This window comes from Chroococcidiopsis cubana SAG 39.79 (assembly GCF_003991895.1).
Lineage (GTDB): Bacteria > Cyanobacteriota > Cyanobacteriia > Cyanobacteriales > Chroococcidiopsidaceae > Chroococcidiopsis > Chroococcidiopsis thermalis.
Map to the genome: position 1 here is coordinate 289 of NZ_RSCK01000027.1, position 57,671 is coordinate 57,959.

Consider the following 57,671-nt stretch of genomic DNA (forward strand, 5'->3'; position numbering starts at 1 on the left):
TATCTATGGACCGTTTTCCAGCAGCCTGACTGCTCAAGCTGACTTAAACTCAACTGGAGATGCAGGAGACTTGACGATTAACACTCGTCAGTTGCTCGTTCGGGATGGGGCAGAGGGCAGTTCTACCACTTTTGGTGCAGGCAAAGGGGGAGATTTAACTGTCAATGCCACTGACTTTGTGCAATTGATTGGTGAATCTACCGACGGTCAGTTTGGCAGCAGCTTAACTGCTACTACTCGCCAAGTTGCAACCGGAAATGCGGGGTCTTTGACGATTAACACTGATGAATTGCTGATTCAGGATGGCGCAGAAGCCACAGTTAGTAGCTTTGGAGAAGGTGTGGCAGGCAACTTCGGCATCACCGCTAGGTCTGTACGGCTTGACAAAGGTAAAGTCATAGCACAAGCCCGCTCTGGAAATGGCGGCAGCCTTAAGCTGGATATTCCAGACTTATTGCTGATGCGTCATGGTAGTGAGATATCCACTACTGCCGGAACAGCACAGAAGGGTGGAAATGGCGGTAATATCGATCTCGATTCCGAATTTATCATAGCTGTTCCAGAAGAAAATAGTGACATTACAGCCAATGCGTTTAGTGGCAGTGGTGGGAAAGTTAGGATTAATGCTACTGGCGTTTTTGGGATAGCGCCAATTAGTCGAAAAGACCTGGAGAGGTTACGTCCTAACGATTTAGATCCACGTCATCTGCCAACAAACGAAATCATAGCAATTTCGCAGCAAAACCCGTCTTTAAGTGGCACTGTAGATTTAAATACACCTAATATTGAACCCAACAGCGGCTTAGTTTCCTTGCCAGTCGTACCAGTCGATACCCAAGTATCGCAAGCTTGTACTCCAGGTGGAAGTCAACAACAGAGTGAATTTGTCGTAACGGGTCGCGGCGGCTTGCCTCAAAATCCAGGGGAAGCCCTTAACACTGATGCCGTACAGGTAGGTTTAGTGACTCTCAACCCCCAAATCGATCGCCCCTCTACTCCATCTGTTTCAACAAATTCTATCAGCTCAAGACAAACTCATATTGTAGAAGCTCAAGGTTGGGAGATCGCTGCTAATGGCGAAGTTATTCTCACCGCAAATGCAAATACTGTCACGCCCCACAATTCCTGGCAGAACACAGCTAATTGCAGAAGCTGAATTAGAAGATAGCAGAAAAATGTGGCGCGGATCGGGGCAAAAACATGATAAGAAAAAAATCTAGATTTCGGAAAATCAAACGTCTCTTAAGCGTGCTGCTGCTTTTGGCTATGTTCTTGGGCGCGGGCTTATTACCGCCAACCCTCGCCTCTATCACTAAGGAAAACTCCACTGTCCAAAGCTTGCCCGATGCCCAAAAGTTGGTGGAACAGGGGAGAAAATTCTATGAAGTCGAACAGTACGCTCAGGCAGCGGCGATCTGGCAACAAGCAGTAGCTGCATTTAAAGCAGTGGCGATGAACCCCGACAAGCCATAACACTGGGCAATCTATCATTAGCCTATCAGCAACTGGGAGAGTGGACGCAGGCAGAAAGTGCGATCGCCTATAGTTTGAAATTACTGGGATATTTCGCGAAGAAGGTAGGAGGGCAGAGAGGCAGAGGGGAAATTCCGATTCAAAATTTAGAAGTTCTTGCTCAAGTTCTAGACATCCAAGGTCACCTGCAACTGGCTCAAAGCAATGCTGAATCTGCCTTAAATGCTTGGCGAGAAGCAGCTGACATTTATACCCAATTAGGCGATCGCAATTCAATTATTCGCAACCGCATCAATTCTGCCCAAGCTCTGCAAGCTTTAGGGCTTTTCCGTCAAGCGCAAAAAACTTTAACTGAAACTACCCAGCTTTTACAAAATCAGCCCAACTCAGCGCTTAAGGTTACAGGAGTGCGGAGTTTGGGCAATGTTTTGCTTGCCATAGGTGACTTAGAACAATCGCGACAAGTATTAGAGCAAAGTTTAGCAGTAGCTTCCAAGTTGCCAGATAAACAAGCGATCGCCGATGTTTTGCTGAGTTTAGGCAATACAGCCCGCGCTCAGCAAGATTCTCAAGCAGCAATAGACTTCTACCAACAAGCTGCTAATGCTACCAAATCGCCAATCACCCGCATCAACGCCCAAACCAATCAACTGAGACTACTGCTAGAAACTAAGCAATTGGCAGATGTTAAAACATTATTACCCCAAATTCAAACTCAGATCGGTAACTTACCCGCTAGCCGAACGGCAATCTATGCCAGAATCAACCTGGCTGAAAGCTTAACGCAATTCAAACAAAAGAGCGCCACAGATAGCCCCTCATGGCTGGATATTGCTCAAATCTTGTCAACTGCCGTACAGCAGGCGCAAGACTTGCAAGATCGGCGTACTCAGTCTTACGCTCTTGGTGTCTTGGGGAATCTATACGAACAAAAGGGGCAGTTGACTGATGCCCAAAACCTGACTCAACAAGCCCTATTTCTCGCTCAAACTATAGATGCCAGAGATATTGCCTATCGCTGGGAATGGCAGCTAGGGCGTTTGCTCAAAGCTAGGGGAAATATTCCAGAAGCGATCGCGGCATACGATCGAGCAGTCAAGTCGCTCCAGTCTCTGCGCTACGATTTAGTCGCCATCAATCCTGACGTGCAGTTTGACTTTCGCGATCGAGTCGAACCAGTTTATCGGCAGCTCGTCGAATTGCTGTTGCAGCCGCAGGGAAACCAAACCAGTCAAGCAAATCTTCAAAAAGCCCGCGAAACAATTGAATCATTGCAATTAGCAGAATTGGATAACTTCTTTCGAGAAGCCTGTTTGGATACTGTGTCTCAGATCGACCAAGTTATCGACCAGAAAGACCAAACAGCCGCAGCGATCTATCCAATTATCCTACCAGACAGACTAGAGGTTATCCTCAAGTTGCCTCAAAAGCCCGTGCTGCACTACACGGCTGCTGTGGCTCAAACCCAAGTTGAAAAAACCTTGGATGCGCTCAGGCAAAACCTCATAGAACCCGATACGCTGGTCGAAGCTAAAGCCTTATCTCAACAGGTTTATAACTGGTTAATTCAACCAGCCGTCACTGACTTAGCCAAAAGTCAAGTCAAAACACTGGTATTCGTACTAGATGGTGCTTTGCGGAATATCCCGATGGCGGCTCTGTACGATGGCAAACAGTATCTAATTGAAAAATATGGCATTGCACTCACTCCTGGGCTGCAACTGATTAATCCCCAACCATTGCAAGAGAAAACATTAGAGGCAATAGCTGCCGGACTGTCCCAACCACGTCAAGGGTTTTCTGCCTTACCCAACGTCAAGCTGGAATTAGCAGAAATTCGCGCCGAAATACCGAGTAACGTCCTGCTGAACAACGAATTTACCAGCACGGCTCTGCAAAACCAAATTAATTTTCTGCCTTTCCCTGTCGTTCATTTGGCAACTCACGGACAGTTCAGCTCTAAAGCTGAGGAGACATTTATCGTCGCCTGGGATAAGCGCATATACGTCAATGAGTTGGATAACTTAGTCCGAAATCGAGAGCAAAACAGACCTGATGCCGTTGAATTGCTCGTCTTGAGTGCCTGTGAAACGGCTGCTGGAGACAAGCGGGCTGCCTTGGGAATTGCTGGTGTAGCTGTACGGGCGGGGGCGCGTAGTACAGTTGCTTCCTTATGGAGTTTAAACGACGAGTCCACCGCAGCGCTCATGAGTGAATTCTACCGAGAGTTAGCAGATCGATCGCTCACTAAAGCCGAAGCACTTCGTCGCGCCCAATTGTCCCTTTTACAAAATCCTAAATATCAACGTCCCCTGTTCTGGGCACCCTACGTTTTATTGGGGAATTGGCTGTAACTGAAGAAGGCAGAGGAGCAGGGGAGCAGAGGAGCAGAGGGGAAAGAATGTCAACGCTTCATTAGCCAAGGCGAGGGATTAGTAATCATACTTACTAACCCACCTAAGATTCGGTTATAAGTTCCGTATAGTTCTCGACCTGCTTCAACATCTAAGTAGTTACACTTGACAGCAAACTCAATCCATGTCTGAGTTTCGGCTGATTCTGCCTCACAATCATTTAATTTAGCAACAAAGGCAGCCTCATATCGTCGTTTTCTCCAAGCTTCAGCCAAATTAGCACAAACAGAACGTGAAGACCGACGAATCTGGTCAGTCATCGAGTATCTTTCCTCTACAGGAAACTTCTTAGATAACTCAAAAATACTCATAGCTGCATCAAACGCCATTTGATACACTTCTAAATCTTTGTGACTCCTAATCGGTTCTCTTTCCATCTCCTCCGCCCCTCTGCTCCTCTGCTCCTCTGCTCCTCTGCCCTCACTAACGAGGAGTACAGCACTCTACAATTGGTTCAATCGCCAGCTCGTTCAAACCAATGACCTGCAAAAGCTCTGCCCAAGAAGGATTATTCGGATTGCGACGACGCAGTTGGGCTGCGACAGTTAGCGCATCAAACCATAGACCGTTGACGGCATAAAGAGCTACGCGATCGCGCGGTGTAGCTTTCTCTAACTGCTCCTTGAGGGTAGGGTCGAGCGGGTTTATTTGAATCCACCCATCCACAAAAGCAGGCGGCTCTTGCTCCCGACAATAAATCTTCAAAAACCAACGATATTGCCGACCAACTGAAAGCGGTGGTGCTGTTTTCGGAAGAGACAGGCTGATAATTCCTCGGGTTTGGGGCAACGCGACATCAGTTTGATAAACCAACCCACCATCCTTGTTCCGCAACACAAACTTAGCTGGAACAGGTGCTACATAAGAAGTATAAAACCAAAAAGTGGGTGCGGCGCTGATTGTCGTGCCTAAGACCAATGCTGAATCGGAATAAACTGGTACTAGTGCTGCGAGCTGCTGCTTTTGGGTATTGCTTGGAAGCTGTCGCTCTAGATTAAAGCAGCCACGGCTTCCAGCTTCCGATCGCTGACCTGGTTCCCCGATGTCCTCTGGTGGAGGTGGTGCAGCAAAAGTCAACGAGCCGTGTGATTTCCTGCTAGGGTCTGGACTCTGGTTTTGTCCAGATAGAGAGTTTAAAGGTTGTGCTTGCACTTGCGTACAGCTAAGGATTGCACAGCTAATCGCGAGGGTAAGTTTAATCTTTTGCACGGGCAACATAACTATTAGCCGTACCCATCGACACAACTTTACTTTGTATAGAGATTTATACACCCCATAATTTTAAGGTGAATGCAACAATTTAACGAAGAAATTTTTCACATAAGGATGTTAGTAGTTTTGTCAGTCAATCAAAGTCATGCTTCTGCCGTTGAAGAAAACAGTCGTCCCTCTTGTAAAGCAAGGTAGACTGTCACAGTGCTACCAGTACCTACTAAAACTAAGGCTGATGGCACAAAGGGAACCCAATAGCCGTGGCTGAAGAAAACTAAGCAAAGACCCCATAAAACACCCAGTGCACTTCCACCCGCTAGTATAAGGTATAGCCCAGACCTACAGGCAAAGGCGATCGCAACTCCAACCGCAGACCAACCCCAAATCCATAAGACTTCGCCCCAAATATACCAAACTGAAATTAAAGGTCGCCCATCTTTAACTGCACTGACGATTTGACTGACCATTTGCGCTTGTACGATAACCCCTGGCATTTCCTGATAAAATCCTGGCTGGGCGCTATAAGGCGTAGGTATATAATCGTGGGCGCTTTGAGCAGTGACACCGATGAGGACGATTCGATCTTTCACTTCCTCCGGCTTCACCGCACCACGAAGAAGATCGCTCAGCGTCACTGTTGGCGCAATTTCTAAAGGAGAATGGCGGTAAGAGCGGTAGTTGAGCAAGACTTGATAGCCCCATGCATCTACTTGTTGGTAGCCACCCATACGCGATCGCAAACGTTGGAAAACGACATCACCTAATACCAAATCTCCTCTGGCGTTATACTTGGCAGAAATGCCCGATCGCTCTAAGTAGTGAAACGCTAGTTGGGCGCTTAGGGCATAGGGTGTAGTACAAGGCGATGTCGGAGCTGGTTTCATTGCTAATAAATGTCGGCGTAAAACGCCATCTGAGTCTTGAATGACATCGCTAAACCCCAGACGCGCTGGCCCAACTTCGGGAGGGGGTGCAGTTCCAGGATGATTTTTAGCGCGATCGCTGGCTTTGCAGATTGCAAAGAAGTTACGATCGCGCAGGCGAGTGGCTAAAGAATCCCGATCGGATTTACTAATGAGAGTGCAGTATGGTGAACACTTTTGTCCAAATGTCATTTCTTATAAAACAGCTCCTAGAGGAGGTTCGAGAAATTAACCGATGTTAACCATACCCCGCTCCTAGTAGTAACTGGGAAATCGCGATAAATATCCAACCCAACAGTTCGCGCTTGAAATTGTTGGAGTTTCTGCAACAGTTGTACTAGTGCTAAATCCGATATCGACCCAGTTCTTTGCTTTTGCTCGGGCAGTTGAAAATCATCCTCGGTGACGGTGACGATCAACAGCCGCGAATCTTGCCCTGTATCCGATCGCAATCGCATCAAGCTGTCGTAAGCTTGCAATTCCCACGTTTGCAATTCTCCCAGCAGCCGCACCCCCAATACGCTAGCTGTTATCGCCACGCTCAGAAGTAGCACCGTTGTTAGGTGACGGCTGTTGGACAAAATGGGAGGTGGCCAGATTGCTGGCGTGACAGCGGGATTTTGGCAAATGACTGGCAACCAGCTAGCACAAGGAAACTGAACCTCTAGATCCTCTTTTAATCGCGATCGCGCTTGCCGCATTGCTAGATAAAGCGATTTTCTACCCGCTAAAGCTTCCAGCAGGTACTTTAAAAACCTTTGCGCTACCAAGTCCGGTACGGGTTCTCGCATGACAATGACTTGCGGAATTTGGGCTTTTTGTAGCCCAGATGCCAATCCCAATCCGTCGCAGGAGTTGAAAATTGCTAAATGTAGTCCACCCGCAACGGCATTGCTCAAAGCCCTGCTAAACTCCTCAATTGTTAAGCTTTCTGTCTCGTTAATGTAAATTCGTCCGCTGTCTCCCTCGGTGCTGCTATGACCGGCAAAAAAGAGAATATCCCAAGAGCACCCCCACAAATGGTCTTTAATTTCCTGAGAGTCCGGGTTTTCGAGAAATGTTGTTTTAGTATATGGTAAACTTTCCAATAACTGCCGATCTGTTTGGATATCGATCCCCGTACTCTTACCCAAAATCGCTAGAATTCTGACGGATTTTCGCGTCAAAAACTTTTTTGATGTAGGCGGTGATTCATAGTTTGGGAAACTCAAGGCGACTTCCACTTTGGGCGACTGCTCGACTAAATCCCACAGCAACCAGGGAATCTTTCGCAATTGAATCGAACGAGTACTGATGAGTAATCGCACCTCGTCTTTGGGAAACCTGAGATGTGGCAGTAAATTATCTCGGATAGAATCAAAGGACTCCGATCGCAGCCAAGAGTTCAGTTGCGCTCGCAGTAGATCTTCTAATTGCCGACAATCTTCGCGTCGCTGGCTTATTGAGCCGTCGTAGACGATTTGTTTTGCTTTAATGCGAGCCGACTGACCCAAGCTGCGATAAGCTGAATGCCAGCGATCGTATGTCACGAGTAAATTGGGAGCTGGAGGCAACTGTCCTGTAACTTCTATAAAGGGACGAGCGTTCTGTTCGCCAATTTCCAGCGTCACGCTAACGCCTTGTTCTAAACTGCCATCTAGCTTTAAAATAACTAACTTGCTCACTGCCTACGTGCCTTTGTCAGCTTGCTATGCTTCTCATGTTTAAATGATAAAATCCTCGATCGCGATCGCCTCTCCCAAAGCTAGCTTAACGCTAAAATATTCTCCCGATTCAGCACCAAACTGCAATTGAATATTCTTATTTGTATTCCTAGAAGAGGCTTCCATCACAGCCACTCCTGCAACATCCAGCACCGACACCTGAAGATTTGACGGTAGATAAGTCTGTCCGCTTGTCGGATGCACTTCTACAAAAATGTCCATCTCTCGCGAGTTTTCTGGATTGACGGCAACGACTAGAACCACCGATTGAGAGATCGTCTGTTTGCCTAAGTCGATCTTCTTGCCCCTACTCGCACTTGCATTTCTGGCATTCCTCCAAGCTGGCTCGGCTATTTGAAGCTCTAAAACAGTTGAAATTTCCTGCCAACCCGCCTCAAAAATATTGTCCAACCATTGTTTCAAATTAATGCGATTTTTACTGACAGCAGGCGATCGACTAGATAGTTTAGCTTGTCGAGCTTGAGAAAGGTCTTCTAAGTACTCTAGCAATTTCTCTAGAGGTTGCAGTTGAACGATTGATAGTGATTCGGTCGATACCTGCTTAACAAACCCTAATATTGTTGCTTCTCGAAATGATTCATGAATTTGCACGATGACATAACCAATTCGGCTTGACTGGACTTCAGGTGGTATGTAAATAAATTGCGTATTTGCTAATACCGGACGGCATTCTAAATCTCCCAAATTTTTCAAGCGCAGAGCGGCTGTATCCGTCAGCGTCTGTTGCACGGGATTCCAACTGTCGCTGTTCTCCAAGAGAGTTTCAAATCCCATGCATTCTAGATAGAAATTTACAAAAGATACAGCCAAGGTGTTGAGACGAACTTGTTCGCCTTTCTCGGGTGTAGCTTGCTGTCTGGAGAACTGTTCGGCTCGCTCTCGCTCTTTTGGAGATATAGGTGCTGTGAAGGTGGAAAGAACTCTCATGGCATTCATAATTTTTTGTCTACTTGATTAGCAATTTGTAGTTTGTATATTCTCTCGGATTTGAGGAGCAAATTTTTTCAGGCAGCGGCGGTAAAAGTTATGTAATCTTGTAATTCCAATTCCCCACTCTGTCGATATATCTTGCCAAGAAACTCCTGAATACCTTCTTCTAGCTATTGCTTGAAAATTTGCTTCAGGGCGCTCTTTTATATGTTTTCTGGTAAAAATTCTGTCTGGATCGGATTCTATGTATTGTCTGACTTGCTCGAATAGTGATACAGACTCAGATGACGATAAATTCTCCAGATGAGAGCTTTCGAGATTGATTTCGTTCGGTTTGCCAATATTTTTCGGAATAGCTTCGGGAAAAAAACGTTTGGTTAGTAGCATATTTACCCAAGCCATAACTTCGCCACGCTCTGGATTATAGTTATGAATATTGTCATCCCGACAAAGATAAAAGAAGAGATTTTGTACTGCTTCTTCATAAATATCTTCGTAAGCTAGTTGAAATCGACCTTTGTAGGGACGACAAAGTTTACCCGATTGCCAGATAGCGTTGACGAGCTGACTTAAGGCTGTCCGCCGCCCCTTAGTCGCGTGTGAGTGTTGCTGGGCAAGCAGTATTAGTTCTTTGAGTTGTGCATCCAGCGCTTGTCGCGAATCGTTGGTCATTTCAAGCTGCGAATATCGCCAAAGTAAATTATTTATCCCTATCTCTGAGATACCAGCGCTACTTTTACACGCATTGTTACAAATTGTTACAAAACTTTTCTGTTGGGGATAGACTTCCGATCCTAGTAGGTAGTCTCAATTTGTATAGACAGAGTACGGTCAATACTCTGCAAACGCAAAAATATTTGTAGATAAGTTTATTTTATAAAATTTATTTTAAATAAAACTATTTGATAAAATTTAGCTTTTTAGTAAAGCCTTTAACGCTTTCTTGGCTACTTCTTCTGCACGACTTGATGTAACTTTTTGATAGCGTAATGTCGTCTGGACGTTAGTATGCCCCATCAGCGCTCTCAATTCTTCAATCCCCATCAGCCCCACCCGTTCGGTGGCAAACGTATGCCTCAAATCGTGTAGACGGCAGCCTTTTAGCTCTAATCTCTGCTGCGTGGTTCGGCTCCAATCTTCATAAGCAGTACGGTAAGACAGCCTAGAGACTTCTTTTGTGAAGGGATTTTGAGCAGTGAATAGGGCAGGTGAATCTTGATGCCGATAGAGTCTAAGATATTTCTCTAGTACAGTAGCTAAGTCCTCACCATAGAAGCACCACATGAGCTTGTTTCCTTTACCCACTACTTGGAATTTGTATTCTTTTAAGTCTATTTGTTCTAGATCTAGAGCTAAGGCTTCTGCAATTCTTGCTCCAGTTCGATGTAGTAGGAGTACCAGTGTGTGTAGCCTGGAGTTGGGTTCTAACAAACTGTAAAAAATCTTAAGTTGCTGTGGATTTAGATAGTGAATCACTTCATCACTATTGTGTTCGCCCTTTTCACGATCTGGCTTGCGGCGTTTGAGGCGGGCGATTGGGTTGGATTCAATATAGCCTTGTTCTAAGGCAAAGTTAAGCAAAGATTGAATAATAGAGGAGTGGCGATTGTGAGTCGTGTAGGACAAATGAGTCAAGTTATTAAGGTATTGCTCTAGTTGTTGACGATTGAGCGAACTAACAGGCGATCGTCCGTATTGCTGTAACAAGGGAAGCTTTCTTTGACTCAAACGAACGAATTGTACTCTGGCTCAATCCCGAACGCTCTAAAAATTATGTAGCCACAGTAGCAAGAAACACATTCATACTTTATCACTTATCTAAAATAAGATAACTCAGATGAGCTAGCTAATCATATACTTTTATAAGTGACTTTGTTACTTACTTTTATGTTTATTTCTGAAACTGATAAACTACCAGCTCAAGGTGAAAAGCTGACAGAGTACGTCCGGCGAGTTAGAACTGCGCTTGGAATGAGTCAAGCCGAATAAGCTCACAAAGCGGGTATTCACTTACAAAGTGTAGGCAAGATTGAGAAAGGATTGACAACTCGCCTCAACTCCAAGTCACTAACAGGATTGTCAAGAGCTTTGCAGATTTCAGAAGAGTATTTGGAGGCAGTATGTCGAGGAATGCCAGTAGCAGCGGTACAGCAGTTGAAAATTTGCCCTAACTGTTGGACACCAGGAACCCAAGCCGAACTCATGTGGTTAAATCCACGCTCTCTTTTTTGTTTTGCTTGTGGGACGCAACTGCGCGATCGCTGCGTTAGTTGTAACGAACTCATAGTGTCAATCAAGTTCAGATTTTGCCCATACTGCGGGCAGTCTTACAAAACTAGCACTGTATCTGCAACCTGAGTGCTAAAGCGTATACCGCTTTTCTCCTCTTGTCTATGTATATACATGGCGAGGCATAGTAGCTATATATGTATATACATGGCTGAGGAGATAAGAAAATTGTCCGGTTTCTTATTCCGGTTTTTTGTTCCATTACTTGTCGCAGCCCTTTAACTAATAAAAGAAATTGCTCGTAGCTAATTCCCAATATTTGTTTGGTACGGAGTGGATATTTGTGAATATAATGAAGTGGATTTTTCATTATGGTAGACCAACGGTAGACACTCAATTTACCGTTCTACCATTTTTTTGTATCCAGATTTATATTTCGGACAGGTCTAAAGGATTCCAGAATCTTGCCTAGAGGTATTTCTGCTGCACCAAGAGTGACACTGAACACCAAGCTGATTAGCAGGATAATTATTCCCAGAACCAGACCTAGTAAAGGTGATATTTGTGGATTTTTTATTCCTTTAGGTAACGTTGTAGTTGCTTTTGCTATTCTCTTTGTTTCGCATCAGAAAACATTACCTATAATTTTTGGTTAACATTCATTTGGGAAAACAGAACTAGGTTAAAATCCTGCTTTTTGCTCCTTTTTTAGAATGCTTTGCGCTCCTCTAAGTGGGCTGTAATCTCCTTTCGGGTTCGCCAAACCGGACGCAATTGTTGACGAGCAAAAAGTGGCAGTTGATCGCTAACATGGGGCGAATTAGGTTGACTGGAATTACCATAACCGATGAGAGCCAATGCTTTGACTGGCTGAGAGAACTCAACAGCAGCAACGTAAGAATCACCTCCGGCTGCTTGAAAGCGTCCATCACCTGTTGGGGCGTAATTCACTACACGGAAAATACCTCTATCTCCATCACCACCATTAGCTGGTAAATCTAAATTGCCAGACCGCAATCGAAAGACATCACCCCAAGCTATATCTAGCTTTTTGTAAGCTTTTTCTACTTTTGCTGCTGCATCTGCCAACGCTTTCACTGCACTTTGAGGATCGGCCAAGCCGTCAGGTGTTTTGAATGGAGATTTCTCGTTCCAAGGAGTCTTAAACACCGTATCGAAGTCTATAGCGTCAACCCAGAAACTAAACAGTACAGCACCTCGACTATCAGCATCAGCTTTGCGATCCCATGCTGCTAAGACATGGGCGGCGCGGCGTGTTAATTCATCCTGTTGCTGTTGAGCAGCCCCAATCAACTCATCGAGAATCCTTTCGGCTAATTCCATCCGGGTAGAATGCTTGTAAGCAACCATTTCGTCAAACGAAATGCTTTCATCTTCAGCTAACATCCTAGCAGAACTCTGCGCCCGGAAATACATTGGTCCTCTTGGAGCCATGTAAGGTGGATAATCGTTTGCTTTGATAGCTAGTGGAGAAGTTGTAGTCCAAGGTGGATCGTTGGCATTTTGCAACCAACCACTAGCAGGATCGATGACTTTGGGCAAATCTTGGTAAGGATGATTTTTAGTCCACAAAGTTTTGGATGTATCACCAGGGATTATACCTTGCCAGTATATAAAGTCTCCTTGTTGACGCACGGGAACCTGACCGTTGAATAGGTGCATGATATGTCCTTCGCGGTCGGCATACATGACAGTAAACATGGAAAGTTGCAACCGTTGTAGTACCTTCTGAAACTGGTTGAGATTTTTGGCTCTAGCCATATCCCACCACTGGGCTAATACACCAGAACTGTCTTGCCCAACAACACGCAGTGCTAAAGTGCTATCTTTCTTGCTCACTACAGGCCCGTGAACAGAACTTTTGACTGTAAATATTTGTTCGCGCAACGAGCCATTTTTCTGCTTCACCTTTAATGGAAAGCTTGCTGTTTCAAAGGGGCGAACTTTGCCATCAAAAAGATAGCCATTGTTCTGCAATTTCAGTTCGTAGGCATCCCAACCATCATGAGTATTGACAGTGTGAGTCCAACCTAAATTATCGTTGAAGGCGATCGCTAATACGGGAATACCAACCAATGTTGACCCGTAAGCATCAATCCCAGGCGCAGTAATTTGAGCTTCGTACCATAATAAGTCTCCCCAAGGCAAGTGAGGGTTAGCTAACAGCATCGCCTTGCCACTAGCAGACCTTTTTGGTGCGATCGCCCAACCATTAGAGGCTGCTGGAGACTGATGCTGACTCACCTGTGCAACACTCCCCTGATTGACCACAAAAGTAAACAGCAGTAACCGTTGCAGGTGGCTGAGTACATCTTCTGGCTTGACTGGTAACACTACTTCTACTTCATCGTCAATTAAATTGCGATGTTCTTTGGCATAGGCATTAATCCCATCTGCAAAGGCATCTATGTAACTCCGAAACGCCGGGTTTTGGGCTTTATACCAAGCGATCGCTCTTTTGGGTACACCCATCGTTAGTACCCATTTGTCTGAATCTATATATTCCTCTCCCCAATATTCGGCAGCCTTTCCCCTTGCTTGTCCGTAAAGGCGCAACAGCAAGTTAGCATGACTTTGCGTTTGCGCCCACCCAAAGGCTTTAAAAGCTCCTTGGGCATTACTACCGTAAATATGGGGTATACCGTAGGTGTCCCAAAGAATTTCTGTACTTTTGGGTGCAGAGCTTATACTCTGGCTACTCACTGCCAACGTAAATATGATGCTCAGTAAAAAAGGTAACAGCCTTCTAAATTGTTTCTGCCAGCACAAAGGACTATCAAGCTTAGTTTTATCCGTAAAAAACATTTGATTTGAAGTAAAAGATTAAAGACTGCGATCGCCCAGCAGATATCAGCAAAACAGCAGTAAGCGATCGCGGTAGGCTAGCAGCATTCCTGCTCAATAATTCAAGCGATCGTCACAACACTCAAGCCCAGCAGTGGCATAATCATTTTGCCACTAAGGATGTACTTGAATAATACCGCTAACAGTCAAGCCTGTAACTAAAAATGAACCACACAACAAAGAAATAAAATTATTCAAGTAAATAGGGTAAGGTTGAGGGCAAATTATCCAAGAGTTAAGATTTAATATGTTTGTTTTCATGACAATTTGAATTCGCACTAAAATTAAATTTTTCCTTGTATTTTAAGTTTCAATAATACAAGTATTGTAGAGAAGTTAAACCCCTCTACAAATAGCAATAGCAAAGTTATAGAAGTATTAATTTTGGCTAGATAGCTCCTCCATTTTCTTTCGCAAACTTAGAGGTCTCATATCAGTCCATACTTCTTTAATGTATTCTAGACATTCTGATTTCAGCCCACTTTTACCTGCATCTCTCCAACCAAGAGCATTTTCTCTATCAGCAGGCCAAATAGAATACTGTTCTTCATGATTAACCACAACTTTATAAATAGTTTGGTTTTCTGTATCGGCGTTATTCATTGTTTATCGACTCCAAATTTGTCTATTTAGATTGCTTACTTCCTAAAAAGATGACATGAAAATCACATTCAGAATTTACCACATCACCCTCCTTATCATAAATATAAATATCTGTAAATCCTACATTTTTGAGAGCCGTAATAACTTCTATTCGAGAATAACCTCTCACTGAATTATTAATATCTAAACGTTGCCAAAATTTCTCTACTTTTTGAAAAATAGTAATCTTAAATTGACCTATTTTTGCTTTTGGGTTATAGCTATCGCAACAAGCCCAGGCGAAATCGTCTTTTACATCACCATCTGAAATTGTACCATGCCAAGATTTATAAAAATCTTCCAAATTTAATCCAAACAGAAAAATTCCATTATCTAGAAGTGAATCATATACTTTTTTGAATACTGCTTGCAAATCTTCAAGAAGTAATATTTCATTAAGACCTGCATTAGCACAAATCACTGCATGAAAAGTAGACGGCAAATTAAAAAATCTGGCATCATCAAGGATAAATTTTGCACTGGGGGCATTCTCACGCGCATATTGCAACATTCCTGCCGAAATATCAAGACCTGTTACTTGATATCCTTGCTCGCTTAAACTTTGTGCTACGTGTCCAGTACCACAACATAAATCAAGAAGGTTTGCCCCTTGATGAACATTATATTGTTGTAGTAGCTTTTCAAAAGCTGGCAAAACTGTTTGGCAGTATCTTTGACCCCAATAATCATTATAGATTTTAGCCCAAGGGTCGTATGTAGCATTAGGTTGAATTGTAACCATGTCCTTATTTTTCTATTGATTATTGAATTGATTTATCAATGTAACTTTTAAGGTAAAAAGCCACTTTCTCGAAGTTCCTTGATACTATCTTTCACAGCTTGAATAATGTATTCTAAATCTTCGTCAGTATGGGCTGTTGATAATAAACCGCCATTGGGAATCATAAAAACTCCACGAGAGATAAGATGATAAAAAATCAAATCCAAATTTCCTGAAGCAGAATCTTCAGAATCAACAGTATTTCCTAAGGGAACAGAAGTAAATATGGAACCACAGTTTGCCAAGCGAATCGGTACTTCATCTTCTTGAAAATAAGTATTCAGTTTTTTTACAAACTGAGAAGTACGTTCATTTAATTGTTGTTGAAGGGCATTACCTTGGCTTTGTAAATATTTAAGGACTGCTCGTGCAGCAGCCATAGCCAGGGGATGTTTACAGTAAGTTCCGGCAAAAAATGTTGTTTCTACTTGAGGAAAAGATGCGTCTCCATAGCTCCACATCCCACCGTCTATTCTATCCATGTAAGCTGCTTTGCCAGCGATAATTCCAATGGGTAAGCCACCACCGACAATTTTTCCATAAGTTGCTATGTCTGCTTCAATGCCAAACCATGCTTGCGCTCCACCTAAATGAATCCGGAAGCCGGTAAGCATTTCATCAAAGATTAAAGCGATGCCAGATTTTTGAGTGATTTCTCTCAATTGAACAAGAAAATCTTGCGGTTGTATATCTGGTCGTTCATCTTGAATAGGTTCGACTAAAACAGCAGCTAATTCATGTTGATAAGCTTTAATTATTTCTAATGATTTGAAATCACCATAATCCAAAACTAAAATATCTTGAGCTACGTTCGGCAAGACACCAGGAAAACGTGGAACTACAATGAATTGGTCGTCTATTTTCTGTCTTTTAACTAAAGTGCCATCAAAATGCCCATGATAAGAACCTGCAAACATGGCAATTTTTTGCCGGACTGTTGTAGCGCGTGCTAGGCGTATTGCTGTCATCACAGCTTCTGTGCCAGTATTACTAAAAGTCACACGTTCCATCCCTGTGAGTTCACAGAATAACTGTGCAACTTCACCAGCTAAATCTGATTGTGGTCCAATATGTATGCCTTGCTCTAATCGCTCTTGTATGGCTTCTTTAATAAAAGATGGATTATGACCAAAAAGATTGACTCCAAAGCCCATCACAAGGTCTAGATATTCGTTACCATCAATATCCCACATTTTAGAACCAGAAGCACGTTTGCCAATAATGGGATAGACCATTTCTTTGAATACCTTGTGAAATTCCATAGAATTTCTTCTATCGGCAAGTACAGAACGATAGACTTGGGTTAACTGCTTTGATGTTTGTGTTTTATTGATGTAACGGTCAATGAAATTTTCTAGTAGCTGTTGTTGAAAATTTAAGTTGCTTGTAGATGCTGAATTGGTTAATTGCATGGCAGTAATATGTGGTGAATTATTGGAAATTTAAATGTTTAATAATTTCTGCTTAGGATTTTCTAAAAAACCTGTTTTCAGCAGATATGACAAGTAAGTATTGAGTAACTTCTCATCCACTGGCGGGCAAGTAATGCCAGTATTAGCCAGCCCCTTGGTTGTATTTTGACAATCGAAATTTAATAATATTGAGTTATGATTTTTCGGCGCATTCAACAATAGTACAAGTGGAAATAATGGATGTTCTGGATGGTGTTCCGCAATGTTAATTAAAGCTGCTTGCCATTGTTGCTCAGAAACTTGTTGCAGTGAATAGCCAACGCTACGGAGTAATTTGATGAGTGTATTGGAATGAAAAGGTTGCGGATTTACAAAATGAAAAGCTTTACCAATAGATTGCTCTTGTTTGGATAAATAGACTATAGCTTTGCTTACATAATCTACAGGTGCTATGTCTTCAATCATATTGACATCTGGCACTTTCTCAAGTTTGATACAGCCGATGATTAACCTATATAAAAAGTCATTTTGATTGAATACTCCGGTTTGGCTGTGTCCAGAAACACGTCCTATTCTATATATACATACAGGAAGACCGCGATCGCGGGCAATGGTGACTAACTTTTCGGCAACCCATTTACTCTGAGTGTACCCACCAGATGGTACTTGATAATCATCAAGGCTGTCTTGTTCTCGTACTACTTTTACACCCGAATAACCTTTAGCAGAAAAAACCCCATCAGTTGACATAAAATGCACAGGTTTGACTTTACCTTGAGATGCTAGTCTCAAAACTTCCTGGGTTCCTAATACATTTGCTGCCTTGAGTGTGGCGTATGGGGAAGCATGATGAACCAAAGCCCCATTGTGATAGATTACATCAATTAACTCCGCCAATTCTTGAAATTTCTGCTGAGAAAGTCCCAAGAGTGGCTCAGATAAATTACCTACAGTTGCAATAATCCTAGAACTGAAAGAATTATCCCAAAGTAAATATGATTCGAGGCTACTTTTAATTCTGTTTTTACCCTCTTCCAAGTTAGCAGCACGTACTAAGCAATAAATATCTGCATGAGTTTGTTGTAAGAGTTCATAAAGTAAAAACGATCCTACAAAACCTGTGGCACCAGTTAAGAAAATTTTAGCAGGCTCAGTTGGATACTTAATTGGTGCTTCAGGACGTATTGCAGAATTAAGGACAGCTTCGGCTTGCCAATTAATTTGATTTTTGGAAGTAATAGCGACAGTAGAATAACCCCTGTTTTCAGCCGTTTCAATACTTTGGGCTAAACTAGCAATTGTCGGCATTTCCCACAAACTGCTTAAAGGTAATTCTATTTGCCATATTTGACGTACTCGGAAAACAAGCTGTGTTAGTAGTAAAGAATGTCCTCCCAAGTCAAAAAAGTTATCTTCAATTCCAACTTGTTTAACCTTGAGCAAATCAGCCCAAATTTTCGCTAGTTGTTCTTCAACTGGTGTACGTGGTGCTATATAGATTGTTCCAATATTGGAATCAGTCTGGTCAGCTATAGGTAGGGCTTTGCGGTCTATTTTGCCATTGGGTGTAAGTGGTAGTTTTTCCAATAGTACAAAAGCAGAAGGAAGCATATAATTTGGTAGACTTGCTTTGAGTAATTGTCGTAATTCTGGTATCAGTTCGCTATGATTTTTTAAGTCATAATTTTGAGTGCTAGGAACAATATATGCTACTAGGCGTTTATCACCAGGGTTATCTTCCCTAACTACAACTACACTATCTTGCACCATCAAATGCTGAATTAATTTGGCTTCTATTTCTCCTAGTTCGATACGGAAACCACGAATTTTTACTTGATGGTCTACGCGACCAATGATTTCGATATTACTATCACTGCGATAGCGTACTAAGTCTCCTGTTTTGTATAACTTTTTGTCTCCTGCTTTGTTAAAAGGGTTGGGAATGAATTTCTCAGCCGTTAATTCAGGTTGATTGAGATAACCTCGTGCTACACCTTGACCACCAATATACAATTCTCCGGGAATACCAATAGGAACTGGTTGCAGATAGCAATCTAAAATATAAGTTTGAATATTAGAAATAGCTTTGCCAATAGGTATTTCTTGGGTAAAAGTTTGCTCTGATAAATCACAAGTTGTAGCTACTACTGTGGTTTCAGTAGGACCGTAGCTATTGACTAGTCTAATTCTTTTATCTACACATTTTTGCCAAATTAATACTTTATCAGTTAATGCTTTTTCACCACCGATAATCACTAATCTTACAGATAACGGTAAAGTTAATTTGAACGCATATAACTCAGAAGTTAATTGCTGCCAAAAAGCGGTGGGTAAATCTAATATAGTCAGCGATTGGTGTTGGCATTTTTCTAAAAAGTAAGGAATTGAAGTTAACATTTCATCAGTTTGCAGTACCAAGGTTGCTCCCTGTACTAAACAAGGAAAAATTTCTTCGGCGGCTGCATCAAAGCTAATGGAAGCAAATTGAAGAATGCGATCGCTAGAATTTATTTCATATTCCGTGATTGCTGCTTGGGTGTAGTTAACTAAAGACCCTTGTTCAATCATCACCCCTTTGGGTTTGCCTGTTGAACCAGATGTATAGATTACATATGCTAAATTGTCAAGTTGGCTTTGATTGATAAGATTAGTTTGCGGTTGTTGTATGATTAACTCTGCGTTATCTATACATATAACTTTGGCTGAGGTATCTAGATTTGCTGACAAAGATTCCTGGGTAAGCAACACTGACACTTGAGCATCAGCTAACATATACGCTAACCTTTCTTGCGGATATGCTGGATCTAGTGGGAGATAGGCCCCGCCTGCTTTGAGAATTGCCAATAATCCTACTATCATTTCTAGGGAACGCTCTACACAAATCCCCACTAATACCTCTGGCGCTACTCCATGTTTTCGTAGGTAATGAGCGAGTTGATTAGCTTTTTGATTGAGCTGTTGGTAAGTTAAATGTTGATTCTCGTGTACTACTGCTACTGCATTAGGTGTTTTTTCTACCTGTGCTTCAAATAATTGATGAATGCACAAGTCTTGCGGATACTCTATTTGAGTATTATTCCACTCAACTAATAAAGTTTGCTTTTCTGCTTCTGCCAACAAAGGCAAGTCTGACAGGCGCTGCTGGGGATTTGCAACTATACCTGCTAGCAAGTTGTCCAAATGCCCTAGCATTCGAGTAATCGCATCATCATCAAAGCGATCGCGATTGTAAGCAATTTCTAATGACAACTCTTGGCTAGGTACGACTGTCACCGTTAAAGGATAGTTTGTCCGTTCATCGGTAACAACATTCAAAATTTCTAGATTATCAATTTGCCGTTTTGAAGTGTCCACCGGGTAATTTTCAAATACCAAAATGCTATCAAATAAAGTCATTCCCCGTGGTACTTCACTCCACCCCTGCACCTGTACTAAGGGGCTGTATTCATACTGAGAAATTTCTGCTTGTTGAGCCTGGATATGCTTGAGGAAAGCTACAACAGAAGTATTTGCTGCTACCTGCACCCTCAGAGGTAAGCTGTTAATGAACAATCCCACCATAGATTCTGCACCCACCAGCGTTACCGGACGACCAGAGACGGTGACACCAAAAACTACGTCTGTCTCACCACTGTAATAGCTCAAAAGCCAAGTCCAAGCACCTTGTACTAAAGTATTGAGGGTAATTTGCTGCTGACGAACGAGCGATCGCATCGCTGCGGTTTGGCTGGCTGACAGTTTGATTTGTTGGGCTGCATGATTTTTTATTTGGCTATGAGTGCTACTGTGTGATTTTTCAATACGTAGGTTAGTAGGAGCAGAAAAACCACTCAACGTCTGTCGCCAAAAAGTCTCAGCCTTTGTTAAATCCTGTTTATGTAGCCATTTGATGTAATCTCGGTAAGGACGGGGAGGCTCTAACTGTAATTCTTTACCTTGACAAAAGGCAGTATAAAATTTAAAAACTTCCTCCAGCAACAATGATGTAGACCAACCATCGGTAATTAGATGATGGGTGTTCCAGACGAATTGGTAAGTGTTTTCGCTCAGTTGAATTAACGCCAAACGGATCGACGGCGCTTGGGTGAGATCGATCCCTAAAGTGCGATCGCTCTCTAAAAAAGCTGCTAACTTTTCTTGCTGCTCAGTAGATGAAAGGTCTTGCCAGTTGTAATACTTTAAAGGCAGTTGCACCTGACGCAGCACTACTTGTACAGGTTCTTTTATACCTTCCCAGCAAAAACAAGTCCGCAAAATTGGATGACGCTCAATTACCTGCTGCCAAACTCTTTCAAATACAGGAATATTCAGTTGACCAGAAAGGGTACATACTAATTGATTAAAATAAACTCCTGTATCTGGTGCAGATAGGGTATGAAAAAGTAATCCCTGCTGCATTGGTGAAAGAGGATAGAAATCCTCTACATTTTGCATACCCATTTCAAACGTCTCCAATTGCTGCAATGATGTTTTCGAGGTCAGTTTCGCTCCACTGAAAGTCTGATAAATCTGCACGAAGCGAGTTATTTTCAGATTCTTGGTGAATTAGCGATGGCGTTCCGCCCAGCGTAGCTGAACGCAATGCTTTGATAAAATTCTGGGCTAGATTTTCAACCGTCCTTTGGCGATGAATCGCATTGCTGTAAGTCCAACTGATTTGTAATTGCTCTGCAACTACAATCGCGTTGATATCTAATAAATGACAACGGCTTCCCCTGGGACTGCGTGCAGCGCCAATATCTGCGTCTGCTAGACTAAAGGGCGATGATTCAAAAAGGACTTGGTCGGATTGTCCCAAATAGTTGAACAGCACCTCAGCTTGCGGTAGAGTTTGCAGTTTTTCTGCTATTGCGTCGCTACTCAGATAACGCAGTACACCATAACCGATACCGCGATTGGGAATCTCGCGTAACTGCTCCTTGATAGTTTTAACCGTCGTGGCTAGGTCAGCAGTTGCTGGCAATTTTAATAGTACTGGGAAAATGGTCGTAAACCAGCCCACAGTCCTTGACAAATCCACATCATCAAATATTTCTTCCCGCCCATGTCCTTCTAAATCTAATAGCAGTGTTGGCTCTCCCATCCACTCAGCAAAAGTTTGTACCAATGCTGTTAGTAATACATCGTTAATTTGGGTTTGATAAGCAGCTGGTACTTTTTGCAACAAAGCTTGCGTATCTGCTACACTCAGGGAAACAGATATAGTACGAGCCGAAGCCTGTGTGTTCTCGCCTCTGGGGAAATCTACTGGGATGGGAGCAATTTGACGGCGGGATTCTGAACACCAGTAGTCTAGTTCTTTTTGAAGTTCGACTGATTGTACGTAGTTTTTTAGCTTTTGCGCCCACTGCTGGAACGAAGTTGTTTTAGCTGGTAATTTAATTGCCTCACCCGCTTGTATTTGGGCGTAAACAGTTTGGAAATCCTCTAGGAGAATGCGCCAAGAAACACCGTCAACAGCTAAATGGTGAATGATTAGTAGTAAGTAGCTGGGCTGATTTGTACCACGGTCAAAAATAGCCTCTTGTACTAAGGGACTCACAGAGAGATTAAAACTAGCTTGTAATTTTGTAGCTGTGGAGGCGATCGCCTTTTGTTGTTCTTGCTGTGACAATGTAGAAAAATCATAGCGGATCGCTGGCACAATATCTGTGGGAGTAGCGATCGCTTGCTTCCATCCAGATTCCTTGACAAAACGTAGGCGAAGTGAATCATGATGCAATATTAACTGCTGCATGACCTGCTGTAAAATCTCCCTGTCGAGATTTTGTCGCATTTCTAGCAAAATTGCCTGATTGTAGTGATGTGGCTCAGGCTGATTTTGCTCAAAAAACCAATGTTGAATCGGGGTGAGAAATACATCCCCTTTGACTAATCCCTGCTCTGCTTGGATAGTGCGAACCGTACCCGCCACTGCTGCTAATTTTGCAATTGTTTGATGGTCGAACATCTGCTTAGGAATCAGTTGCAAACCAGCTTGATTAGCTTTAGCAATAATTTGGATACTCAAGATGGAATCTCCGCCCAACTCAAAGAAGTTATCGTGGATACCTAAGCGTTCCACACGCAAAACTTGAGTCCAAATGTCTGCTAATAATTTTTCAGTCGGTGTAGTAGGTGGTACAAAAGTACCTGATGCGGCTCTAACTTGTTCTGGTGCTGGCAATGCTTTTGTATTTACTTTGCCGTTATTTGTCAAAGGCAATTCCTTCAATGGCACAAAAACTGAGGGAACCATATAATCAGGCAGCTTTTCTTGCAAAAAGCTTTGCATAACGTCGATAGAACTGGGTGATTCTGCATTCCAAACAATGTATGCAGCTAAACGTTTGTTACCTGGAACATCCTCCCGTGCTATGACTACGGCTTCCTTTACCCCTGAATACTCTAAAATTACAGACTGAATCTCTGCTAATTCAATGCGGAAACCGCGAATTTTTACCTGGTCATCAATGCGTCCCAGATATTCCAGAACCCCATCTGCTCGGTAACGCGCCAAATCACCTGTTTTATACAGCCTCTCTCCTGGTGTTTGAGAAAATGGGTTGGGAATGAACTTTTGTGCTGTCAATTGCGGCTGATTGAGATAACCTCTAGCTAATCCTAAGCCACCAATGTGTAAGTCACCCACTACACCAATCGGTACAGGTTGACAGTGTTGGTCAAGAACATATAACTGGGTGTTAGCAATAGGCTCACCAATAGCGACTGAAGTTGAAAGATTTTCTCCTGGTGGTACTTTGTAAATGCAGCAACCGACAACTGTTTCTGTCGGACCGTATTCATTTACCAACATTGTCTCTGGTGCAAACTCGCGCCAAAAAGCAATATCTTCAGCCAACAAATTCTCACCACCAATGATGAAGGCTCTAGTGCGACCTGCGGCTGATTGCGGTGATAAAATCTGACATAGTAACTTCAAGTGAGCCGGTGTAATTTTCACCAAGCTTAAGTTAGAGCGATCGCGTAAAGCATTAGCTAGAGTTTCAATACCTTCGTCTGGTGAAAGAATTTCTACCTGATTCCCCACCAGTAAAGGAGAGAAAAGGCTGGTAATCGTTAGGTCAAATCCTAAAGGAGAGTGAATTATTGTTCCTGTACCTTGCTCCACACCATAAGCTTGGCTACACCAACTGAGGTAATTAACTAATCCTTGATGGTGAATTAATGTCCCTTTGGGTTTACCAGTCGAACCGGAAGTGTAGATGATGTAAGCTAGATTCAGAGTTGTAATATCACTGACTGGGTTATTTGTTGACTGTTGGTTAATGATTTGCCAATCAGTATCTAAGTAAATTACTTGAGTTGCAGAAGTTGGTAGGTTTGCTGCTAAATGTTGTTGAGTTAGTAGTACAGGTGTTTGAGCATCTTTTAAGATAAATGCTTGACGTTCTAGGGGATAGGTTGGCTCAATCGGTAGATATGCTCCACCTGCTTTGAGGATACCTAATAAGCCAATGACCATTTCTAAGGATCGTTCTACACAAATCCCCACAGGTACTTCTAGCTTAACTCCTAATTGCTGTAAGTAATGAGCTAGTTGGTTAGCACGAATGTTGAGTTCACTATAAGTGAGTTGTTTATTTTCAAACACTACCGCTACTGCATCTGGTGTTTTTTCTACCTGCTCCTCAAATAATTGGTGAATGCACTTATTTTTGGGATACTCAGCTTGAGTAGTATTAAAATCAACTAGCAGTTGATGTAGCTCGTTTGGCGGTAATATCTCTAACGCACTAATTGCAGATAACGGATTTTTTAAGACACTGTGCAATAAAGTCTCAAATTCGCCTGCCAAGCGATTGATATTTTCGGCGCTAAATAAGTTAGTATCGTAATGAAATTCTAAATTCAAATAATTGTTGCTTTCTAGACAGCAACATTTAATTTTAAATCTGTCAATACAGGTATACTGCTTGTAAATTGAAAAGCAAATATTGGCAGGAGCAGCAATATATTTCTCATTTTGTGATTCAAAATCAAAACAAAATGGTAAACATGATTCTGTTATATCTTTATTATTTTGTTTAATTTGCTCCCAATTAAAACTATCCTGCCATTCAGAAATTTCTTGGAAGCCTTCTTGAGTTTGCTGTAGAACTTCACTAAAAGAATTAATTGATGTTAAATGAGTATGTAACGGTAAATATTTAGCAAATAATCCTAACGCTGTTCCTAATTCTTCGTAATTACGACCATTAGTAGCAGTACCGATAACTATTTCCGATTGTCCAGTCAAGCGCATGAGCAACACTTGCCAACAAGCTAATAAGAATACGGAAACAGAAGCATTATATTTCTCGGCTAAAATTTTAATTTTTTGATTTAAATCATGATTTATCTGCAAGCCGACAACTTGAGGTTTAAACCCTCGATTGGCTTGCGATTGATTCTCTAATGGCAAACTTAAATTCAGAAGATGAGCAATATCCTGTTTACGCCAATATTCTCTACCTGTTTCTGTATCTTCTGATTCAAGTAATTCATTTTGCCATTCAGCAATATCAGCATACTGTAAAATTTCGTCAGATAATTCCTGGTGAAAACAAGCTGCGTAGGAAATGCTGATTTCTCGCACCAGGTTGTTCAGAGTTCCAGAATCCGCGCACAAAGCGGGTAAACTTAAAAGCAATATATATTTTAGCGCCGATAAAGTTATGAAGGCGATCCGCAAATTTTGCCCTTTTTCATAATCAAAAGGCAACTGAAGCATATCCTGAAAAATTTCATCAACTTTAGCTTCTTGTTGCTGAGTTTCCCAGCCAGTTAGATCGTATTCATCTTCCCAATTAATGTCACTATCATTGATTACTTGAACAGGAATTTTCATCCCCGGCAAGCATTTAAATTTAGTCCTAAGTATCTCATGTTTATTAACAACATTTTTTAAGGCTAAGTTCAGATTATCTCTGTCTAGCTTGCCTTCAATTAAAACTGCTACTTGGGCGCGAAATGGTGTTTGCTTATCTGCGTGCTGTAACAACCACAGATGTTTCTGGAGTGGGGAAATGCGGACACCTTCAAGAATTTGGGGTTGCATCATAATTTAAAACCAAAAATTATATTTATGCCAAGGAAATAGGGTTATAATTTACTGCTAATGTTAGATTTTTGTTTAATATTCATTAACTTCTGACGAACTGTGTTTTTATACTCTTTTTCTTGATTGAGTTGTTTTTGATAGTCAGATTCTTTAAGTTTTTCTACTAACTGGGATAGTTGAATATCTGGTTGTGCGATCGCACATTGTAGAAGTGTTTCTAACTGTTCTGCCATGCGGACTATAGTGCTGGATTCAAATAAATCAGTTTTATATTCAAAGCAACCATTAATACCTTCTGCTTGCTCAGAAAGTAATAACCCTAAATCAAAAGGAACTCTCTGCTTGTTGGTATCGAATGGGCTAAGGGTGAGATCTGGTAAAGACACAGTGAGTTTTTGAATATCTGCTGTGGCTACATTCTGGAAAGCAAACCACACTTGAAATAGGGGATTATAATTTAGGTCGCGCTCTAGCTGCAATTCTCCAACTAACCTTTCAAAAGGCAAATCCTGATGAGCATAAGCTCCTAAAGTTACTTCACGTGTCCGATGGAGCAATTGGCTAAAACTAGGGTTTACTGAAAGGTCTGTTCGCAGAACTAAACTATTGACAAAAAAGCCTATTAATCCTTCAATTTCGCTGCGGTTGCGATTGGCAATAGCTGAACCTACAAGGATATCTTCTTGCTTAGTGTAGTAGTAGAGCAAGGTGTTATATGCAGCTAGCATGGTCATAGAGAGAGTAACATCCTCCCGCCTGCTAAGTAATTTCAGTGCATCGCTGAGGTCTTTGGATAGTTGGAATGATTGGGTTGTGCCAGTATAAGTTGGCTGCAAAGGTCGAGGTCTGTCTATGGGTAACTCTAGCTTTATAGGTGCGTCTTTGAGTTGCTGTTTCCAGTAGTTTAGTTGGGTTTCTAGTACCTTTAAGCGCAACCATTCTCTCTGCCATACAGAAAAATCTGCATACTGAATTGGCAAGTCAGGGAGTGTCAGCGATTTCCCTTGGCTAAAAGCTGCGTAAAAGTCTGCTAGTTCCCGAATGAGTATCGTCATTGACCACAGGTCGGAGATAATGTGGTGCATTGTCAGCAGTAAAACATACTCTGCTTCGTCTAGCTGTAGTAATGTGGCTCGTAGTAGTGGTCCTTGGGCTAGGTTGAAAGGACTTTGTGCTTCTGCAAGTGCAATGTGCGTTGCTTCCGTTTCTCGTTGTTGAGGCGATCGCTCATTTCCTCTTAGGTCTACTCTCGCTATAGTAATCTCTGTAATCGGTTGAATTTTCTGAACTGGTTGCCCTTCAACTGTAGTAAAAACTGTGCGTAAGGTTTCGTGACGGCTGACGACTGCTTTCAGACTTTGCTCTAAAGCTGTGATGTTGAGTGACCCAGTTAAGCGCACAGCCGTAGGAATATTATAAGTATGATTTCCTGGGTCTAATTGATCGAGCAACCAGAGTCGTTGTTGAGCAAAAGATAAGGGTAAGTTTTTACTCCTGCTAACAGGTTTTATTGGCAAAGTCTCCAACTTTTCCCCAGTTCTGATTTTCGTTTCTATTCTCTGGGCGCATTCTGCTATGGTTGGCGACTCAAACAAATAACTTAGCGGTATCTCTACCCCAAAAGCGTCCCGAAGGCGAGATATTACCTGAGTTGCTAACAGTGAATGTCCGCCTAAATCAAAAAAATTATCATGATTGCCTATACATTCTCTTCCAAGAATTTCTGTCCATATTCCTGCTAGTACCTCTTCTACAGGAGTGCGTTGAGTTTGTACAACTTGGTTTTCTGTAACTGGTGCAGATTTTTGTAAAGGTCTAACTCTTGGAATTTGCGCCAGAGGAATTTGCGCTAAAAGTGTTTGCAGTGTTGCTTCTGGATTAGAAACAATCCTGTTTAATAGAGTTAAAAAATGTTCTAAAATCTGCCCTACATCAGCACTATCAAAACGACGTCGATCGTAAACGCATTTCAAATGGAGTTCTGATTCAACAGATGCTATGAGGGTGAGAGCATATTTAGTTTGTGCGCCAATGGAACGCGAATCAGATATGTTAATTTTTAGCTCAGCAGACTGTAATGCATTTATATCTACAGGATAGTTCTCGAAAACTAAGAGACTTTCATAAAGAGGTAAATGTCCCGGTAATTCACTGCATTGATGAACTTGCCCTGCATTGCTGTGTTCGTATTGTCGTAACTCAAGATTAAAATTTTGGATATTGTTGAACCAGTACCATAACTTTTCTTGCGGATCGATTTTTACTCTTAAAGGCAAAGTATTAATAAAAAGCCCGATGGCTGATTCGATTCCTGGTAAATTTGCTGGACGACCGGAGACTGTAATCCCAAAAACTACATCATCTTTATTACTATAGCGGCAAAGAAGTAATGCCCAAATTCCTTGAACTAGAGTGTTCAATGTTAGGCGATGAGATTTTACTAAAGATTTGATAACTGTTGTACTTGTGGCATCTAAATATATTTTTTGCTCATCATATTTTGCTTTATTAGCACTATTAGTTAAGGGTTCTGCTGTTATTCCTAATGGAGTGGTTTTTGTAAAATTTTTTAAGTTTTTTTGCCAAAATTCTTGAACTTGTAATTCATCTTGTTGCTTGAGCCAGGCAATATAATCTTTGTAAGGGCGAACTGGTTTAAGGTGTAAATCTTGACCTTGGCTTAAAGCTTGGTAAAAAGATAAGAATTCCTGAAATAATAAAGGGTTACACCAGCCATCCATGAGAATATGATGAGAAGTCCAAACTAATTGATAAGTACGATCGCCAGTTTGGAAAAGTGCCAAATGCATCAGAGGTGGTTGAAATAAATTGAAACCGCGATCGCGATTGCTCTGAAGATAAGCTTGCAATTGTGCTTGTTGTTCTAGCAAAGAATATTCTCGCCAGTCTTGCTGCTCCAATGGGACTGCTACTTGTCGCAAAACTACCTGAAGTGGCTGCTCTTGCTCTTTCCAGACAAAGCCTGTTCTTAAAACTGAGTGCCGTGCAATAATCCTCTGCCAAGCTTGCTCACAAGCCGACACATTTACCTCTCCCTGTAAGGTGAAAGTAGATTGCTCAAGATGAATACCTGAATTGGGAGCAAATAATGTCTCAAACAACATCCCTTGCTGAGTTGGAGACAATGGATAAATAGCTTCAATATTTTTCTTATTCATTGCATTTTCCTCCTAATCCAAACCCATTTGTGCAAGAACTTTTTCTAATTGATTTTCATCAAGCATTACATCAGGAAAATCTGAAGGAGTATAACCTCCAGCTTCTGGAGATAGACAATGAGCAATGAGTTCACACAGCACTTCTTTAAACTTTTCGGCTATAAACTTGACTGTAGTTTGACGATGAATATTTTTGCTATAAGCCCAATTCACTCTTAGCTTGCTGTTAGTTATTAAAGCGTTGATTTCTAATAGATAGCTCCTTTGACCGTGCTGGCTCAGAGCTAATCCGCTAGATTCTCGAGCAAACTTAAACGAAGAAGACTGAGAAAAAGTCTGGTCAAACTGACCCAAGTAATTAAAAAGCACTTCAGCTTTGGAGGTACTATTGAGCGATTCTGTTATTTGTCGATCGCGACTTAAATAGCGCAGTACACCATAACCAATACCTCGATTGGGAATACTCCGCAGTTCTTCTTTGACTATCTTTAAAGCTGTCCCTGGATCTAAAGCTGCTTCTAAATTGATGTGGACTGGAAAGATACTTGTAAACCAGCCGACGGTACGAGATAAATCTACATTGTCGAAAATTTCTTCCCGTCCGTGACCTTCTAACTCTACTAATAGAGATTGATTCCCAGTCCAACTAGCAAAAGTTTGCCCCAGTGCCGTGAGCAACACATCATTAATTTGAGTGTTATAAGCTTGTGGCACTTCTTTTAAGAGTGCTTGAGTTTCTTCGGCATTTAGCTCTATTGATACGATCTCTTTAGAAGCTTCTGTGTTTTCTCCATTGAGATCATCTACTGGCAGAGCGAAAATTTCTTTTTGAGACAAAGCTAACCAGTAATGCTGTTCTTGCGCTAAGGCTTCTGATTTGGCATACTCCTGTAGATCGTATGACCACTGTTTAAAGGAAGTAGTTTTCGCTGGTAACTTAACAGTTTTGCCTTGACTTAGCTGCTCATAAACTGTTTGTAAGTCCTCCAGCAAAATTCGCCAAGAAACCCCATCTACAGCTAAGTGATGGATGATAATCAATAAACGGCTTGGCTGATGACTACCCAAATCAAACAACGCTACTTGAATTAAAACTCCACTGGACAAATCGAAACTTGCCTGTAATTTGGTAGCCGCTGCTTCGATAGCTGGCTGTTGTTCTGCTGCTGATAGTGTAGAAAAATCGAATCGTGCCAACGTTACTTCTTTTTCAGGTGGTGCTATTACCTGCTCCCAGCCAGAATTAGGTTGCTCAAACCGTAGCCGCAGAGCATCGTGGTGGATGTATAAATGCTGTATACTCTGCCTTAACACATCTGGAGCGATCGCTGGTTGAATTTCTAATAAAACAGCTTGGTTGTAATGGTGTAACTCTGGTAAATTTTGATGGAAAAACCATTGCTGGATGGGTGTCAGAGGTACTAAACCTGTAACAATCCCTTGCTCGGCTTGAGTAGTCTCGTCAGTAGTCAGACAGACGGTAGCTAATTCAGCGATATTTTGGTACTGAAATAACTGTTTTGCAGTCAGCCTTAAACCTGCTTGGTTAGCTTTAGCAACTATCTGAATAGTTAAAATTGAATCTCCACCTAGTTCAAAGAAGTTGTCTTCAATCCCCACTTGTTCTACACGCAGAACTTCTGCCCAGATTTGAGCTAGTTTAGCTTCTATCGGGGTACGCGGAGCTATAAACTGTTTATCTAATTCTGGTCTAACGTCATCTGGTGCTGGCAATGCTTTTCTATCTACTTTGCCATTTGGTGTCAGTGGTAAAGCTGGTAACTGCACAAATGTAGCCGGAATCATATACTGGGGCAAATTCTGACCGAGAAAGTGGCGCAATTCACTAATTGCAGGTGCAGGTTGTTGTTTCGCCACCCAATAAGCAACTATTCGCTGTTCTTCAGCAATAACCACAGATGCTTGTACTGCTGGATGTTGGCTAAGTACCGCTTCAATTTCTCCTAGTTCAATTCGGAATCCGCGAATTTTAACTTGGTGGTCAATACGTCCAAGGAACTCTATATTACCGTTAGGTAGGTAACGGGCTAAGTCGCCAGTTTTGTACAGACGCGCACCTGGTTTATGACTAAATGGGTTGGGAATGAATTTTTCTGCTGTTAGCGTTGGGCGGTTAAGATAGCCTCGTGCAAGACCAGTACTAAAAATGTATACTTCACCAGGTATACCAATTGGTGATAGTTTTAACTGACTATCCAATATATAAATTTGGGTGTTAGCAATTGGGCGACCAATAGTAATTAAATCATCTTCTGCGTTAACAAGAGAAAATGTAGAATAGGTCGTATCTTCCGTAGGACCATAAAGATTAAAGACGTTTTGTACAGAAGTTTTTTGATACAACTGTTGCACCACTTTTTGAGGCAAAGCTTCACCTGCTAAATTAATGGTACGTACACAAGCGAGTATACCATCAATTCTAAGTAATTCAGCGATCGCGGATGGAACAGTATTAATTAAAGTTACTTCTTGAGCAGCAACTGAAGAGTGCAAATGCAACAGATTTTCTGTAACAATTACTTTCCCACCCCAACTTAGAGGCACAAATATTTCAAATACTGATAAATCAAAACAGATAGAGGTTGATGCTAAAACACCAGATAGGTCTTGGTAGCTAAATATTTCTTTCGCCCAATATATTAAGCCAATAACGTTTTGACGATCGATGACCACTGCTTTTGGTTGACCAGTTGAGCCAGATGTATAAAGAATGTAGGCATTATTAATTGATGAAACTAGAGTATTAATATTTTCTCTGCTTTCATTCTTGATAATTTGCCAGTCTCTATCAATACAAATTGTTTTGGCTTGATGAGGAGGTAATGTCTCTAATAGATGTGCTTGAGTCAGTAGTATTTTTACTTGAGCATCTTGGAGCATGAAAGCTAAACGCTCTTGAGGGTAATTTGGATCTAGTGGTAGATATGCCCCGCCTGCCTTGAGAATTCCCAATAGCCCGACGATCGTTTCTATGGAACGCTCTACACAAATCCCCACCAGTACCTCTGTCCCAACTCCCAGTTTTTGCAAGTAATGTGCTACTTGGTTAGCTCGCTGATTTAGTTGGTGATAGGTAAGTTGCTCATGTTCAAATACTACTGCAACTGCATCCGGCGTGCGTTCTACCTGTGCTTCAAATAGTTGATGGATGCACTTGTCTTGGGGATATTCAACCTGAGTTTGATTCCAGCCTACTAATAATTGGTGTTGCTCATCTGCTGTTAACAGGGGTAATTCAGAAAGCTGTTGTTCTGGATTAGCAATGATACCACCTAGTAACATCTGTAAATGCCCTGCCATCCTTTGTATAGTTTGCGGCTCAAATAAATCGATACTGTACTCTATAGTTCCTACTAGTCCCTCCTCTGTCTCTCTCATGTTTAGTGTCAAATCGAACTTCGCAGTACCGCTGTCACTTTCGAGAGTACTTAAAGTCAAACCAGGTAACTCTACCTCTGAGTTTTGTGCATTTTGAAGCACAAACATCACCTGGAATAGGGGTGTATGGCTTAAGTCTCGCTGTGGCTGTATTTTTTCCACTAGCAGTTCAAAAGGCGTATCTTGGTGGGTATAAGCTCCTAAAGCTACTTCTTTAACCCGATGCAGCAACTCTTGAAAACTGGGATTGCCTTCAAGATTAGTCCGCAACACCAGGGTATTGGCAAAGAAACCAATTAAACCTTCTATCTGGCTGTGGTTACGATTAGCGATGGGAGAACCTATGACAATATCATTGCTTCCGGTGTAGCGGTGTAGCAGTGTCTTAAAAGCTGTCAGTAAGGTCATGAACAAAGTGCTTCCCTGTTGCTGGCTCAAAGATTTTAACGCCAGAGATTGCTCAGGAGACAAACAGAAAGAATATTTTGCACCACGGGAGGATTGAATAGTCGGTCGCGGATAGTCAGTTGCTAACTCTAGTACGGCTGGCGCACCATCTAGCTGTTTTAGCCAGTAAGCAAGCTGGGATTCTAGTACTTCTCCCTCAAGCCATTGTTTCTGCCAAGCTGTGAAGTCTGCATACTGAATTTCGAGTTCGGGTAAAGGCGAAGGTTGCCCCTCACAAAAAGCTTGATAAAGTATTGCTACCTCACGCACTAGCACATCTATTGACCAACCATCAGAGACAATGTGATGCATGGTCAATAGTGTGACGTATTCCTGTTCGCTCAAGCGGAGTAATTTCACTCGTAGCAGAGTGTCAGCCTCTAGGTTAAACGGCTGCTGCGCCTCTGCTAGGGCTAGTTGTCTGACCTTGGTTTCTCGTCGATCTGGCGGTAATTCGCTCAGGTCAATTACTGATAATAACCCTGGTGTTGTCGGTGAAACGACTGCTATGGCTTGCCCTTCGACTGTCCGAAAATTGGTTCGCAAAACTTCGTGACGGCGGAGAATTTCATTAAAACTCTGTTCTAGTGCTGCGAGATTTAACTGTCCTTCTAGGCGCACAGCAGCAGGAATATTGTAAAAAGGGCTATCCGGCTCTAACTGGCTAAGAAACCATAATCGCTGTTGGGCAAAGGATAAGGGTAATTCTGGCGATCGCTCAATGCGCTCGATCGGTGGTAACTCTAATCTTTTGTCGGCGTTAATTGCTGTTTGAATTTCTTTAGCTAACTCGCTTAGTGTTGGCAATTCAAACAAGCGACGTATTGGTATCTCTACCTCAAATACTTGCCGGATCTGGGATATAACACGAGTTGCTAGAAGGGAATGTCCGCCCAAATCAAAGAAGTTATCGTTTACACCTACCTTTTCTAAACCCAGTACCTTCGCCCAAACTCCAGCGAGCATTTCTTCTACTGGTGTGGCAGGAGCTACAAAATTAGATTCAGATGTTAGCTGTGTTAGGTTAGGTGCTGGCAATGCTCGTCTGTCTATTTTACCATTGGGTGTCAAAGGTAACGCTTCTAATACTACAATAGCTGTTGGCACCATATAGTTTGGCAGCTTTGACTCTAAGAAGCGGCGCAGTTGAGCAATTGTTACTATTTGCTCTGGATATAGAGTTATATAAGCTACTATTTGATTTGCGGATTCATCTTGGCGCATGACAACCACACTCGTAGATACAGATGGGTGTTGGTTGATAGCAGCTTCAATTTCTCCTAGTTCAATGCGGAAGCCCCGAATTTTAACTTGGTTATCAATCCGACCAATGTACTCTAGTTCCCCACTTGGTAAATAACGAGCTAAATCACCTGTTTTGTAAAGACGTGCATCTGGTTTGCGGCTAAAGGGGTTGGAGATAAATCTTTGTGTAGTTAGTTCTGGTTGGTTCAGATAACCCCGCGCTATTCCAGCACCACCAACATACATTTCACCGGCTACGCCAATAGGTAAAAGTTGCTGGTTTTGGTCGAGTAGGTACACCTGTAAATCTGGGATCGGACGACCAATTACGCTACCTAAAGACTGCATCACATCTTCTTGGGTTAACCGACGATAAGTGACGTGAACGGTGGTTTCGGTAATGCCGTACATATTAACGAGCTGCGGTGAGCGATCGCCATGTCGCTCAAACCAGGGTTTTAGGCTTTGCAGTACTAAGGCTTCGCCACCAAAAATAACAAACCGTAGATTCAATGAGTGCTGCTGCAAAACAGCATCGGCTTGAATCAGTTGGTAAAAGGCGGAAGGCGTTTGGTTGAGAACCGTTACCCCTTGAGTGGAGAGTAATTTATAAAACTCTTCTGGAGAGCGACTGACCCAATAAGGCACAACCACTAACCGTCCGCCATAAAGCAGCGCACCCCAAATTTCCCAAACTGAGAAATCAAATGCGTAGGAATGGAATAAAGTCCACACATCATTACTATTAAATTCAAACCAAGCTTGAGTAGCTGCTAACAGTCTTACTACATTGGAATGCTGAATTAACACACCTTTGGGTATACCAGTGGAACCAGAGGTGTAAATTACATAAGCTAAGTTATGGCTGCTGACATCAGTTAATGGGTTTTCTTGGCTTTCTTGAGCAATTTTTTCCCAATCGGTATCTAAACAGATGACTTTGGCTGCATAATCCCCTAGTTGTGCGACTAAGTTCTGCTGGGATAATAAAACCTGAATTTGGGAGTTTTCTAGCATGAAAGCTAAACGCTGTTGGGGGTAGCTTGGGTCGAGAGGGATATAAGCACCACCAGCTTTAAGAATCCCTAAAATGCCAATTACCATTTCTAAAGAACGCTCGACACAAATTCCCACTAATGCCTCTGACTCAATACCCAATTTTTGCAAGTAATGTGCTAGTTGATTGGCTCGCTGATTTAGTTCTCGATAGGTGAGATGTTGCTCTTCAAAAACTACAGCTACAGCATCTGGTGTTTTTTCTACCTGTTCCTCAAATAATTGATGAATGCACTTATCCTGCGGGTACTCAGTTGTGATGGTATTCCATTCTAAAAGTTGATTTTGCTCAGTTTTTGTTAACAAAGGTAGTGAAAAGAGCGATCGACTAGGATTTACAACTATACCCTCCAGTAAAGTTTTTAGATGGACTAATATCGCTCTGATGGTGGCTACATCAAACCTGCTGCAATCATATAAAATCTTTAACGATAACTCTGTACTTACCCCAACTGAAAACGTGATGGGATAGTTTGTCGATTCTACAGACCGAATATTATGGATCTGCATTTCTGTAGCCCATTCTTTTAACGAAGCGTCTACAGGATAGTTTTCAAATACAAAAATACTCTCAAACAGGGGCAAATCTCTACGAACTTCACTCCATCCCTGTACTTGTACTAAAGGGCTATATTCATATTGTTGCGCCTCTAATTGTTGCGCCTGGAGTTTTTGCAGCCAAGGAATCAGCAACTCATTCCCAGAAACCTGTACCCGCACTGGTAAAGTGTTAATAAACAGCCCCACCATTGATTCCGAACCGACTAATGCAGGTGGACGACCAGCAGAAGTTGCTCCAAAAACAACATCTTCTTCACCGCTATAGCGGCTCAGGAGGATAGCCCAAGCTCCCTGTAAAACAGTATTTAAGGTCAACTTGTGCTGTCGCGCTAATGTTTGCAGGGCGACTGTTGTTACTGGTGATAGCTTGATTGATTCTTCCCCAGATCCTGTAGCTGAATTTGACAAACTACCGATTCTCAACTGAGTGGGTGCAGTAAAACCCTTCAGAACCTTACGCCAAAATGCTTCAGCTCGATCTAAATTCTGCTGTTGCAGCCAAGCAATGTAATCTGCATAAGGACGAGAACGTGGTAATGGTAAAACTTGCCCTTGACAAAGTGATTCGTAAGTCTGAAAAACTTGCTGAAGCACTAAAGCTGTAGACCACCCATCTAAAAGCAAATGGTGGCTACTCCAAATAAAATGGTAAGTCTCTTGGGCTAGCTGAATTAAAATCAAGCGCATCAGGGGTGGCTGAGAAATATCAAACCCTTTCTGGCGGTCTGCTTGCAAGAAGACTTCTAGGCTTTCTTGCTGCTCAACAACTGACAAGGATTGCCAGTCATATTCTTGCCAAGGTAACTCCACAAATCTATGCACTACCTGAAACGGCTCTTTGTGCTGCTTCCAGTAAAAAGACGTGCGTAAAATTGGATGCTGATTTATGATTTGTTGCCAAGCTTGTTTAAAAGCTGGAATGTCAATAGTTTTAGTAAACGTATAACAACTTTGAACAAAATAAACCCCTGATTCTGGTGCGGAAAGGGTATGAAAGAGCATACCCTGCTGGATAGGTGAAAGTGGATAGATATTTTCAATATTTTTCTTATTCATTATTAATTACCTTAAGGCTAACCGAGTTCTGCCATTAATCGATCCAGTTCTTGTTGACTAAACTGCATCTGGGGAAAATCAGAAGGAGTGTAACCCTCAGCTTCGGGGGACTGACAGTGAACAATGAGCGATCGCAACGCTTCAATAAATACTTGAGCCAGCTTTTCAACCGTGGTTTGTTTATGTAATGCTTTGCTATAAGTCCAATTTATATGCAGTTGACTACAAACAATTAATGCACCTACCTCCAGCAAACAGTCGCGGCTTCCTCTAGGACTTTGTGTTTCTCCAGCAGATTCAGCAGCAGGTCGAAACATAGAGGTTTCAGAAATTACTTGGTCAAACTGACCTAAGAAGTTAAATGTTACCTCTGCTTGGGGTAAAGTTTGCACATCAGCAATTGACTTTTCACTGAGATAACGCAATACACCATAGTTAATACCTTTACAAGGAATATTACGCAATTGTTCTTTTACCGTCTTTAATGCTTCTCCATTACTAAAAGTGGCTGTGATATCTAACACCACCGGAAAGATACTAGTAAACCAGCCAACAGTGCGGGATAAATCCACGTTTTCTAAAATGTCTTCTCGTCCGTGACCTTCCAAATTAATCAAAAGTGAACTATTACCAGTCCATTGATAAAATGTCTGCACAAGAGCAGTTAGCAAAATATCATTAATTTGAGTTTGATAGGCTGCTGGTACTTCATGTAATAAAGATTCGGTTTCTTCCTGGGTAAGACTAACTGAAATGGTACAAGCTGAAGCTACAGTATTTTCTCCATTTAAATCGTCAATAGGCAAAGAAGAAATATTTTGGTAAGACTGACTCAACCAATAATTTATTTCTGCTTTTACAGTTTCCGAGTTAGCGTATTCTTGAAGTTTTTCAGCCCACTGTTTTACCGAAGTAGTTTTCGCTGGTAGTTGTATCTCTTGCTCTCGGCTGAGTTGTTGGTAAGCAGTTTGTAGGTCTTCTAGTAAAATCCGCCAGGAAACTCCATCAATGGCGAGATGGTGAACGGTAAATAATAATCTGTTGGGTTGTTTTGCCCCCATTACAAATAAAGCAACTTGAACTAATGGACCTTTTGATAAATTTAAGCTGGCTTGTAGAGCAGTAGCTTTAGCCTCCATAGCCTGCTTCTGCTCGCTTTGGGATAGGCTTGATAAATCAATAATCGAAAAAGGTGATATTCGATCGGGAGCTGCAATAATTGACTCCCAACCAGATTCAGTTTGCATAAAGCGCAAACGCAGTGCATCGTGGTGAGTCAGTAATTTGCAGATAACCTGCTCTAATAAAATTGGGTTACAACTTCGATCTACTTCTAGCAATACCGCTTGATTCCAGTGATGGGAATCAACAAGTACCTGTTCAAAAAACCAACTTTGAATAGGAGTTAGAGGTAAAGAACCCGTAACAAGACCTTGTTCGGTTTCAATTTTTGTAATTGTACCTGCTACAGCCGCTAAATCGGCAATTGTCTGATATTCAAATATCTGTCTGGGGGTTAGCTGCAACCCAGCTTGTTTAGCTTTAGCAATAATTTGCAGACTCAGTATCGAATCTCCACCTAACTCAAAAAAATTGTCATTAATACCAACTTTCTTGAGTCGTAGGGTTTCAGTCCATATCTGCACCAGCGTTTCCTCAATTGGAGTGCGGGGTGTGATGAAAACCGTTTGTAATTCGGGTCTAGCGGCATCTGGTATAGGCAGGGCTTTGCGGTCTATTTTACCATTTGGTGTCAGTGGTAATTTTTCCAAGAGTACAAAAGCAGAAGGCACCATATACTGTGGTAGACTTGCTTTCAAGTATTTTCGTAACTGTGGTATCAGTTCACTTTTATTTGCTGAGTCAAAATTCCCAGTAGTAGGAACGATATATGCTACTAAACGTTTGTCACCAGGGTTATCTTCTCTAACTATAACCACAACTTCTCGGAGGGGTGGATATTTACTCAGGACTGCCTCAATTTCTCCCAGTTCAATCCGAAAACCGCGAAGTTTGACTTGGTTGTCAATGCGTCCTAAAAACTCGATGTTTCCATCTGGAAGATAGCGAACTAAGTCACCAGTTTTATAAAGCCGTTCTTGTGGTTTTTGGCTGAAAATATTAGTAATAAACCTTTCGGTGGTTAATTCTGGATGGTTGTGATACCCTCTGGCTAAACCTTCACCACCAATGTAAAGTTCTCCAGTAACGCCTACTGGTACTGGTTGTAAATAGTCATCTAATATATAAAGTTGGCTGTTAGCATAAGGTGTGCCAATCGGTACTAACTGTTGAGCTGGTAACTCTACTGTGGCGTGTTCAAAATATGAACTGTCGATTGTGGCTTCGGTTACACCAAAAGAGTTAATTAACCGTGTTTCTTTACCAAGAACATCACGGAATTTACTATACTCGGCTCCATACCAACTATCAGAACCACAGATAACCAACCGCATAAAATCGAGTTTTTGTTGGCTTTTTTCTAGGTACTGCACAAGGTTTCTTAATACAACTGGTACAAATTCCGCGCAGTCAATTTTGTGTTGACGCATCAATTCATAGAGTTGTTGGGGTTCTAGAAGTATTTCCCTTGGACACAGCACTAACTTCCCACCAGAACACAAAGCCCGAATTAAATCTCCAGAAAAGACATCAAAGGAAAAGCTAGCCATTTGTAAATGACAGCGAACTTGAGAACTTAGTTGATAAGCTTTTTCCCAAGCATAGTAAGCATTAACAAGGTTGTTATGTTGAATCATTACCCCTTTTGATTTACCCGTAGAACCAGAGGTGTAAATCAGGTAGGCTAAATTTTCTGGTTGTACGTTGCTGGTTGGGTTAGATTCTTCTTCGTTAGCAATTAATTCCCAATCTGCATCTAAATATATGACTTTCTCTGCATAGGTGGAAATAGTTTCAACCAGTCGCTTTTGAGTGAGTAGGATATTACAACCCGCATCCTGCAACATGAATTCTAAACGTTGCTGTGGTTGATCTGGGTCTAATGGTACATACGCACCACCTGCTTTTAAAATACCTAAAAGTGCGATCGCCATTTCTAATGAGCGTTCTACACAAATACCAATTAATTGGTCGGGTATTACTCCTAATTTCTGTAAATAATGAGCGACTTTATTAGCTTGCTGATTTAGTTGTTGATAAGTAAGACTTCTACCTGCAAACTCTACTGCGATCGCCTGAGGTGTTTGCTTAACAATGTTTTCAAATAGCTGATGAAGGCAAATATTTTGGGGATAATCAACTTTGTTGCTATTCCATACTAATAGCTGGTGTTTCTCTGTATCTGTTAACAGTGATAAATCTTTTATTTCACTGTAAGGATGACTCACCATGCCTTGCAACAATGTTTGGAGATGTCCTAACATTCTGTGGATGGTGGCAAAATCAAAGCGATCGCTCTGATAATCTATAACAATTTCTAACTCTTCACCAGGAAGAACACTAACTGTTAAGGGATAGTTAGTGCGATCGACAGTACTAATGCTTTGAACTACTAAATTCCCTTGCCATTCTTTTAAAATCCTGTCTACTGGGTAATTTTCAAATACTAATATGCTTTCAAATAAAGGCATCCCTCTTGGTACTTCACTCCAACCTTGCACTTCTACCAGTGGGCTATATTCATATTGCCTTATTTCTGCTAGTTGTGATTGTAATTTTCTCAACCAAGATAACAAAGATTCTTTAGTATCAATTGTGACTCGTACAGGTAGAGTATTGATAAACATCCCCACTATAGACTCGGCTTTGGCTAAATCTGCTGGACGACCGGAGATTGTTACACCATAAACTACATCTGTTTCTCTACTGTAGCGGCTTAAAAGTAGAGCGTAAGCTCCTTGGACAAGGGTGTTGAGTGTGAGTTGATTCTGTTTTGCTAAAGATTGTAGTGCTGTGGTGGTTGTTTGTGAAAGCTTGATTACTTGCCGATCGTATTTCTCTGGTTGGTTGGATAAGTTTTTATTATTTAAATTAATTAAGGGCGTGGGTGCTGTAAAGCCCTGTAATGACTGTTGCCAAAATTCCTTTGCTTTGTTTAAATCTTGTTGTTGTAACCAACCAATATAATCACCAAAGGAACTCTCTAATAATAAAGGTAAATTTTTACCTTGGCAAAGCGATTGGTAAATTTCTACTACTTCTTTTAAAACTAAAGCTGTTGACCAACCATCTAAAATAAGATGATGTTTACTCCAAACCAAGTAATAAGAATCATCGTTACAGCGAATTAAAATCAGCCGCATTGGGCATGGTTGTGTTAAGTCGAAATTGCAGGTGCGATCGCTCTCCAAAAAATTATGCAATTTCTGCGACGACTCATTTGGGTTTAGATTTCGCCAATCGTACTGTATTAGCGATATTTTGACTTCCCGATGCACAACCTGTAAAGGTTTTTCTAGATTTTCCCAATAAAAAGCTGTGCGTAAAATAGTGTGGCGGTTGACTACTTCTTGCCAAGCTTGTTCAAAAGCTACAACATTAAAATTGCCTTTCAGGAAGTAACATAACTGGACAAAATAAACAGCCGATTCGGGAGCATACAAACTATGAAAGAGAATTCCTTGTTGTAAGGGTGATAGTTCATAAATATCTTGGATATTATCAGCTTTCATATGTTTTACTTCCCACTCCCTCGGTTAATTTTTGCTAGTAAAAAGTCGAGGTCTTTTTGGCTTACTTTTGCTTTGGAGAAATCAGAAGGGGTATAACCTCCTGCATCAACTGATTGACAATGACTAATAATTTCCCGCAGTGCTTGGACAAATTTATCCGCTAGATTTGACACAGTAGTGTCTTTATGTATTTTGGTGCTATAAGTCCAATCCAGTTGCAGGCGGCTTCCACTCACAAACCCGCTAATATCTATGAGATGACGACGGTTTCCTAAAGGACTACGTTCTGTACGACTCGATTCTGATGCTAATTTAAATAAAGAAGATTCTTGTAAAATTTGGTCAAATTGTCCTAAATAGTTAAAACAAACTTCTGCTTGAGGTATAGCAGCTAAACTTTCAGCAGTATCGCTGCACAGATAACGCAATACACCATAATCAAAACCTCGATTGGGTATACTACGTAGCTGTTCTTTAATTGCTTTTAAAGCATCTCCAATCGCACTATTTTCTAAATTCAACAGAACTGGAAAGACGGTAGTAAACCAACCAACTGTACGAGATAAATCAATATCAGCAAAAATGTCTTCTCGTCCATGTCCCTCTAAGTTAACTAACAGCGTTTGTTCTCCTGTCCATGCTGCAAAGGTTCTTGCTAGTGCTGTTAACAAAACATCATTTATTTGTGTATGGTACTTGGCTGGAACTTCTTGCAGTAGTGCTTGTGTCTCAGTTTCATTGAGGAATACAGAAAAAGTTTGACTTGTAGATACAGTATTTAATCCGCCTACATAGTCCACTGGTAACGGAGAAACTCGTTTTCTTAACTCAGAACACCAGAAATCTAATTGCGAGTGTAGCGTCTTTGTATTTGCATATTCTTGCAGACGTTCACTCCATTGTTTAAAAGAAGTAGTTTTGGCTGGTAATTGAATTGCTTGATTTTGCTGAAGTTTTTCTATAGCTGTTTGCAAATCTGACAATAAAATTCGCCAAGAAACGCCATCAATAGCTAAATGATGAATGATAAACAGTAAGCGATTATTTTGCTGAGAACCTAAATCAAATAGTGCCACCCTCACAATGGAACCATTTGATAAATCCAAGCTTGCCTGTAGTTCTGTGGCTTTGGCTTCAATAACCACTTTTTGTTGTAGAGGTAGTTCGGAAAAATCGAATTTAGTAAATGGTACTTCAGCTTCAACACCAGCATTAAACGATTCCCAACCATTAGCTGTGGGGCGAAAACGTAAGCGAAGTGCGTCATGGTGTGCTAGTAAACACTGTATTGCTTGCTGTAAAATGTTAGGTTCGATATCTTGCTGTAATTCTAGCAACAACGATTGATTAAAATGATGCGCCTCTGGTAAATTTTGAGCAAAAAAGCTATGTTGAATTGGTGTCAGAGGTACAATACCAACTACCAATCCTTGTTCTGATTCTGTTGTTAAACTAGTATCGGCAACTAATGCAAGTTTAGCAATAGTTTGATGTTCAAAAATTTGCTTAGGAGTGAGACGTAAACCTACTTGATTTGCTTTAGCGATCGCCTGAATACTAATAATCGAATCTCCACCCAATTCAAAGAAGTTATCGTGAATACTAACTTGCTCTAAATTGAGAAGCTCTGCCCAAATTTTAGCTAATGCAATTTCTACTGGAGTATGCGGTGCAACAAAAGCAGCAAGGAATTCTGGTTTAACTGCATTTGTTGCTGGTAAAGCTTTTTTATCGATTTTACCATTAGCTGTTAGTGGTAAAGCCTTCAAGAACACAAATTGTGAAGGCACCATATATTCAGGCAGTTTTTGCTTGATAAAATCGCGCAATTGGGCAGGTTTTAAAGCTTCTTGCCCAACTATATAAGCTACAAGCTGCTTTTTCCCTGGATGAGCTTCTTTTGCAACTACAACTAATTCTCTTACTTGTGAATGTTGACAAAGTACAGCTTCAATTTCCCCTAGTTCAATGCGATAACCATGTAATTTTACTTGGTCATCCATTCGACCCAAAAATTCTAAGTTACCATCAGGTTTATAGCATCCTAAATCCCCAGTTTTATAAAGTCTTGCTTCAGGTTCACTACTGAATGGATTACGAATAAATCGCTCGTTAGTTAGTTCTGGTTGATTTATATATCCTCTAGCTACATTATCTCCACCTATATAGATTTCTCCTGTTACACCCAAGGGGACAGGTTGGCAATAGTTATCGAGTAAATATATTTGGGTATTGGCTAAAGGACGACCGAGAGGTACAGTATTTGATGACGTATCAGTAGAGATTTCTTCTACAGGATAGGTGAGTACACCAACGGTAGTTTCTGTTGGACCGTAGTGGTTAAGAATTTTGCATTGTGGTGCTAATTCACGTACCCGTTTAATTAAATCCCAGGTTGCAGCTTCACCACCAAGAATGAGGTGCTGACGTGGTAGAAGTTTTTCGGGATATGAACCTGATAATAAAGCTGATAGGTGTGAAGGAACTATTTTGAGGCAATCTATAGAATAGCGATCGCAATATTCAGCAAATGCAACTGGATCGGTAGCACGTTCCTCTGCAATGATATGCAAGCATCCACCTGTACACAAGGCTGAGAAAATTGCTGTGTTACCTAAGTCTGCGGCGAAGGTAGAAACAGTGGCAAAGCTAGCCGTATCTGGTAAATCGAGTTTTTCTAATATACCGTTAACATAATTGACTATTTGCCGATGTTCAACTGCAACACCTTTGGGTTTACCTGTTGAACCAGAGGTGTAGATAACGTAAGCCAAGTTTTCTGAACTAGCAGGCTTGAGAATGTTATCTTGGGGCACGCTTAGATTTGCATCAATACAAATTATCTGCGCTTGGAAATTTATTTTTTCAACAAGGTGCTTTTGAGTTAACATCACCGATACTTGAGCATCCTGCAATCTGAAGGCTAATGCTGCTTCGGGTAAAGAAGGTTCTAGAGGTAAGTATGCTGCACCTGCTTTGAAAATGCCTAGAATACCAACTATCATATCCAAAGAACGTTCAATGCAAAGTGCAACTACAGTTTCCGGTTGGACTCCCAATGATGCCAAATGATTAGCTAAGTTGTTAGCTTTGGCATTTAGTTCTTGATATGTTAAATGTTGATTGTCAAAAACAACAGCAATATTATTTGGTGTGCTATTAGCCTGTGCTTCAATCCAGTGATGAATGCACTGATATGGAGAAGTAGTTTTTGTATTGTTATCGACTAATAGTTGCTGACGTTCTTGTGGAGACAGAATTTCTAGTTGAGCAATTGAAGTCTCTGGATTGTTTATTGCACTACTTAAAAAAGTCTGAAACTGTGCTGCTAAACGTTCAATGTCTTTTTGCTCAAATAAGTTAGCATCATAATATAATTCTGCTGCAAGTGAATCAGCTTGTTGCCAGCATAATAATTTCACCTTGAAGCGTTCAATACAGCTATATATTTTTTGAATAGAGAAAGTTACGTCACCAGCAAAATATTTACTGGGTTGGGATACAAATTCAAAGGCAAAGGGTAAAAATGATGATGATTGAGTATCTTTAGTCTCAGCGAAAAACTCTTCTGGATTCAAAAAGTCTTGCCATTGAGAAACTTCACTAATTGTTTTATCTAACTGTCTTAATATATCAGCAAGTATATATTCTTCTTGTACTTGAATACGAATAGGTAAAGATTTAGCTAATAATCCGACTGCTGAGTGTAATTCTGCGTAATTTCTCCCGTCACAACACCAAGCTAAAACAGGTTCAGATTTGTTAGTCAAACGCCATAATAGGACTTCCCAGCAAGCCATCAAAACTGTCGAAATATCAACAGAGTATTTTTGTGCGATCGCTACAATATTAGTTGTCGTAGCAGCATCAAAGTTGATGTTAATAGCTTTGGGTTCAAATATTTGTTTTTGGTTAACCTTTTTTTCGTCTGGTAATTTACCTATAAGAGAATTAGGCACTTTTTGATTGTGCCAATAATCTTTTGCTGTTTCTGCTTCTTCTCCCATTAATAAATCATTTTGCCAAGCAGCAATATCTGCATATTGTAAAGGTGTATCTTCTAACTCATCTTCCTGCAAATAAGCATCATAAGTGGCGCTAATATCATGCACGAGATGGTGCGGGGATATTCTATCTGCACAAATAGCTGATATTGCTATTAGTAAAATACAATGACGATCGGATTGTTTAATTACATCAACCTTGCTAGTAAAACCTTTTTCTAACTCAAAATATAATTTATTAACTTCTGAAAATAGACGATCGATATTTAGTTGTTGGCTTTCTGTATCTAAATCATGCCAATCATAATAGTTCTTAATAGATGCTTCTCCAATAACTTGTAAAGGAACTGCCATTTCCGCCAAGGTAGGAAAGCTAGTACGTAAAATTTCATATTTAGCCCAAACATTATGTATGGCTTTTTCTAAAATTGTATATTCAATATTTCCCTCTACTAAAACTGTACACTGAATGCGATATGGCTGATGGTTGTTTTCTTGTTGTAATAACCATAAGCGTTTTTGCTGAGGTGAAATTTGAAAGCCTTCTATAGATACTTGCATAATGTTTCTAATGTACTTACTATATTTAAACTATTTGTTGCTATAAGGTTGTGCCATACCTACCAAAACTTTTCTCGCGCCTGTGAATGGCTTACGTCCATGAGCAACTAGCATATTATCTAATAATAAAATATCTCCTTCTTGCCAAGAGAATGTTACTGTTTCTTGCTCATATATTGCTTGAATTTCTTCTAATACAGATATTTCAATTTCTGAAGCATCTCCATAATAAGAGTTTCGTGGTAATTCTTCAGAATTTAGTACAGCAAGTAAAGATTGACGAACTTCAGCTTTTAAGCTTGAAATATGAAATAAATGTGCTTGATTAAACCAAACTAAATCGCCAGTCTGAGGATGGGTAGCAACAGCTTGACAAACTTGACGAGTTCTAAGTTTATTTACATCTAGCCATGTAAAATCAATGCCAGTAGATTGACAATAAGCTTCAACTTCGGCTTTATCGTTAGTTTGAAATACAGTTTCCCAAGGTAAATCAATCCCTTGTCCATAATTACGGACATACATAATCTTTTTCTGAATAAATTGCTCTTTGATTTTTGGATCTATTCGTTGAAATACTTTACGACTATCAGCAATTGGTGTTTCTCCGCCTTGCTCTGCTGCCTTTACACAAAAGAAGGCAATTTTCATTGGCCAATTAAGACAATAGGCCATTTCGTTATGTGAAGGAATTGATTGATCGGGTGGATATTCTGTTGATGTGTATATCTTACCATCAACTTGACTACGCGGAGTTGAACGATAAGAGTATTCGATTAATTCTCCTGCTACAGCCTGCATAAAATTAGCAAATTCGCTATGAGTATTAATCGGAAAATTGCGAAAAAGCAGACCTCCGTATTGAATTAATTGTTTTTCTATCCAGTCACGGTTACTGCTAGCCCAACTGACTAAATTCACACCATCGACAGCAGGTTGAATGACAAGAGGTAGTTGTTGAGTAGATTCTAAGAAATTGGTTGTAACCAAGTTTTCTGAAGAAACTGTAATTGATTTTCTTTTGAATGTTTTTAAATTCATTTTGTTTAATTATGATTCAATTTTGCCAGTAATCGCCTTGCGCCCAATTTTGCCCAACTTCTGAACCCGAGCTTGTTGTAGTTCTTGATTGTGAATAAGTTGCTGTTGTTTTTCTGTTTCCTGCATTAGTTGTACTAGCTGGTCAAGTAACATCTCAGGTTGTTCCACAACGGTTGTTAGTAGTGTTTCTAAAACAACTGCCATGCGAGTAATAGTAGTTGCATGAAATAAATCTGTTTTATACTCAAAAAAACCTTCTAGCCCTTCTGGTGTTTGTGTGAATTGTAGCTTTAATTCATGGCGAATAGTGCCACTTTCACTTTCTAAAAGGCTGAGATTTAGCCCTTTCATTTCAAGGTTGGATTTAGGAGCATTTTGCAAAACAAACCATACTTGAAATAGTGGTGAATGATTTAAATTACGCTGTGGTTGTAGTTCTGCTACTAACTTATCGAAAGGTAACTCTTGATGTGCATAAGCTCCTAAAGCTGTTTTTCTTACCTGTTGCAATAACTCTTGAAAGCTGGGGTTATGAGAAAAAGAGAGATTAGTACGTAATACTAGAGTGTTGATAAAAAAGCCAATTAACCCCTCTAATTCACTACGGTTACGGTTAGCAATAGGAGAACCTACAAGAATATCTTCTTGCTTTGTATAGTGGTATAGCAAAGTATTGAAAGCTGCCAGCAGAGTCATAAATAAAGTTACACCTTCTTGCTGACTGAGAGATTTGAGCTTGTCAGTTAGTGTTGCAGATAGAGTGAACGAGTGTTTTTTTCCTAAAGAAGTTTGTAGTTGGGTGCGGGGTTTATCTGTTGGTAATTCTAGAATTGTTTTAGCGTTCTCTAACTGTTGCTTCCAGTAGGTTAATTGGGTATCAAGCCTTTCTCCTTGTAACCATTGCTGTTGCCATACTGCATAATCAGCATATTGAATTGGTAACTCTGGTAGCAAAGAAGGTTTTCCAGTTGAAAAGGCTTCGTAAAGTGCTGTCACCTCGCGGATAAACACTCCTGCTGACCAAGCATCAGAGATAATATGGTGCATTGTTATTAACAAGATGTGTTCTTCTTGGGTGAGACGCAAAAGCGCCAACCGCAGCAATGGCGCTTGTGTCAAATCAAATGGCTGCTGGGCATTTTCTACCTCTAGCCTTTGTACTTCTTTTTCTCTTTCAATTACTGATAAATGCTGTAAATTTACAATTGGTAAAGGTACTTTTAACTCAGAAATAATTTTCTGAATTGGTCGCCCTTCCACAACTGCAAAGTACGTCCGTAAAACTTCATGTCGCCGCACGATCTCGTTAATACTGTCTTCTAATGCAGCTACATTTAGTGTTCCTTGCAGTCGCACCAAGTTAGAACCATTGTAGGCTGTTGAGTTGGGATCTAATTGATGGAGAAACCACAGCCTTTGTTGAGCAAAAGACAAGGGTAATTCTTCATCGCGTGAAACACGTTTTAGAGAAGGTTCGGAATTTAATTGTGGTTCAGCCTTCAATGCAATTTCTATATGTTTGGCAAGTCCGGCTACTGTGGGTAATTTAAACAAATGGTGTAGCGTTAGTTCTACCCTAAACGTTTTTCGTACTTGGGAGATTACCTGAGTAGCAATGAGAGAGTGTCCACCTAAATCAAAGAAATTGTCATGGATACCAACTTGCTGTAAGCGGAGGATTTGCGCCCAAACTCCAGCCAGCATTTCTTCAACAGGTGTGTGAGGAGCGACAAAGATATTTCCTAATTGAGCAATATCTGCTTGGTTCGGTGCAGGTAAAGCTTGACGATCCACTTTACCATTAGTTGTTAATGGCAGAGCATCTAACTGGATAAACGCTGATGGCAGCATATATTCTGGTAGTTGCTCTTTTAGATAACTCCGCAGTTCGCTAGGGACTGGAGTTACATGACTATCAGGCACAACGTAAGCTACCAAACGCTCGTCGCCTGGTGTATCCTCGCGCACTATGACTACTGCTTCCTCTACGGCTGGGTGTTGTACCAGTAATGCTTCTATTTCTCCTAATTCGATCCGAAAGCCTCTTACTTTTACTTGATTATCTATTCTTCCTAAAAACTCTAAATTTCCGTCTAAACGAAAACGAACTAAATCACCCGTCTTATATAGCCTTGCACCCGGTTCGTCACTAAAGGGATTGGGAATAAATTTTTCTGCTGTGAGTTGAGGACGATTTAAATATCCTCTCGCTACACCAGCGCCACCAATATATAGTTCACCTGGAACTCCTATGGGTACTGGCTGGTAGTACTTATTGAGGACGTACAGTTGGGTGTTGGCGATGGGATGACCAATAGGAATTGAGCCTGAGAGTGTTTCACCCTGGGGTACTTGATAAATACAGCAACCCACAACCGTCTCTGTTGGTCCATATTCATTAATTAGCATTGTGTCTGGTGCAAACTTTTGCCAGAAGCTAACGCTTTGTGCTAATAGGTTTTCGCCACCGATGATAAAGGCTCTGGTGCGACCATTTGCTTGTGAAGGTGATAATTGGTGTGAGAGTAATTGCAAATGAGCAGGTGTAATTTTTACTAAGCTATAGTTTGAGCCTTGAGATAAGGCACTGCGTAAAGACTCGATGCTTTGGTCTTCTGGGAGGAGTTCTATGCAACGTCCTACTAATAAGGGGGATAGACTAGTAATAGTGAGATCGAAGGCTAGAGAAGAGTGTACTACAGTTCCTTTGCCTTCTTGGACTGCATAGGCTTGGGTACACCAAGTAAGATAATTAACTAGTCCTCGATGGGGAACGAGCGTTCCTTTTGGTTTACCAGTGGAGCCGGAGGTATAAATAATATAGGCTAGGTTGTCAGAAATGGTCTGGCTAGTCGGGTTAAATATATTTTGCTGCTCAATTTTTTCCCAATCACAGTCTAAGCAGAGTACTTTAGCATTGTGAGCAGGAAGAACTGGGAGCAGGTGTTGTTGAGTTAAGAGTATGGGTGCAGAGGTTTCTTCTAAAATAAAAGCTAACCGTTCTTTGGGATGGTTGGGATCTAATGGTAAGTAAGCTCCACCTGCTTTCAGAATTGCTAACACTCCAATTACCATCTCTAGCGATCGCTCTAAGCAAATCCCTACTATGACTTCTGAGCCTACACCCATCTGTTGTAGGTGATGAGCTAACTGATTGGCGCGTGCGTTTAGTTCACTGTAAGTTAGTTGCTGGTTGTCATACACTACTGCAACATAGTTTGGTGTGCGATCGCACTGCGACTCAAACCAGTGATGTATACATTGGTATTGAGGAGCAACGGTTTTCGTGTTGTTGTCAACTAAAAGTTGAGTGCGTTCTTGGGAACTGAGGATGTCAAAGCTAGCGATCGCTCCTTGGGGATTCTCAATTACACTCGTTAACAGTGTCTCGAATTGACTTGCTAAACGCTTAATAGCTTCTAAAGTGTAGACATTGGCATCATAGAAAAATTCAAGCTTTATAGCATCATCTTGACGGACACAAGATAATTTGAGGTGAAATCTGTCAATACAAGCATACTGTTGATATATTGAAAAGCAGATATCACCAGCATATTGCTTGGCTACAGCAGAAGTAAATTCAAAGCAAAATGGGAAGAATAAACTTTCTGGATCTAACTCTATATTTTTCTCCCAGGCAAACCTACCATGTAATTCAAATAGGTCTTCTGTAGCTTCTTTTACCTCTGATAATAAATTTATAAATTCATGTTCTTCTTCAAATCGGCAATATAAAGGTAAATATTTACTTAATATTCCTAGAGAATATTGCAATTCCTCGTAGTTACGACCATTACTAGCAGTGCCGATAATTAAGTCGGTATTTTGAGTTAAACGCCAAAGTAATATTTGCCAGCAAGTTAAGAAAAATACATAGGTAGTAATATTTAATTTTTGGGCGATCGCATCTATCTGAGCCACCAAATTGGGCTGGATTTCTTTACTGTAATATTGAGGATTAAAATATAAATCTCTTGTTTGCTGATTTGAATAAGGTAGTTTTAAATTAAAAATACTATTTATGTTTAACTGTTTTCCACCATTTATTTCTGCTTCTTCTGACTCTAAAACCTCATTCTGCCATTCAGCAATTTCGGCATATTGCATCGGTTCTTCAGCAATTTCCTCCCCAGATAAACAAGCACTATAACATCTACCAAGCTCAACAACTAAAATATTTAATGATTCTAAATCAGCACACAGAGCAGGTAAACTAATCAACAATATGTGTTTTTTTGGCGATATAATCACTAAGTCAGCGTGTAAAAGTGATTCTTGCTCACAATCAAAATTCTTTTGACATAAAGATTGCAATAGCTGTTCTAAGCTATTTTCTAAAGTTTCTTGTTGCGGAAAATAATGTTCAGCAAGCGATATATTATTAACGCGATCGCTAATTACCTGAACGGGAATTTTCATGACTCCATTGTAAGTGTGGAAGTTTGTTCGCAAAATTTCATGTCTATTGACGACTTGATGTAAGGCTGCTTTTAAAATTTCTTGATTTAAATTCCCTTCTAAAAGGATTGCACAATATGACTGGTAAACAGAAGAGTCCTTTTGTAATAACCACAAACGCCGTTGTTGTGGCGAAAGTCTAAATCCATGTATTTGTGTTTGCATCTTTCTTACAATGTTATTCAGAAGGTTTTAGGTGTAATAGCGTTAGTTTATATTTATTGTAAAAATACTTCTTTTCTTTTAATTTTTTTTAAGCTCTGATATTCAGATGCTTTACGCTGATTTTTGTGAGACTCAGTCTGTTTACGATTAAAAGAAGTTAAATTATTTTTTATTTCTAATATTGTAGAGGTTGGGTTTTGAGTTATAGTAGTTAAAACCTGCACGAGATTTTTTAACATATTATCAATACTATTTACATTAAACAGGTCTGTATTGTATCTCAACATAGCCGCCATTCCTTTGTCTGTTTCTATCATGTCTAACAACAAATCAAGAGGAACAGTACCGTTATCAACATCATCCAAAACAGTGATAGTCAAACCCGCAATTTCCAAAGGCGGCATCGGGGTATTTTGCAGGACAAACTTAACTTGAAATATTGGGTTACGGCTGAGATCGCGAGCGGGATTGATAACTTCTACTAACTTACTAAAAGGCAGAGATTGATGAGAGTAAGCACCTAATGTTACTTCTCGCACCTGCATAAGAAATTCTTGAAAATTAGAGTTATCTGATACCTTTGTTCTTAGCACTAATTGGTTAATAAAAAAGCCAATTAATACCTCAGTTTCAGCCCAGGTACGATTCGCAACATCTGTACCAACAAGAATATCTTCTTGTTGTGTATACCAATTAATTAATATATAAAATCCAGCTAATAATGTCGTAAATAGTGTTACTTCTTGCTGTTGACTAAAAGACTTTAGCTCTTTAGTTAAAGATTCTGGTAAGATGAGCGATCGCCTAGCACCCTGAAAAGTCTGCACGTCTGTCCTAGGTTTATCTGTAGGTAAGTTAATTACTGGAAGTTTACCCTCCAGTTGCTTTTTCCAATAAGAAAGCTGAGACTCTAAAACCTCTCCCTGTAACCATTCCCTTTGCCATGCAGCGAAGTCTGCGTATTGAATAGGTAATTCCGCTAGGGGAGACGGCTGATTAGAACAAATAGCTTTATACAAAGCCGCTAATTCTCGAATAATTACGCCACGAGACCAAGCATCAGAAACAATATGGTGCATTGTAAATAACATTACATATTTAGTCTCACGCAACTGCAATAGCTTGACTCTTAGCAATGGTTCCCGCGATATATCGAAAGGACATTGAGCTTCCTGTTTTGCTAATTTTTGCACCAATTCTTGCTGTTTACTTTCAGCAAATTTTTGTAAATCAATGACAGGCATCTCTAAGGTTAAATCGGCAACTCTCTCCTGCACAGGTTGCCCCTCTACCATCTGAAAACACGTTTGCAAAACTTCATGCCGTTGTCGGATTTGATTAAGGCTTTGCTCCAGTGCTTTTACATTCAGTTGACCCTCTAATAAAATAGCAACAGGAATATTGTAAACAGGGCTTTGGGGGGCTAATTGGTGAAGAAACCAGAGCATTTGCTGGTTAAAAGACAAGGGCAATGAATTAGTATCTTTTCTTTTAGATATTGATTGAGTTGTGGCAGAATTTAAACCCTTCTGTTTAAGCCGCATTTCAAACAATGTTCGTTGTTCTGGAGATAATGCGGCAATTCTTGCATTTATATCTTTCACAATTAATCACCCAAATAAGCTGAGACTCGAATATTTCCTTGTATCTTTTCTTAGCTGGTAGTTTTGCTTAAAATCTGTTAATTTATTCAAGCTTGCCATCACTGTCTGAAAATCTAGACCAAAATCAACGAGACAAGCTATTTCATCCACTCCTATCTCTTGAAGACGTGCGATTGTTTGACGGCAACTTTCTGGCGTACCAATTAAAACTCTACCTTGTTGGAAATATCTCTCAAAAGCAAATTCTAAAAGCTGTTTTCGGTCTTCTTCTGTAAAATTTTCGGGATTGAATTGAAAATTGATGCGTTTAGCTAAGTTCTCAACTAAGCCAAAATGGGTTTTGAGATAATTGCAAAAAGGTTGCTTTACTTGTTGCTTAACTAATTGTTCATTATCTCCTATATAGGTGTGCATCATCAGAGACACTTTGTAACTTTTTGGATCGTGACCATGTTGAGCCAAAGTCCGACGATAAAGAGAGATTTGTTGAGCTAAATCATCAATGGTGGCATACAACAAAGAAGTTAAAACATTAGCCCCTATCTTAGCTGCGCCAATAAATGTAGCGTCAGCTTGACAAGTAATCCAAATTGGTACTTGCGATTGTATAGGGCAGGGAAATGTTTTTATCTGAACTTTATTGCCTGAACCATTAACAAATTCAATTTCTTCCCCCTGCCAAAGTTTCTGCATAATCTCAATGTCACGCCACATAACTTCTTTACGTTCAGTGTAATTTTCTGGTCGTAATAAAAAATCATCGGCGTGCCAACCTGGTGCAAAAGAAAGTCCAACTCTACCACCAGATAAGTTATCAACGACTGCCCATTCCTCAGCTACTCTGACAGGATGTTGTAATGGCATTACAATACTACCCGATCTGAGTTGAATTTTCTCTGTCACCATTGCTAAGGCGGCACTAATCACCGAGGGATTTGGATACAAACCCCCGAAAGGATGAAAATGGCGTTCGGGAGTCCATACTGCTGAAAATCCATGTTTATCAGCGAGTTTAGCTGTTTCTAATAACAGTTGATATTTATCTGATTCAGTTGTTGAGCCGTCGCCTGAAAAGTAGAGTATGCTGAATTCCATATATTATGGCAGGGGCGCAAAGAAGGACATACAAAATTAAAGTTGATTTAACTAACTGGTGATTCTTGGGCTAGTTGTTTTTGGAGTTCTTCAATCGATAAGTTTTCTACTTCTGCTAATAATTTTGCAATTTCATCAAGTTCTTCTGATTGTGGTTGTTTCAGGGCAATGACATTAGCTAATTCGCTAACTGTTGGCGCATCAAAAAGGAGGGTACGCAATGGTAATTCGACTTGAAACGCTTCTCTAAGGCGGGAAATAGTTTGGACTGCTAGTAAAGAATGTCCACCTAATTCAAAAAAGTTATCGTAAATCCCTACTTTTTCAATACCGATGAGTTCTTCCCAGATATTGGCAACAGTTTGTTCAATTTCGTTACGAGGAGCTACATAGGTATTTTCTTGCAGAGTACGTGAATGCCTGCTGGCAGATACTTGGCAAGAGTTGACAGACTTTTTAGCAAAGGATAAAGATAAAACTGATTGGTTAAGTTGCTCAATTCCTGCTAGTAAATCTTGGGTGGAAACTATAACTTGAGGTAGCGAGTTTGCTAAGATGCGGCTAAAAGCTTCTACCCCTTCTGATGGCAAGATAGCATTCTTTAAACTTTCTTCACGCCAGTTTTTAATTTCATCAGGAACATTAGTATTAACTGCCATCCCAACTTGTTGCCAAGCGTCCCAGTTAATCGCAACTGTAAAGCTGTTATTTGTTGTTGTATTCCAATGAGCAAAGGTATCTAAGAAAGTATTTGCAGCACAATAATCTACCTGTCCAAATCCTCCTTGTATTGAACTTAAGGATGAACAAAGAACTAAGAAGTCTAAATTGATGTTTTTGAGTACATTATTTAGAGTTATTGTTCCTTGAACTTTGGGTGCAAAAACTCTTTCAGCAATTTCTGGTGTTTTGAGTTGAACCATCCCAGCGCCAGCAACACCCGCAGTATGAATGACACCGTGAATTGTACCAAAGCGTTCTAAAGATTGTGCGATCGCACTGTGCATCTGTTCCTCATTCGTCACATCAGCAGCCAGTACCAATGCTTCTGTACCTAATGCTTCTAATTGTTTGATTTTTTCGCGATCGGATGGGAGAGAACGCCCTAATAAAATCAGTTTGGCTTGTACAGTTTTAGCCAGATATTCAGCTAAAACTAAACCAATACCTCCCATCCCACCTGTGATTAGATAGACTCCTTGTTGCCGCAAACGAATATTATCTTCGGTAGTAGGTTCTAATGTAACAGGCTCAAATGTTTGTACCCAACGGTAATTATTGCGGTAGGCAATTATCGATTCTTCTAATTCTGCTGTTAATTCTGCCAATAACTGTTCTAGAATATTTTCGCTTGTTGATGTGGGCAGTAAAATATCAACCAGACGACAACTGATATTGGGATATTCTTGAGGAATTACTTTACAAGCACCCAATATGGTTGTTTTTTCAGGAAATAATTCTTCATTTCCTGTTATATCGTGCAGATGATTAGCAATAACTAAAATTTGAATTGGATCGCTTATCTGCTGTTGTCCAATGGCTTGTGCTAAATAAACAAGACTATAGAAACCTAAATTTTGAGTTGTTTCCCAAGATAAAGTTTGCGATTGGTGAAGACTCCACAAATGGGTAATTGTCTTAGGAGTTTTACCCTGTTCTCGTAACTGTCGCAGCAAGTTGAGATAATCATCCGCTTGAGATGGATTGATAGCGTATGTATTGCTATCAAGTTGATTAAATTCTTTTCCTCCCTTAACGGTAATTACATTCTGTCCAAGTTGTTGTAGTTGTTGAACAAGTTCTGAACCTAAGCCATATTCATCTATAAAAACTAAAGAACAATCAGAGCTAATCTCTTTTGTTTTGACGAGGGGAACTCGTTTCCAAGAAGGAACATAAAACCAGTTACTAATATTAGGCTTTTTACCTTGCTTGCTCTCAACTTTAGCAGATACTTGAGTTGGTATTTCTGGTTCAATCCAGTAACGCTGGCGTTCAAAGGGATAAGTCGGTAAAGATACTCGATAACGCTGCTCGCGATCGTAAAAAACAGACCAATTTATCTCAACTTCTGCTAACCACAACCGCCCTAAAATGTTGAGTAGGAAATTAATATCTGATTTTTCTTCTTGGGGATGACGTAAGGAAGGTAATACAACTTGTCCGCCTGCTTTTTGGGCGTGTTGTTTGACGAGAGTACACAAAGTACGCCCTGGACCTACTTCTAGGAGAATGCGATCGCTTTCCTCCAACAATACTGATAAACCCGATGAAAACTGTACTGTTTGACGTAAATGCTGCGCCCAATAATCTGGAGATATTGCTCGATCTGCTGTAATCCAAGTACCCGTCAAATTAGAAATAAACCTAATTTCGGGAGGATTGAAGTTGACTTTTTTCAGTTCCGCCATGAATGGTTCTAACATCGGTTCCATCATGTGAGAGTGAAAAGCATGAGAGGTATGCAAACGGCGACACTCTATACCCTTGGCTGTTAGCTTTTCTGCAATCTTGTTTACTGCGTCATAACTTCCAGAAACCACGCACAAGGAAGGTGCATTATTAGCAGCTAGAGCTAAATCTTCGTTGAGGAAAGTTTTAACTTCTGCTGCTGATGCGGAAACAGACAGCATTGCACCCGTAGCCATTTGCTGCATCAGCCGCCCACGCACAGCAACCAACGTTAATGCATCTTCCAAACTCATCACACCAGCAAGACAAGCGGCTACATATTCCCCAATACTGTGACCAATCATTGCTTGTGGAGAAATACCCCAAGACATCCACAGTTGAGCCAAGGCATACTCAATTACAAACAATGCTGGTTGTGCAAACTGCGTCTGCTTGAGTTGTTCTGCTGCTGGTTGTTTTTCAGACTCTTGTGGATAAATAAGCGATCGCAAATCTAAACCTAAATGCGGTTCAAGTAGCAAACTACAACGATCTACTAGTTCACGGAATGTAGGCTCAGTCTGGTAAAGTTCTTTACCCATCTCCACATACTGAGCGCCCTGTCCGGGGAACATGAAAGTAATAGAGCGTTGGATTGGTTCCTCAAAGTGAGTTAATACTTGTTGAGGATCTATAGTTTCTAATGCGGTTATGGCTTCTTGGGTACTTTGACAAACCACCGCACGGCGATAATTAAATACGCCACGCCCTACTTGCAATGTGTAAGCTACATCTGCCAGATTCAACTCAGGATGCTGTCTGAGGTGTTGAACCAAATTATTAGTAGCAGTTTCCAGAGCCGAATCAGTTTTAGCCGAAAGTACTAACAACTGATAATTTCTCCCCTGCTCCCCTGCTAAAGCGCTCCTCTGCTCTCTTAAAGAAGGGGCTTCTTCTAGAATGACATGAGCATTCGTCCCACCGATACCTAAAGAACTCACTCCTGCACGACGTGGTGTAGAAGTTGCATTCCATTCAGTCAGCTGATTATTGACGTAGAAAGGACTATTAGCAAAATCAATTTCTGGATTAGGCTGCTCAAAATTTAAACTGGGAGGAATCAACTT

At 40.8% G+C, this 57,671-nt stretch carries 26 protein-coding genes and 1 pseudogene (1 of these 27 running past the window's edge); 5 read left to right on the plus strand and 22 right to left on the minus strand.

Features of this window, described 5'->3' with window-relative positions:
• From DSM107010_RS17225 to DSM107010_RS17230, 3 genes and pseudogenes are all read left to right on the plus strand, one after another.
• A pseudogene (locus tag DSM107010_RS17225) lies at positions 1 to 1,156 on the plus strand (S-layer family protein); the annotation flags it as partial.
• A gap of 44 nt (positions 1,157 to 1,200) precedes the next feature.
• Entirely contained in the window at positions 1,201 to 1,473 is a 273-nt protein-coding gene (locus DSM107010_RS39715; protein ID WP_199755591.1) for a hypothetical protein, read from the plus strand.
• Positions 1,474 to 1,547: 74 nt separating this feature from the next.
• Positions 1,548 to 3,827, plus strand: a complete 2,280-nt coding sequence (locus tag DSM107010_RS17230; protein WP_199755592.1) for a CHAT domain-containing protein — start codon at positions 1,548 to 1,550, stop codon at positions 3,825 to 3,827.
• Between the two features lie 50 nt (positions 3,828 to 3,877).
• On the opposite strand, the gene DSM107010_RS17235 is transcribed toward DSM107010_RS17230, so the two are convergent.
• From DSM107010_RS17235 to DSM107010_RS17265, 7 genes are all read right to left on the minus strand, one after another.
• On the minus strand, positions 3,878 to 4,264 hold the full coding sequence (locus tag DSM107010_RS17235; protein ID WP_106169326.1) for a four helix bundle protein: 387 nt from the start codon (positions 4,262 to 4,264) through the stop codon (positions 3,878 to 3,880).
• Positions 4,265 to 4,310: 46 nt separating this feature from the next.
• Positions 4,311 to 5,039, minus strand: a complete 729-nt coding sequence (locus DSM107010_RS17240; protein ID WP_158631803.1) for a DUF928 domain-containing protein — start codon at positions 5,037 to 5,039, stop codon at positions 4,311 to 4,313.
• 203 nt (positions 5,040 to 5,242) lie between these two features.
• Positions 5,243 to 6,214 (minus strand): CHASE2 domain-containing protein, encoded by a 972-nt coding sequence (locus tag DSM107010_RS42280; RefSeq protein WP_258184003.1) that lies wholly within the window; start codon positions 6,212 to 6,214, stop codon positions 5,243 to 5,245.
• A gap of 17 nt (positions 6,215 to 6,231) precedes the next feature.
• Complete coding sequence (locus DSM107010_RS42285) at positions 6,232 to 7,686, minus strand: CHASE2 domain-containing protein (RefSeq protein ID WP_277871328.1); 1,455 nt, start codon at positions 7,684 to 7,686, stop codon at positions 6,232 to 6,234.
• A 39-nt stretch (positions 7,687 to 7,725) separates the two neighbouring features.
• Positions 7,726 to 8,682: a DUF1822 family protein gene (locus DSM107010_RS17255; RefSeq protein WP_127023463.1), complete on the minus strand. Its 957-nt coding sequence runs from the start codon at positions 8,680 to 8,682 to the stop codon at positions 7,726 to 7,728.
• Positions 8,683 to 8,700: 18 nt separating this feature from the next.
• Positions 8,701 to 9,348: a hypothetical protein gene (locus DSM107010_RS17260; protein WP_015155717.1), complete on the minus strand. Its 648-nt coding sequence runs from the start codon at positions 9,346 to 9,348 to the stop codon at positions 8,701 to 8,703.
• A gap of 240 nt (positions 9,349 to 9,588) precedes the next feature.
• Positions 9,589 to 10,404 (minus strand): tyrosine-type recombinase/integrase, encoded by an 816-nt coding sequence (locus tag DSM107010_RS17265; protein WP_241994247.1) that lies wholly within the window; start codon positions 10,402 to 10,404, stop codon positions 9,589 to 9,591.
• A 138-nt stretch (positions 10,405 to 10,542) separates the two neighbouring features.
• On the opposite strand from DSM107010_RS17265, the gene DSM107010_RS42290 reads away from it, so the two are divergent.
• Together DSM107010_RS42290 and DSM107010_RS42985 are read left to right on the plus strand one after the other, a co-directional pair.
• Entirely contained in the window at positions 10,543 to 10,665 is a 123-nt protein-coding gene (locus tag DSM107010_RS42290) for a hypothetical protein (protein ID WP_277871329.1), read from the plus strand.
• A 213-nt stretch (positions 10,666 to 10,878) separates the two neighbouring features.
• Positions 10,879 to 11,034 carry a double zinc ribbon domain-containing protein gene (locus DSM107010_RS42985; RefSeq protein WP_371934057.1) on the plus strand — a complete coding sequence of 52 codons (156 nt, stop codon included), beginning with the start codon at positions 10,879 to 10,881 and terminating at the stop codon, positions 11,032 to 11,034.
• A gap of 579 nt (positions 11,035 to 11,613) precedes the next feature.
• Here DSM107010_RS42985 and DSM107010_RS17285 read toward each other — a convergent pair.
• The 15 genes from DSM107010_RS17285 to DSM107010_RS17360 form a co-directional block, all read right to left on the minus strand.
• Positions 11,614 to 13,731 carry an acylase gene (locus DSM107010_RS17285; RefSeq protein ID WP_106165792.1) on the minus strand — a complete coding sequence of 706 codons (2,118 nt, stop codon included), beginning with the start codon at positions 13,729 to 13,731 and terminating at the stop codon, positions 11,614 to 11,616.
• A 417-nt stretch (positions 13,732 to 14,148) separates the two neighbouring features.
• On the minus strand, positions 14,149 to 14,373 hold the full coding sequence (locus tag DSM107010_RS17295) for an MbtH family protein (protein ID WP_015155713.1): 225 nt from the start codon (positions 14,371 to 14,373) through the stop codon (positions 14,149 to 14,151).
• A gap of 22 nt (positions 14,374 to 14,395) precedes the next feature.
• Complete coding sequence (locus tag DSM107010_RS17300) at positions 14,396 to 15,154, minus strand: class I SAM-dependent DNA methyltransferase (RefSeq protein ID WP_106165791.1); 759 nt, start codon at positions 15,152 to 15,154, stop codon at positions 14,396 to 14,398.
• Between the two features lie 47 nt (positions 15,155 to 15,201).
• Entirely contained in the window at positions 15,202 to 16,605 is a 1,404-nt protein-coding gene (locus DSM107010_RS17305; RefSeq protein WP_106165790.1) for an aspartate aminotransferase family protein, read from the minus strand.
• Between the two features lie 30 nt (positions 16,606 to 16,635).
• Positions 16,636 to 21,045 carry a non-ribosomal peptide synthetase gene (locus tag DSM107010_RS17310; protein WP_106165789.1) on the minus strand — a complete coding sequence of 1,470 codons (4,410 nt, stop codon included), beginning with the start codon at positions 21,043 to 21,045 and terminating at the stop codon, positions 16,636 to 16,638.
• A gap of 1 nt (position 21,046) precedes the next feature.
• Complete coding sequence (locus DSM107010_RS17315; protein ID WP_106165788.1) at positions 21,047 to 25,648, minus strand: non-ribosomal peptide synthetase; 4,602 nt, start codon at positions 25,646 to 25,648, stop codon at positions 21,047 to 21,049.
• Between the two features lie 41 nt (positions 25,649 to 25,689).
• Entirely contained in the window at positions 25,690 to 28,827 is a 3,138-nt protein-coding gene (locus tag DSM107010_RS17320; protein ID WP_106165787.1) for a condensation domain-containing protein, read from the minus strand.
• A gap of 12 nt (positions 28,828 to 28,839) precedes the next feature.
• A complete protein-coding gene (locus DSM107010_RS17325) occupies positions 28,840 to 36,591 on the minus strand; it encodes a non-ribosomal peptide synthetase (RefSeq protein WP_106165786.1) in 7,752 nt (2,583 codons plus the stop codon).
• A 17-nt stretch (positions 36,592 to 36,608) separates the two neighbouring features.
• Positions 36,609 to 41,225 (minus strand): non-ribosomal peptide synthetase, encoded by a 4,617-nt coding sequence (locus DSM107010_RS17330; RefSeq protein ID WP_106165785.1) that lies wholly within the window; start codon positions 41,223 to 41,225, stop codon positions 36,609 to 36,611.
• 5 nt (positions 41,226 to 41,230) lie between these two features.
• Positions 41,231 to 45,790, minus strand: coding sequence for a non-ribosomal peptide synthetase (locus DSM107010_RS17335; RefSeq protein ID WP_106165784.1), 4,560 nt, complete (start codon positions 45,788 to 45,790; stop codon positions 41,231 to 41,233).
• Positions 45,791 to 45,820: 30 nt separating this feature from the next.
• Positions 45,821 to 46,831 (minus strand): TauD/TfdA family dioxygenase, encoded by a 1,011-nt coding sequence (locus DSM107010_RS17340; RefSeq protein ID WP_106165783.1) that lies wholly within the window; start codon positions 46,829 to 46,831, stop codon positions 45,821 to 45,823.
• A 9-nt stretch (positions 46,832 to 46,840) separates the two neighbouring features.
• Positions 46,841 to 51,454, minus strand: coding sequence for a non-ribosomal peptide synthetase (locus DSM107010_RS17345; RefSeq protein ID WP_106165782.1), 4,614 nt, complete (start codon positions 51,452 to 51,454; stop codon positions 46,841 to 46,843).
• A 53-nt stretch (positions 51,455 to 51,507) separates the two neighbouring features.
• Positions 51,508 to 53,058, minus strand: coding sequence for a condensation domain-containing protein (locus DSM107010_RS17350; RefSeq protein ID WP_106165781.1), 1,551 nt, complete (start codon positions 53,056 to 53,058; stop codon positions 51,508 to 51,510).
• 6 nt (positions 53,059 to 53,064) lie between these two features.
• Complete coding sequence (locus DSM107010_RS17355; RefSeq protein WP_106165780.1) at positions 53,065 to 54,153, minus strand: LLM class flavin-dependent oxidoreductase; 1,089 nt, start codon at positions 54,151 to 54,153, stop codon at positions 53,065 to 53,067.
• Positions 54,154 to 54,200: 47 nt separating this feature from the next.
• Positions 54,201 to 57,671: the 3' portion of a type I polyketide synthase gene (locus DSM107010_RS17360; protein WP_106165779.1), read on the minus strand. The gene runs 1,101 nt beyond the window's last position; the window shows 3,471 of its 4,572 coding nt (coding positions 1,102–4,572); its start codon lies beyond the right edge, outside the window — the gene reads right to left on this strand; the stop codon is at positions 54,201 to 54,203.

Bases quoted from the DNA above. Each gene is read 5' to 3' on its own strand.
- DSM107010_RS17295 (WP_015155713.1), bottom strand. From the start codon at position 14,373: ATGAATAACGCCGATACAGAAAACCAAACTATTTATAAAGTTGTGGTT.
- DSM107010_RS42280 (WP_258184003.1), bottom strand. From the start codon at position 6,214: ATGACATTTGGACAAAAGTGTTCACCATACTGCACTCTCATTAGTAAA.
- DSM107010_RS17345 (WP_106165782.1), bottom strand. From the start codon at position 51,454: ATGCAAACACAAATACATGGATTTAGACTTTCGCCACAACAACGGCGT.
- DSM107010_RS17310 (WP_106165789.1), bottom strand. From the start codon at position 21,045: ATGGGTATGCAAAATGTAGAGGATTTCTATCCTCTTTCACCAATGCAG.
- DSM107010_RS17235 (WP_106169326.1), bottom strand. From the start codon at position 4,264: ATGGAAAGAGAACCGATTAGGAGTCACAAAGATTTAGAAGTGTATCAA.
- DSM107010_RS17335 (WP_106165784.1), bottom strand. From the start codon at position 45,790: ATGCAAGTATCTATAGAAGGCTTTCAAATTTCACCTCAGCAAAAACGC.
- DSM107010_RS42985 (WP_371934057.1), top strand. From the start codon at position 10,879: ATGTGGTTAAATCCACGCTCTCTTTTTTGTTTTGCTTGTGGGACGCAA.
- DSM107010_RS39715 (WP_199755591.1), top strand. From the start codon at position 1,201: ATGATAAGAAAAAAATCTAGATTTCGGAAAATCAAACGTCTCTTAAGC.
- DSM107010_RS17260 (WP_015155717.1), bottom strand. From the start codon at position 9,348: ATGACCAACGATTCGCGACAAGCGCTGGATGCACAACTCAAAGAACTA.
- DSM107010_RS17330 (WP_106165785.1), bottom strand. From the start codon at position 41,225: ATGAAAGCTGATAATATCCAAGATATTTATGAACTATCACCCTTACAA.
- DSM107010_RS17325 (WP_106165786.1), bottom strand. From the start codon at position 36,591: ATGAATAAGAAAAATATTGAAAATATCTATCCACTTTCACCTATCCAG.
- DSM107010_RS17285 (WP_106165792.1), bottom strand. From the start codon at position 13,731: ATGTTTTTTACGGATAAAACTAAGCTTGATAGTCCTTTGTGCTGGCAG.
- DSM107010_RS17300 (WP_106165791.1), bottom strand. From the start codon at position 15,154: ATGGTTACAATTCAACCTAATGCTACATACGACCCTTGGGCTAAAATC.
- DSM107010_RS17305 (WP_106165790.1), bottom strand. From the start codon at position 16,605: ATGCAATTAACCAATTCAGCATCTACAAGCAACTTAAATTTTCAACAA.
- DSM107010_RS17315 (WP_106165788.1), bottom strand. From the start codon at position 25,648: ATGATGCAACCCCAAATTCTTGAAGGTGTCCGCATTTCCCCACTCCAG.
- DSM107010_RS17255 (WP_127023463.1), bottom strand. From the start codon at position 8,682: ATGAATGCCATGAGAGTTCTTTCCACCTTCACAGCACCTATATCTCCA.
- DSM107010_RS17320 (WP_106165787.1), bottom strand. From the start codon at position 28,827: ATGAATAAGAAAAATATTGAAGCTATTTATCCATTGTCTCCAACTCAG.
- DSM107010_RS17340 (WP_106165783.1), bottom strand. From the start codon at position 46,831: ATGAATTTAAAAACATTCAAAAGAAAATCAATTACAGTTTCTTCAGAA.
- DSM107010_RS17355 (WP_106165780.1), bottom strand. From the start codon at position 54,153: ATGGAATTCAGCATACTCTACTTTTCAGGCGACGGCTCAACAACTGAA.